Raw genomic sequence first — 53740 nt, 5'->3', positions numbered from 1 at the left:
GCTCATGGCGCAATCGCGCCACCAACATGCGAATCTCCGCCTGTTCCTGGTCGGACATGCAACTACCCCGTCTCACCGAACCCGCCGGTGCCTAGGACCGACTGTTTAACATGCCGGGGCTACTATCACAGAATCAGTGGTAACGGGAAGTTATCCCCATTCAAGAATCGTCTTCGACAAACTGAAAAAGCCGTGGCACACTTTGCAGTGTCAAGAAACCAACGCCCCGGCGTTTCGGCGTCGGGCTTCCCAAAAAAGGAGTCGCCTATGTCGATTGACGCTCATCTCGCATCGCTTGAGAAGAAACATGGTGAACTTGAAGCCGAGCTTCGGGTCGTACTTTCACAGCCTTCTTCCCATACCGAAACGATTGTCGATATCAAGCGTCGTAAGTTGCGTCTCAAGGACGAGATCAACCGTCTCAGGCCTCATACCGAACATTGAACAGATTTGTATGACACGTCCATGACAAGGTGCGGGGGATCGTCTCTCGCACCTTTTGTTTTGAAGTGTGAGTTTTGGCCGATAGGCGAAGCTGGATAAAGCGTCAGGACCAGAACTGGTCGACCCACAGATTGACATGCATGAAGCCATCCATCCTGACGGCATAGATGCGGCTTGTGCCCTTGCTCTCCACCGTGACCAGGCCGCTGTCGAGCAGGGCTTTCAGGTGCTGGGAAACCGCGGGCCGGCTGATCGGCAATCCATCGGCAAGCTCATTGACCGTTTGCGGTTGCCGCCGCAGCTCCTCCAGAAGATGGCGCCGGTTCGGATCGGCGATGGCATGGAAAACATCCTTGGTCATGGAGTGAAGCTAAGACAAACCTTTCCCACCGGCAAGTGTTCGATACATTGGCAGAAAAGTACTTTGGCGCTACAGCGCCGCGTCCTTCGCCAAGACCTTTCCCAACACTGTGATCAGCGGAGGACAAGGTGACCCCGGAGACCTGCCGGCGAGGCAGGCTTTCAAGGATTGCCCAGAGACCGGGCTTCTTCGCGCAGCAGGAATTTCTGGATCTTTCCGGTCGAAGTCTTCGGGACTTCGCGGAAAACAACCGAACGGGGGCATTTGAAGCGCGCCAGCAAACCGCGGCAATGCTCGATGACTTCGGCTTCGCTCAGCGTCTGACCGGGGCGCAGTTCAACAAAGGCGCATGGCGTTTCGCCCCATTTGTCATCGGGCCGGGCGACGACCGCTGCAGCCATGATTGCGGGATGTTTGTACAGCGCATCCTCGACCTCAATCGACGAGATGTTCTCGCCGCCGGATATGATGATGTCCTTGGAGCGGTCCTTGAGCTGCAGGTAGCCGTCGGGGTGCATGACACCAAGATCGCCGGAGTGAAACCATCCGCCACGGAACGCTTCGGCACTGGCTTCCGGGTTCTTGAGGTAGCCCTTCATGACAATATTGCCGCGAAACATGACCTCGCCGATGGTTTCGCCGTCGGCGGGTGTGTTTTCCATGGTTTCGGGATCCAACACCGCCAGATCTTCCAGTGCGGGATAACGCACACCCTGTCTGGCTTTCCTGGCTGTGCGCTCGGAACGGTCGAGTTTTGACCATTCCGACTTCCATTCATTGACGACGGCGGGACCATAGGTCTCGGTCAGTCCGTAAAGATGGACCACCTCGAAACCGGCATCAGCCATGCCGGCAAGCACTGCTTCGGGCGGGGGAGCCGCGGCGGTGTTGAAGCTTACGGTCTGGGAGAAGTCGCGTTTTTCCGTTTCCGGGGCATTGAGCAGGGTCGACATGACGATCGGCGCGCCACACAGGTGGGTAACGCCATGATCGGCGATCGCATCATACATTGCCTTGGCGCGAACCCAGCGGAGGCACACATGGGTGCCTGCGACGACGCCGAGCGTCCAGGGGAAACACCAGCCATTGCAATGGAACATCGGCAATGTCCAAAGATACACAGGATGCCTGCCCATGCCTGATGCGATGACATTGGAGTATCCCATAAGTGCAGCGCCCCGGTGATGGTAGACCACGCCTTTCGGATTGCCGGTGGTGCCGGAGGTGTAGTTCAATGACACTGAATCCCATTCGTCGTCAGGGGCTGATCGAATGAAATCCGGGGCTCCGGCGCTGACAAAGGTGTCATAGTCATGGGTTCCGATGCGCTCGCCCTTGGCGAAGGGCGCATCGTCGGGATATTCGGTGTCGTCATAATCGATCACCAGCGGTTTTGCGGCAGCCAGCGCCAATGCCTCAGCCATGACGGCCGAGAATTCGCGATCGACAATCAGCACCTTGGTTTCTGCGTGATCGAGCTGGAAAGCGATGGCCTGTGCGTCAAGCCGGGTGTTGATGGAGTGGAGAACCGCGCCGGTCATCGGAACACCATGGTGAGCCTCGAGCATTGCGGGCGTGTTCGACAGCATCACCGAAACGGTGTCGCCCTTGCCGATGCCAACGCTGCCCAGTGCGTTGGCGAGCCGCTTCGAGCGCTCGAGAAACATCGCATAGCTCGTCCGCTGGGAGCCATGTATGATCGCGATGTGATCAGGGTGGATGAGCGCCGCCCGCTCGAGATGCACCAATGGCGTCAAAGGCTGGTAGTTGGCGGCGTGGCGGTTGAGGTCGGTTTCATAAGGATTGGCGGTCACGCTTGTGGTCCCGTTCATGCTGCTTGTTGGATCCACACCATCAAATCACCTGCGCGCCGCTCTGTCATCCTGCCAATAGGTGGACAACCCCGTCCCAGATCAGCTTGAGCGCGGTCAGAAACACCATTGCATACATGAAGGGATAGAAGATCTCTGGCTTCATGCGCTTGACGATGTAGGCGCCCGCCAGCGTTGCCACCGGCGCGATCGGCGCCAGTACGAGAGACGTCGACAGGTTGGCAATGTCGAACTGACCCAGGGCGAAGTAGGGCACAAGCTTGATCGCGTTGATGATCGCGAAAAACCGGACGCTGGTTCCTGTGTACACCTTCGGATCCTGCCTGAGCGGCAAGGTGTAGATCTGGTAGGGCGGGCCTCCGGCATGGGAGACGAAACTGGTAAATCCCGCCAACGCTCCCCAGAGTCCGCCCCTGACGGGCCGGTGCTCATCCGCTGGTGCCGGACTGGCGTTGCGCCTTGCAGCAAGTGCCAGGGTCACATAGCGAGCGAAAAACCAAAGCGCCACGCAGCCGACGATCAACCGGATGATCGGATCGGTGATCCAGGCGGCGGTTGCCCATCCAATGGTGATGCCGATGACCGCACCCGGCACCATGATCAAAAGGGTTGCGGGGTCCCAGTGCTTGCGCCAGCTCCACAGGGTCACGGCGTCCATCACGATCAGGATCGGAAGCAGGATCGCAGCCGCCTGCACAGGGGGTATCGCCAGGGCCATCAGTGGCACGCCGAGCAGCGCCATCGCGCCGCCAAAGCCGCCTTTGGAGAGGCCCACCAGAAAGACCGCCGGAATGGCGACGGCATAGAAGATGGGGTCTGTCATCATCGGCGCAGTTGATCCTTGTGTCGCGCCGGTCTATCCCGTTTGCAGATGTTTGGCCATATCGGCCATTATGACCATCAGATTGTTCCCGACAGGATATCTCATGACCAGCCCCGCCAACCGCTGCCGCCTCGTACTGGTAACGCCTGACATTGCCGATGCAGGTGAACTCGCCGAGATTATGGCAAATGCGCTGCGTGGCGGCGACGTGGCCTCGGTCATCATTCCGCAACACGGGATCGATGAGAAAAGCTTCCAGCAGCGCTGTGAAGCGTTGATTCCGGTGATCCAGGCCGCTGGCGCCGCGGCACTTGTCGCAGGCGACACACGGGTTGCGGGCCGGGTTCGCGCAGATGGTCTGCACATTGAGGCCGGGCCGACCGCAATGGCGGAAGCGGTCGAACGGCATGCACCGGGCCTGATTGTCGGTGGCGGAAATGCGAAGGAACGCCATGCGGCGTTGTCCATCGGAGAGGCGCAGCCAGACTACCTGATCTTCGGGTCGATCGCGGGCGACATCAAACCGGAACCGCACCCCAAGAACCTGGCGCTTGCGGAATGGTGGGCTGACATGATCGAAATTCCCTGTGTCCTGATGGGCGGCACCAGCACCGCCTTTGTGGAAGAAATGGCTGCGACGGACGCCGAGTTCATTGCTTTCGGCCAGGCGGTGTTTTCGCAACCCGCTGACGCACCGCGGCTGGTTGCCGAGATCAATGCCGTGCTTGACGAAAAAGCGCCACGGTTTGGGGCATAATGCTTCGCATGTCAGATGCATCCACTTCTCGTTCTCTTTTGAAACCGCCGGAGCGCAGGCTTTCGGGCCTTGAGCTTTTGCCCGTGGTTCTTGTGTCTGCGGGGCTTGCGCTTGCCGCGGCGCCGGCACTCGCCCAGGATGCCGAGCCGACGGCGGAGGCGGCAACCGAAGCCGCCGCTGAACCGGCAGTTCCTGTGCAGAGTGACGCAGCCGATATCAAGGAAGATGCTGTTGATGCGATGGCAAAGGCCTTTGGGGCGTTTCAGCGTGGCTACTATCTGACCGCCATGGAATTGGCACTGCCGCGCGCGCAGCTTGGGGATCCTGCGGCGCAGACCCTGCTGGCCGAACTGTTCGCATCCGGTCTGGGGGTTCCTCGCAGTATGAATGACGCTGCGTTCTGGTACGGGCAGGCAGCAGAAGGCGGTGATGCGGCCGCTCAGTTCAAATATGCCGTCATGCTGCTTGAGGGGCGGCATGTGGAACCGGACCGTAAAAAGTCCGAGGTGCTGATGAAAAAGGCCGCTGATGCCGGCAATGCCTTCGCCCAGTTCAATCACGCGCAGACTCTGGTGTCCGCCAAGCCGGGCCCTACGGGCATTCTCGAGGCGCTGCCCTATTTCGAGCAGGCCGCGGAGCGTGGCGTGCCGGACGCCCAGTACGCGCTTGCCCAGATTTACAACAACACAGCCGGCATTCCCGAACAAAAACGAGCCCGGGCGCGCGAATATATGGAAAAGGCCGCACGGGCCGGCTTCGATACGGCGCAACTTGATTACGCGATCTGGCTGATTGACGGCATCGGCGGCGACAAGGATTACGAGAACGGGTTCCGGTGGATGGAAGTGGCAGCCAGCCGTGGCAATGTGGTTGCGCAAAACCGGATGGCGGTGCTCCATATCAACGGCATCGGAACCCTTGGTGATCCGGTTCAGGCGGGAAAATGGTACATCCTTTCCCGCCGCGCCGGATTCGATGATCGCTCGCTCGATGACTTCTATCAGGGCTTGACCGACGAAGAGCAGAAACAGGCGATCGAGGCGGCCAACGCGTTTGGCAAGCGCTGACAAGGTGCCGGTCGGCGCTGCCGCGACAGGCCGGACTTGAAAACTGACGCCAATTGTGGTCTTGAAGCCGCCAAACCGCGCCGAATGTCGGCCCGGGCAAAGATTTACGCGGAATGCTCCCATGAAAATCAATGGCAATGAAATTCGTCCCGGCAACGTGCTTGAGCACAATGGTGGCCTTTGGGCGGTTGTGAAAACCAATGCGGTCAAGCCTGGAAAGGGCGGCGCTTTCAACCAGGTCGAGATGAAGAACCTGATCGATGGCACCAAGCTCAATGAGCGCTTCCGGGCTTCCGAAACTGTCGAGCGCATCCGGCTCGAACAGAAGGATTTCCAGTTCCTCTATGAGCAGGGTGAAGCTCTGGTCTTCATGGATCTCGAAAGCTACGAACAGCTTGAGCTGCAAAAGGACTTTGTCGGCGACCGCCGTGCGTTCCTTCAGGACGGCATGATGGTGACGGTTGAGCTCTATGACGAGCGGCCGATCGGCATCGCGCTTCCAGATCATGTCACGTTGGCGATCGCGGAAGCCGATCCTGTGGTCAAGGGCCAGACGGCTGCGTCGTCCTACAAGCCCGCGATCCTGGAGAACGGCGTGCGCATCATGGTGCCGCCTTTCATTTCCTCCGGTGAGCGTGTGGTGGTCGACACCAACGAGCTGACCTATCTTCGCCGCGCCGACTAAGTCTCTCTGTGCCAGTGCGCTGCGCTCCTTATTGGGGTGCGTGGCGGGGTGCCAGAGCTGAAACCAGGGAAAGATCCAGATGGCGCGTTCAGCCCTTCTCAATGTGATGGTGCAATCGGCACTCAAGGCCGGTCGCTCGCTGGCGCGCGATTTTGGCGAGGTTCAGAACCTGCAGGTTTCGCTCAAGGGGCCCGGTGATTATGTCAGCCAGGCCGACCACAAGGCCGAGACCATCATCAAGACCGAATTGCTTCGCGCCCGGCCGACCTACGGTTTCATGGGCGAGGAGAGCATCGAGACACCGGGCACCGATGGTGCGCATCGCTGGATCGTTGATCCGCTTGATGGCACGACGAACTTTCTGCACGGCATTCCGCATTTTGCCGTGTCGATTGCGCTGGAGCGCAACAACGAGATTGTCGCCGGGGTGATCTACAATCCAGGCACCGACGAGCTCTATACTGCGGAACGCGGCGGCGGTGCGTTTCTCAACGACCGCCGCTTGCGGGTGGCGGGACGGAAGTCGATCTCCGACGCCGTCATCGGGACGGGGGTTCCCCATCTTGGCCGCGGGCATCATGGCCAGTTTCTGGTCGAGCTTCGCCATGTGATGGGAGAGTGCGCAGGCATTCGCCGCATGGGCGCTGCAGCTCTTGATCTCGCTTATGTGGCCGCAGGCAGGCTCGACGGCTTTTGGGAAAAGCCGCTTGAAGCCTGGGATATGGCCGCCGGAATCATTCTGATCCGCGAAGCGGGTGGCTTTGTGGCCGATACCTCTGGTGGCACGGACATGTTCGGCACCCGATCCATTGCGGCAGGCAATGAATACATGCTCAAAAACGTTCTGGAACTGGTGCAAAGGCCCGTTCCTGCGGCCTGAGCCGCCCCCTTCAAATCTGTTTTGCGCTCCCGCTTTCAATTTCGCCGCAATATCGGCTAGTGTCTGCCCGGAGAATGATTTGGGACACGGGCCGGGACGGACAGCGCATGGCGAAACTGACATTGTCTGGATGGGGTATCTCTGAAGACGGCAGCGGCGCGGACCCGCACAAATTGTCCAGCCCGCTAGTGTTCTTCTGGAGCATGATGATCTTTCTCATCCTCTCCGGATTCGTGGCAGCGATCCTCTACCGTCAGATCCAGGATGCCTTTCTCGCAAATCCAGGCCTGAATGGTCTGATCGTCGGTGTTCTCGCCGTTGGCGTGCTTCTGGTTTTTACCCATGTGCTGAGGCTCAGGCCGGAGGTTCGCTGGGTGAACTCCCTGCGTGCCACGGGCGATGCTGAAAAGGTAGGCCGGGACCCGGTGCTGCTGGCTCCGATGCGGGCGCTGATCGGACGTCGCCAGGAAATGGCGCTGTCGACCTCATCGCTGCGGTCGATTCTCGATTCGATCGCAACCCGTCTCGACGAGTCTCGCGACACCTCCCGCTATCTCATCGGACTTCTGGTTTTCCTTGGGCTTCTGGGAACGTTCTGGGGGCTGCTCGGAACCATCGGTTCGATCAATCAGGTGATCCAGTCGCTCAATCCCGGCAGCGGTGGCACGGAAGATGTGCTCTCGACACTCAAGACCGGATTGTCGGCGCCGCTCGAAGGGATGGGCACGGCATTTTCCTCTTCCCTGTTCGGTCTTGCCGGTTCGCTCATACTGGGCTTTCTCGACTTGCAGGCCGGGCGTGCCCAGAACCGCTTCTACACGGAGCTGGAAAACTGGCTGTCCACCATGACGGACCTTGATTCGGACGTCTCTGTGCCCGTGGAGGGCGCTGGAACCACGGAAGAAATCCGGATGCTGTCCGAACGCATGCAGAAACTGTCTCAGGATTCCGGCATGACGCCACGCACGACTGCAGCCATGGCGAGCCTCGCCGAGGGTATCCAGGGTCTGGTGAAGAACATGCGCAGTGAGCAGCAGATGCTGCGGGACTGGATCGAGGCGCAGCAATCGGAATCGCGGCGAATGCGCGAAACGCTCGACAAGCTCTCCGAAAAGATCGGAGACAAGTAAGCCATGTCTCTGGCGCGAAACCGGCGGCGGGAGCGAGGGGTCGATTATTGGCCCGGTTTTGTCGATGCGTTGTCGACGCTGCTGCTGGCGATCATGTTCTTGCTCACGGTGTTTGTGCTGGCGCAGTTTTTTCTGTCCCGCGAAATCTCCGGACGTGATCAGGTTCTCAACCGCCTCAACAGCCAGATCAATGAGCTGACGCAGCTGCTGGCGCTTGAGCGTTCAGGCAAGCAGGACCTTGAGGATACGCTTGCCAATCTGCAGGCGTCATTGTCGGAATCGGAGACGGACCGGTCGCGGCTCCAGCAATTGCTGGACAGCGGTTCGGGTGCCACAGCTGCGGCGGAAGCGCAGATCGGGGCGCTTAGCGAGACGCTGGATGCGGAGAAGAAGGTCTCGCAGCGAGCGCTCAACCAGGTGGAGCTGCTCAATCAGCAGATCTCGGCGCTCCGCTCACAGCTGGCGGCACTCGAGGATGCGCTCGAGGTCTCGGAAACCAAGGATCAGGAGACCCAGGCCAAGATTGCCGATCTCGGTCGCAGGCTCAATGTGGCGCTGGCGCAGCGGGTGCAGGAGCTCAACCGCTACCGGTCGGATTTCTTCGGACGGTTGCGTGAGATTCTCTCAAGCCGCGAAGATGTGCGCGTTGTCGGCGACCGCTTCGTGTTCCAGTCGGAAGTCCTGTTTCCGTCGGGGGGCAATGAGCTCAATCCGGCCGGCCAGGAGCAGATGGCGAAGCTTGCCGAGGCGATCAATGAGCTTTCGCGCGAGATCCCCGAGGAGATCAATTGGGTGCTTCGTGTGGATGGCCACACCGACAATGTGCCGTTGTCGGGGACCGGCCGCTATGCGGACAATTGGGAGCTGTCGACGGCGCGTGCCACCTCGGTCGTCAAATATCTGATCGAGAATGGTGTGCCGGCCAACCGTCTGGTGGCCGCCGGCTTTGGAGAGTTTCAACCGATCGCCGATGGCGACAGCGACGAAGCCCGGGCCACCAACCGGCGCATCGAGCTCAAGCTTACCGAGCGCTGAGCGCGACAGGGCGCTGGCTCATTTGCGGTCGAACCCCGGCAGGGCATCCCGAACCGGCAAAGCTGCTGCAAGCGGAGCGTAATCCTGCTGGTTTGACGGGATCAGGCCCGACAGACACAGTGATCCTTTGATCGCGGGATCGAGCCGTTTCAGGGCTGTGTCGATGGCGCCTGCGATCCGTGGAGCCTGCCGGGCAAGGCGCAGACTTGCAATCAACGGCAAAGCGGGCGTTTCCGGCGTGGTGGCAAAGACCACGAGTTCGGCAGCTGCTGGTTCATGCCGCTTGGCGAGCTCCCAGGCAATGGCGTCGATTGCCACCCAATCGGCTTCGCCTGCGGCCACTGCCTTTAGGGAAGCGCGGTGCGCCCCTGTCTCGAGTGGCTCCGGCATCGATGTGCAGCCATTGCCGGCAAGCAGCCGGACCGGCGCGGCAAAGCCTGACTGGGAGTGCGCCATGTTGAATGCGAGGCGCCTGTGCTGCAGCCCGGCCAGGCTTTCCGGCAGACTGGACCTGCGGGCAACGAGAACGCTGAAATAGTGCCCGGGTTTGACGCCTTCGAGCCTGTAGGAAGGGGTTGCGATCAGGGCCACTTTTCCGCTCAGGCCGTTGGCATAGGGAAAGCCGCAGGTCTGGGAGAGCACCAGATCCGGATGGGTCCAGAGGGCCTCGGCTTCGCCGTCCCGCGAAAGTCCTGCCGGCGCGTCAATTCCTTCCTGGATCAGCGCAGCGCGGATGGCGGACCACAACGCGTCAGTGGCATCGCGGACTTCGGGCCAATCATACATCGGCAAGGCGGCGACGCCCGGCCGGGCGTCGCTCTTGGAAGTTGCTGAAGCAGGCATCAGCTTTGGTCGCCGTGCTTGTTGCGTCTTACGTCCATCGGGTATGCCACCGGCTCTTTTGCCCTGAAGCCGTGGCGCCGGAAGACCTCCCAGTAGCTTTCGTACCGGTAACCACCGTTCATGCGCAGAAACCTCGACCGGTTCTCGCGAAAGAAGGCTGGAATCCGGTACCAGGCGAGTGAGGGATAGGCATGATGCACCGAGTGAAAGTTGTTGTTGAGGAACAACAGGCTCAGCGGTCCCCTGGTTTCGATGATCACCGAGCGTTGATTGGCCTTTTCTGTGGCCTGGTGCTCGATGAAGGAGCGCACCATCAACAGTCCCATGCCCAGATAGGCGGCGAGGAAATAGGCTGCCGGATGCAGACTGCCGAAACGTGTGATCAACCAGAACAGGGCTGTCACAGCCAGGATATGGCGCAGCCAGACCCGGACTACAGCCGGCTCGCCGGCCATGGCACGCCGGAACTCGCTGATCGCGAAACCGATTGCCGCCAATGCAGGCCCAACTGTGGTTCGTCCGGCAAGCGTGTTGTTGAAGGTCAGCAGTCGCTGGAGCCAGGCCGGGATTGTGCTCCAGACCTCCCGGTCGAGGTAATAGCTCTCCGGATCGTCATAGGGATCGGTGATGTTTTCGTTGATGTGATGGTTGAGATGGCAGGATTTGAAGCGCAGGTAAGGCACCAGCACTCCTATTGGCGGGGCGATCAGCAGATCGTTCAGTTTCTGGTTCCGAAATGGATGACCATGCAAAAACTCGTGTTGGAGCGAGGAATGCAGCGAGATGGTGGGTATCAGGAAAAGGACACGCAATGTGTCAGGCAGCTCAGCCCACCCAAACGCCAGCAAAAACCACACAGCATAGCAAACGCCTGCAACGAGCAGGGTTCGCCACTCCGCGTCATTCCGCATTGTGGATACACCTTCTGAATGTTCCTGTTATAGCCCGCGAATGAGATTATGTCCCGCGCGTGGCTTCCAGACGAACGCTCTGTTTTTAGCCCAGTTTGGGGGTGCTCACAAGATCATCGCAGGTAAAACTTAGCCGGCTTTCTCAGAGAGCGAGGCATTGCCCTGTGGTGTGGCGAGGGACAGGGCTTCGGCGCCGTGTTCGAACTGCAGGCGTGCCAAACGGGCGTAGAGACCGCCGCGCGCCACCAATTCGCCATGGGTGCCCTCCTCGACGATACGGCCCTGATCAAGGACAAGAATACGGTCGGCCCGAAGCACCGTTGCGAGGCGGTGCGCGATGACGATCGTGGTGCGGTTCTGCATCAGCCCTTCAAGCGCCTTCTGCACCAGTGTCTCGCTCTCCGCATCAAGCGCTGATGTGGCTTCGTCCAGCAGCAGGATCGGTGCATCCCGCAGGATGGCGCGCGCAATGGCGACACGCTGGCGTTGGCCGCCGGAGAGCGTGATGCCGCGTTCGCCCACAGCGGTCGCATAGCCCTGGTCGAGCGCCATGATAAAATCATGGGCCTGGGCTGCACGGGCGGCGGCCTCGATGTCGGCCTGGCTGGCACCGGGTTTGCCAAAGGCGATATTGTCCCCGACGCTGCCTGCGAAAATCGTCACATCCTGCGGTACGACAGCGATACGGGCGCGGACTTCTGCCGGATCGGCGTCACGGACATCGACGCTGTCGACAAGCACCCGGCCACTGCTGGCGTCGTAAAACCGCAGGATCAGCGAGAACAGCGTCGATTTGCCCGCGCCGGACGCGCCGACGACTGCGACGGTTTCGCCGGGCCGGACATGAAAGCTTGTCCCCTCCAGCGCCGAAGACTCGGGGCGGGCTGGATAGGCAAATCCGACATTGTCGAAAAGAATGTCGCCCACCGGTGGCTGCGGCAGCGGAGCCGGGTTTTCAGGAGCACGGATCTCGGGCACTTCATCAAGGAGTTCGCTCAAACGCTCGGCAGCGCCTGCGGCCTGGGAGAGTTCGCCCCAGACCTCGGACAATGCGCCGAGGCTGCCGGCGGCAAAGACCGAATAGAGCAGGAACTGGCCAAGCGTGCCGGGAGAAAGTTCGCCAGCCAGCACCGATTGCGCACCATACCAGAGCACGGCCACCACTGAACCGAAGGCCATGGCGATGGCGAAGCCGGTGAGGATCGAGCGGGCCAGAATAGAGCGCCGCGCTGCGCCAAAGGCGGTCTCCACCGCGCCGCTGAAACTGGCCTGGGCTGCGGCCTCCGTGTTGAACGCCTGAACGGTGCGAGTGGCACCGATTGCCTCACCGGCAAAGGTCATAGCCTCCGCGAGCGTATCCTGCGCTTCGCGCGAGCGCTTGCGCACCTTGCGGCCAAACCCCACCAGAGGAAATACGATCAGCGGTATCGCACCCAGAACCAGGCTGGAGAGTTTGGGTGAGGTCACGAACATCATCGCGGCAGCGCCAACGCACAAGATGGTGTTGCGCAGGGCGAGCGAGGCGGTCGCTCCGACGGCGGATTTGATCTGCGTGGTGTCTGCGGTCAGCCGCGAGACGATTTCGCCCGAGCGGTTGGCGTCATAGAAGGAGGCGGACAGCCGTGTGACATGATCGAAGACATCGCGGCGGATGTCGGACACCACGCGTTCACCCAGCGTGATGACGAAATAATAGCGGCATGCCGAAGCGAGGGCGAGAAGGGCGGCGATCCCGGCCAGCATCGAGAAATAGGTGTTGATGAAGCCGGCATCCTGCGCGGAGAAGCCATGGTCAATCATTCTGCGCACGGCCGTTGGCAGGCTCAGTGTGGTGACCGCAGCAATGAGAAGGAACGCTAGGGCGCCGAAGACCAGGCGTGGGTAGCGCTTTATATAAGGAAAAAGCCGCGCCAGAGGGCGGATGGATTTGCGGGCGGTCTGGGGTGTCTTGCTTTGATCAGCCACGGCTGCTCCTGGATACTGCGCATGCGGTCCACTGTCGGGCCGCAAAATCGGATGCAGCCCTTGTTATCGACTGTGCCTTCATGTATAGGCTCGCCATCGAATTGGAAAGCCGTTGACCGAAAGGACTTCGGCTTCATTTATGTGTTTGGCCAATATGCCGCATGATTTGCTGTGCAGGGCCCTCAAACGGCAGGACAAGAAAATGAAGGCTGACATCCATCCTGACTACCACATGATCAAAGTGGTCATGACCGACGGTACCGAGTACATGACCAAGTCGACCTGGGGCTCGGAAGGTGACACCATGAACCTCGAGATCGATCCCCGCTCGCACCCGGCCTGGACCGGCGGCAACCAGCAGCTGATGGACCGTGGTGGTCGCCTGTCGAAGTTCAAGAAGCGCTTCGAAGGCCTCAGCATGTAAGATTTCCGGTTGTGCCGGACTGTTCAAAGCCCGCCGGTTCTCCCGGCGGGCTTTTTTGTTGCGGGTTAATCGTTGCATTGAGGCTTGGGGGGCTGGCGAGAGGCGGGGGCGCTCATCGACACCGGGACGCCATGGACATCTCACAAGAAAAAAGCCCGCGAGATGATCGCGGGCTTCTTTGTCTGGTCTCTCAGGACCGAGATCTCTGCAGAGCCGGTGTGCGGCTCTCTGTTCTCTCAGCGCTTGGCAAAAGCTGTCTGAAGAAGGTTCTGTTGCGCCTGAACAGAGTTCTCATTGTCCGGGCGAAGTGTCGGGGTCTCATTCGAGCGATAGATCTCGCGATCAAGAATGGCGACACGGTTCTGGATGCGCAACGAATGTTCGACGAGGTCACGGAAGGCTTCGGGCAGTTCTGCCCAGCCGGGTGCGTTGCGGTCGCAATTGAAGCTGTCGAGGCGGACCTTGTTCTTTTCCGCAACAACTTGATCGCGGTTCATCTCGCCATTGTTCACCGCGCGCTGCAACAGCAGCCATGACGCCATCTGCATAAGCCGGGTGGTAAGGCGCATTGATTCAGCTGCATAAAGAACAGCGGCGAGGCGTGGCAGAGCCTTGGAAGCGGTGCGGCCCGGGCCATCGAGGTAGTTCGCGGTTTCCTCGACCAGCGCCATTCCCTCGGCGTAGAGTGCCTTGAACTGTCCCGAATTGGCCATCCGGTCCGCGAGATTGACGGTGTTGAGGCTGGTATCAGTCATGTGCCGCGAGATCCTCATTACAAAATACGTTGCCTGTCGGCAGGTCGCTGGACGTTGTGTCCGGCTTGTGTGTGAAACTACTCTGCCCATTTGCAGCACGGGCGGCAAGAGCATTGTTAAGAAAGGGTTAACGTCAGAACCGCCGCCAGCGCGCCGCCCGCGGCACGGGCGGGTCTGGCTTTTTTCTGTTTCAAAGCAGGAAAAATGGCCCTGTGGGACAAGTCGTTTCTTGGAATTTTCCAAAAAAAAAGAGCCGCAGAAGCGGCTCTCAAGAGTTTAACAGGGAGGCGTCAAACAGTGTGACCAATCGTCAAACTGTCAAATCCAGAATGTCTGGATGTGTATAGTAAACACTTGTAAAGCTTAACTGGAGCTTAACAGAAATCGCTTTATATTTAAGTGTTTGGTGTTGCTAATTTATTTCTATCGGAAAAAGTTCTCGGCCGCCTTGCGGCTTGATGTTTTGGCCGCCTTGTCCGCTTCAAGGCGGGCAATTTCATTTTTGAGCAGTGTGATTCGTTCATCCAGATCGCCGGCGGACAGAAAGGTCAGGTCACAGCCTATCTCATGGAGTTTCTTGGGCTTGGGCATGTCATCATCGGCAAACATGGTCGCGGCCTTTCCGGATTTGGTCGGTACTGGCAGTCAGGCTTGGAAACAGCCTGATTGCCGCCTTGTTCCCAGTTTAGCCCAAGCCTATGTTCCGGAAAAGCGGCGTGAAGGAGAATGACATGATGCGTGCAATCGAAATACGAGAACCAGGCGGGCCCGAAATGCTCGTTCCGGCGAGCCGCCCGACGCCGACTGCAAGCGACACTCAGCTTCTGATCAAGGTGGCGGCTGCCGGAGTCAATCGTCCCGATTGCCTGCAACGGCAGGGTGCCTATCCGCCGCCCCCTGGTGCCTCCGACATTCCGGGTCTTGAGATCGCCGGCGAAGTGGTTGCGACCGGCAAGGCCGTGAGCCGCTTCAAAACCGGCGAAAAGGTCTGCGCGCTGGTGCCGGGCGGTGGCTATGCCGAGTTCTGTGTGGTGGATGAGACCAATGCGTTGCCCGCACCCAACGGGCTCACCATGATCGAGGCGGCAGCGATTCCCGAGACCTTCTTCACAGTCTGGCACAATGTCTTCCAGCGTGGCGGTCTGAAAGCCGGCGAAAGCTTTCTGGTTCATGGCGGGACGTCGGGTATCGGCACAACAGCCATCCAGCTTGCCAAGGCTTTCGGGGCGAAGGTTTTCGCAACCGCGGGCTCCGAGGCCAAATGCGCCGCCATGCTGGATCTGGGTGCGGATCTGGCGATCAACTACAAGGAAAGCGACTTTGTCGAAGTCCTCAAGGAGGAGACGGGCGGCAAGGGTGTTGACCTGATCCTCGATATGGTCGGTGGCGACTACATCAACCGCAACTACCAGGCTGCCGCCGTTGAAGGCCGGATCGTGCAGATCGCGTTTCTGAATGGCCGCAAGGCCGAGGTCGATTTCTCCTTGCTGATGATGAAACGCCTCACCCATACGGGGTCAACGCTGCGCGCGCGCGACATTGCCTTCAAGGCAAAGATCGCCAGCGAATTGCGGCAGCATGTCTGGCCGCTTCTCAATGAGCGCAAGGTGTTGCCGGTGATGGACTCGATCTATCCGCTGGAGCAGGCCGCGGCCGCGCATCAGCGCATGGAAGATGGCGATCACATCGGAAAGATCGTGCTCGACGCCGGGTGACGCGTTGGCCGCCGCCGATCAATCCTCGGATGTGGTTGCGCGCGGATCGAGATTGATCGATTCGGGCGTTGCGGAACGGGCGGAAGGGGTCGAGGCAAAGGTTTCCTTTTCTTCGTCCGGGACTGCTGCACGGACAAAGCTTCGGAATACGGCATAGGCGGTCACGGCGAGATGTGAAACCGCGGTGACGGCAAACAGCAGATAGGGGCTGTAGGCCATGGTGAGGCCGCTGATCAGCGGGCCGATGATCGTGCCAATGCCGTAGAGCAGCAGCAAGCCGCTTGAGATAGTCACGAATTGGTCGCTTTCCGCGAAGTCGTTGGCATGTGCCACGATGATTGAATAGAGCGTGTAAGACATTGCGCCATACAGCGCGATCAGGCCGAACAGGATTCCAACGTCTTCGGGCTTGATGATGACGATAGCCAACCCGGATACGCCGGCAATTGCGGCCAGACCCGCAAGCATATAGCGCCGGTCCATCCGGTCCGACATCCGTCCTGCGGGGATTTGCATCAACGCGCCTGAGAAAATTGTCACCGACATCATGGTCGCGATGGTGATGGTCTCCAGACCGACATTGGCGCCAAACACCGGGGCCAGGGTGCCGAATGCACCATTGGCGATACCGATCATCAGCATGGCAACAAAGGAGACCGGCGAATTCCGGTAGATCAGCTTGAGATCAATCCGGACCTCCTTGAGTGGTGCCGGGCTCGTGGCGGTCGATACTGCAGTCGGCAACAGCGCCAGACAGTAGAGAATTCCGGCGATCATGAAGAATGTGGTTTGCTTCACATCGCCCAGTGCAATGCTCATCTGACCGGTGACGATCGCGACGTAGGTTACCGTCATGTAGAGTGAGAAGATCAGGCCGCGGGTTTCGTTGGTGGCGCGCTCATTGAGCCAGCTTTCGATGATCATGAAGGCGGCTGCCAGAGAGAACCCGGTCACCACGCGCAGAATGATCCAGCTTACCGGATCCACCAGCAGGCCGGTGAGAAGGGCGATGATGGCGATCATCGCGGAAAAGGCGGAGAAGGCGCGGACATGGCCGATGCGCCGGACCAGGCGCTGGGAGAAAATGCAACCAAGCACAAAGCCGGTGGCCCAGGCGGTGCCAAGCAGACCCAGCGAGGTGGGCGAGAATCCCTCCTCCGTGCCGCGCATTGGCAGCAACAGGCCATGAAGACCGTTCCCGGCCAGCAGAAAAGCCGTCCCGAGCAAAAGCGACAGGACAGGAAAAAGATTGCGGTGCATGGCTGTTCCGATTGGAAACCGAGGGATAGGAAGGGACTTGGGATGCGTGGTCAGCGTGCATTGAGTCGCGGTCATTGACCCAGATCATGACAAGTGTATGGCTTGTTTGCAAAACAGGCGCGATTGATGACGACAAAAGTTCTCTTGATTCTGGTTCTGGTGGCCATGGGTTTGCACCTGATCAAACCCTTCGGGCTGCCGGGGCTCAGGCGGCGCGGTGATGTCTGGAAGATTGCACTTATTCTGATTTTTGCGATGATGATGGCGCTTGTGCTTCGCCCAGCATGAATTTGGAAACATGGTCCGCCCAATGCTCATAGCCGAGCTTGTTGGCATGAAACCCGTCAATGGCAAAACCGTCCGCATTTTCCACCGGCAGTGGCTCGGTGGCGACGGCGTGGCGCTCTGTGCAAAGCTGGGTGCCCATGGCGTTTATAATCCGGACCCGGAGCCCGAGAATGAACCCCAAAGTCGGGGGCAATGCCGGAACGCTTGTCATGTCGATCACAGGTGACCAGAAAATCTGCGCCTCAGGCCAGCGCGTGTGAACTGCATATAACAGGCCGCCGAAGCCCTTTTTGAACTGCGAACGTGTAAGAAAATTCTTGGCATCGTTGGTGCCGACAGCGATCAGCACATGGGTAAAGTCGCGCTCTTCGATGTTCGGCACCACATAATCGCGCAGCTGGGAAGCGACCGCGGAATTTGCACCCGCATTGCGCCATGCCACGGTCTTGCCGGTGGCGGCGTTGAAGCGGGTTGCGAGCAGGGGGCCAAGTGTGTCGCCGATTTCATCGGCGCCGACACCTGCGGCTGAAGAATCTCCGATGACGAGCAAGCGAAGCTCAGCCTCGCCTTTGCCGATCTGGCCCTTTGCCTTGCCCGATGGCGGTGGAAGGCGCTGTGCCTTCTTGCGCACACGAAGGCCAAGATGGATGGCGATCGGAAGCAGAAGCCAACTGACGATGCCGGCGGAAAAAGTGTTCATGGTTCCCAGAGCCTCCGGCTGTCTTGTTCGTCATCCTTATTGCTGCAGGGCACAATAGGACGAAACCCGCCGTGTTTCCACGGCGGGTCGAAACAATCCAAGGCCAGCTGCGCCCGGTCAGGCGGCGCGGGAGGCCTCGAAGATGCTGTCGATGGTGGCGGCAAGCGTTGCATCGAAGTCCGCATCCGATTGGCCGTGCGACAGACCTTCGGTCAAGGCGCGCGAGAAGGAGGCGATCACGCCGGGATTGGCGCTCAGCAGCTCATTGGCCTCGTCGCGGGAATAGCCGCCCGAAAGTGCGACGACGCGCATGACACGCGGGTCATTGACCAGCGGCTTGTAGAGATTGGCCTTCGTGGGCAGCGACAATTTGAGCATCACCTGCTGTCCGTTCGCGACAGTTTCGAGATGCCGCTGAATTGCAGCCAACAACAGTTCTTCCGCTTCGGCCTTGTCATCAATCTTGATGTTCACTTCCGGCTCGATAATGGGCATCAGGCCGTGGCCGAGGATCTGGCTGCCGACTTCGAACTGCTGGGCAACGATCGCTTCGATCCCGGCCTTGTCAGCGGCATTGATGACCGAGCGCATCTTGGTGCCAAAGATGTTCTTGGAGACCGCTCGCTTCAAAAGCGTATCGAGGCCGTTCATCGGCTTCATCAGTTGCACGCCGCTTTGTTCCTCCATAAGGCCCTGGTCGACCTTCAGGAACGGGACTATGCCGCGCTTGTCCCAGAGGTAATCCGCTGTGGGGGTGCCATCGATATCGCCGTCCATGGTGCGTTCGAACAGGATTGCGCCGATCACTTTCTCGCCTGTGAAGGCCGGAGACTTGATGATACGGGCGCGCATGGCGTGGATCAGCGCGAACATTTCGGTGTCGTTGGAATAGGCGTCTTCCGCCACGCCATAGAGTTTGAGTGCTTTGGGCGTTGAGCCGCCCGACTGGTCAAGTGCGGCGATGAAGCCGTCCTTGTTCGCCATCTGCTGTGCCATGGTCGCATTCATCATGCCAGGTTCCCATTCTGTTACATCTTGAGCGCTGCTTTAACAGATGCTGCAACGGGGTGAGAATAGGCTTGAGCGCTCTTGAATCGATTGAAAAATATTCAATCGTTTGAAAGGCTTGAAGAAATGCCTGGAAGGTTAACCCGTGAAGGGGTCCTGCCGGCTTCAGGCTTTGAGCACATCGACGCCGGGAAGCGGCTTGCCTTCCATCCATTCCAGAAAAGCGCCGCCGGCCGTTGAGACATAGGTGAATTCGTCTGTCACGCCTGCGTGGTTGAGCGCGGAGACCGTGTCGCCACCACCGGCGACCGAGACGAGCAGGCCTTCCCGGGTGCGGGCGGCTGCATGCTTGGCTGCGGAGACCGTGGCTGCATCGAAGGGCGGAATTTCGAAGGCGCCGAGGGGGCCGTTCCAGACCAGAGTGTCGGCCTTGGTGATCCAGGCATTGACCGCGTCGATCGATTTCGGACCCACATCCAGCATCATGGCGTCTGCGGGTATGGCGTCGATCGCAACGGTTTCATTGTCGGCCTCTGCCTTGAATTCCCGCGCGACGACTCCGTCCACCGGCAGCACGATGGCGCAGCCGGATGCCGCTGCGGCGGCTTCGATTTCCTTGGCGGTTGCGGCCAGGTCATGCTCGCACAGCGACTTGCCGACATCGATTCCGCGGGCGGCGATGAAGGTGTTGGCCATGCCGCCGCCGATCACCAGCGCGTCGACCTGGTTGACCAGGTTCTTGAGCAGATCGATCTTGGTTGAAACCTTTGCGCCACCGACAATGGCGACAACCGGGCGTGCAGGGTTGCCGAGGCCTTTTTCAAGCGCCAGAAGTTCGGCCTGCATGGTGCGGCCGGCATAGGCCGGCAGGTGGTGCGCCAGGCCCTCGGTTGATGCATGGGCGCGGTGAGCGGCGGAAAAGGCATCATTGACGAAGATGTCGCCGTTCTTTGCGAGTTCGATCACGAAGCCCGGATCGTTCTTTTCTTCACCGCTGTGAAAACGGGTGTTCTCGAGCAGCAGAACATCTCCGTCGACCATTGCGTTCACGGCCTTTGCAGAAACCTCACCAATGCAATCGGCAGCGAAGTGAACCCGGTGATCGAGCACATCTTCGACAACGCCGGCGATTGGCGCCAATGACATCGACGGCACTGCTTCACCCTTGGGGCGGCCGAAATGGGCGAGAAGAATGACCCGAGCGCCCTTGGTCGAGAGTTCCATGATTGTCGGTGCGACCCGCTCGATCCGGGTCGTATCTGTGACCTTGCCATCCTTGACCGGAACATTGAGGTCGACACGCAAGAGGACGCGCTTGCCAGGCAGGTCGGTCAGGTCGTCGAGGGTCTTGAAGGCGGTCATGATGTCTTCTCCGGTCATAAAATTCGTTCGAACAGATCTGGATAGTCGGTCACAAACCCATCGCTATCGACCGGCAGTTCAGCGACGAATGGCCGGTCTTCTGCTTGGTAGCGGTATTTGCGGCCCCGGTCGATACAGGTGTAGATCTGAGTGTCGGCAAGCGGTCTCAATGATGCGAATGAAACATAGAGAACCCGAAGCCGGATGTTGCCATCAGCCGGTGCCGGATCGATTCGGCGTATCGGCAGTGTGTTTGAGAATGGTGTGCCGGTAAAATCGATGTCGAGGCAGCCATCGAATTGCGGCTGCGGCGTCCCATCCCCGAGTTTCCAGCGTCCCCCGCCATCGGATTGCATCTCAAGGCGATCGCCCGAGGTCGATTGGATCGCAAAGGCCCGGACATGCCAGCCTGCATCGCAATCTATCTGGTAGTGGATGCCGAAGGTTTCACCGGCCTCGCTGCCGACTACTACGCTTTCCGCGCGGATGGAGTTGGCCGTTTGGCGGAGAGTGAGGTGTTCCAGCCCCTCTCCCTCGACGGGACGCCAGCGCACCGTTTTGAGGGAAAGGGGCTCAAACATGGTCTAGATGAGCTTCGCCATTGCGACCGCCGTGTCACCCATGCGGTTGGAGAAGCCCCATTCGTTGTCATACCAGGTCAGGATCGACACCAGGGTTCCGTCCATCACCTTGGTCTGGTCGGTGTGGAAGACCGAGGAATGCGGATCATGGTTGAAGTCCATGGAGACGAGCTTTTCGTCGGTGTAACCGAGAATGCCCTTGAGCGGGCCTTCCGAAGCAGCGGCGCGAATGAAGCCGTTGATTTCGTCTGCCGAGGTTTCCCGCTTGGCGATGAACTTCAGATCGACAACGGACACGTTCGGGGTCGGCACGCGAATCGCTGCGCCATCGAGCTTGCCGTTGAGTTCGGGCAGCACAAGGCCGACCGCCTTGGCAGCACCCGTCGAAGTCGGGATCATCGACATGGCGGCCGCGCGGCCGCGATAGAGATCCTTGTGCATGGTGTCGAGCGTCGGCTGATCACCGGTGTAGGAATGGATGGTCGTCATCATGCCCTTTTCAATGCCGATGGCATCGTTGAGGACCTTCGCGACCGGCGCCAGGCAGTTGGTGGTGCATGATGCATTGGAAACGACCAGATCGTCCTTGGTCAAGACGTCGTGGTTGACGCCATAGACGATGGTCTTGTCGGCGCCCGAGGCCGGGGCGGACACCAGAACGCGCTTGGCGCCGGCCTCAAGGTGGAAGGCTGCCTTGTCGCGTGCGGTGAAAATTCCGGTGCATTCCATCACGATGTCGACGCCGAGATCACCCCAGGGCAGGTTCTTCGGGTCGCGTTCGGCAAACACTTTGAAGCTTTCGGATCCGACAGAGATGGTGTCGCCATTCACGGTTACCTGTTGTGGGAACCGGCCATGGACCGAATCGTAACGCATAAGATGGGCGTTGGTTTCCACCGGGCCGAGATCGTTGATCGCCACGATGTCGATGTCGGTGCGGCCGGATTCATAAATCGCACGGACAACATTGCGTCCGATGCGGCCAAATCCGTTGATTGCAATCCTGGTCTTCATGTTCTTTCTCCGTCCTGGGGCTAAAGGCACCTGTCTTGGGGCAAATCAGGCCTTGTCATGTAGGCGGGCTTCGACAGCAGCAACGGCCGCTTCGGCAGTGATGCCGAAATGCTCGTAAAGCTCCTTGTAAGGCGCAGAAGCGCCAAAGCCGGTCATGCCGATGAACAGGCCGTCGGAGCCGATGAAGCGGTCCCAGCCCTGCCGTATGCCGGCTTCGATCGCGATCTTGACTTTCGAATCTCCGATCACAGCGCTTTTATACTCGGCACTTTGCTCTTCGAACAGTTCAAAACAAGGCACGGAGACCACGCGGGTGGTGTGGCCATTGGCTTCCAGCGTCTTGTGGGCTTCCAGCGCAATCTCGATTTCGGATCCGGAGGCGAAGATGGTCACATCCGCGTCGCTGGCCGAGATCAGGTCATAAGCGCCATAGGCACAGAGATTTTCCTCGGTGTAATCGGTGCGTGCGACCGGCAGGTTCTGACGGGTCAGAGCGATGCCGCTTGGCCGCTTTTGCTGTTCAAGCGCGATCTGCCAGCATTCGGCGGTCTCAACCACGTCAGCAGGGCGGAACGTCAAAAAGTTCGGAATGGCGCGCAAGGCGGCCATGTGCTCGACCGGCTGGTGGGTCGGGCCGTCTTCGCCCAGACCGATGGAATCATGTGTCAGCACATGGATGACGCGGATGCCCATCAATGCCGCAAGGCGGAGCGACGGCCGGCAGTAATCGGAAAAAATCAGGAAGCCGCCGGAATAAGGGATCAGTCCGCCATGCAGCGCGATCCCGTTCATCATTGCGGCCATGCCGTGTTCGCGGATGCCGTAATGGATGTAGCGGCCCGAGAAATCGTCCGGCGTGATCGCCAGGGTCTGGCTGGTGCGGGTGTTGTTGGAGCCGGTCAGGTCGGCAGAACCGCCGAGCGTCTCGGGCACCGCGCCATTGATCACTTCCAGCGCCATTTCAGACGCCTTGCGGGTGGCCACGGTCGGAAGATCCTGCGCCAGCTTTTCCTTGTAGGCGGTGATTGCCGGGGCGAATCCGCCTGGCAGCTCGCCGTTCATGCGCCGTTCGAACGTCATGCGGATATCGTTTTCCGCTTCCGCCAGACGGGCCTCCCACGCCTTGCGGTCCTTGACCGAACGCAATCCGGCCAGACGCCAGGCGTCAAGAATGTCCGATGGCACCACAAAGGGTTCCTCGTCCCATCCAAGGGCGGCGCGGGCGCCTTCTATTTCCTTGGCGCCGAGCGGTGCGCCGTGTGCATCCTTGGAGCCGGCCTTGTTGGGCGCACCAAAGCCGATCACGGTCTTGGCTGCGATCAGTGTCGGACGGTCGGAGGCCTTGGCCGATTCGATGGCCTGAGCGATAGCATCGGGATCATGACCGTCGATTTCCAGCGTGTTCCAGCCGGAAGCTGCGAAACGTGCAGGCTGGTTGGTCGAATCGGTGAGCGAGATGGCGCCGTCAATCGAAATCGAATTGTTGTCCCAGAAGACAATCAGCTTGTTGAGCTTGAGGTGGCCGGCAAGCGAGATCGCTTCCTGGCTGATCCCCTCCATCAGGCAACCGTCGCCGGCAAGCACATAAGTGTGGTGATCAACCAGATCAGCGCCATACTCATCGGCAAGCTTGCGCTCGGCAATTGCCATGCCGACGGCGTTTGCGAGGCCCTGGCCGAGCGGGCCGGTGGTGGTCTCGATGCCGGCAGCGTGGCCATATTCAGGATGGCCTGCGGTCGGAGAGCCGAGCTGACGGAAATTCTTGATGTCCTCGAGCGAGATGTCGTCATATCCGAGCAGATAGAGCAGGGAGTAGATCAGCATCGAGCCGTGACCGGCCGAGAGTACAAAACGGTCGCGGTCAGGCCAGTCGGGCTGCTTTGGATCGAATGTCAGATAGCGCGAAAACAGCACTGTGGCGATGTCTGCGGCTCCCATGGGCAATCCCGGATGTCCGGATTTGGCTTTTTCCACGGCATCCATGGATAGAAACCGGATTGCATTTGCCATCCGGTCGTGTTTTTCGCGTGAATTCATGACGGTCCCGCCTTGTCGCGTTCAGGTCTGATCCGGCCAGTCAGTGGTCCGGATCGAAGGCCGCGCACACATAGCAGTTGCTTCGCCGGAGTCAACAAAGGCTCGCCGTGAAAGGATTGGGGACCACAGTGCCGGTTTTGTTGACGCCATGTTCGGCTAATGGGTAAGCTGTTCGCTACAAGTATCCGGAATTCAAGCGATTCGGCTTGTGGTCCAGATCTGGGGAAACCGCCCATGCCCGCTGAAATCACAGTCAAAGCTGCGCTTGAGGCCTTGAATAAGGCCTTGAATCAGCTCGACAATGAGGTGGATAGACAGGTTGAGGCGGGCCGCAGTGCAACTGAGGCGGAGGCCGAGCTCAGCCGCATGATCGAGGACCGGGGCCGGATCGCGCAGGAGCTCGATGCCGCACAGGATCGCTCGAACCGCCTGGAAGAAGCCAACCGTGAGGTTTCGCGCAGGCTGGTCACGGCGATGGAAACCATCCGCGCGGTGCTGGACCGCTAGTCGGTGCGGGGCACCATCGATGTCAGAAAACAGGACGGTTTGAATGGCACAAGTCACCGTAAGCATCGATAGCAAGACTTACCGAATGGCCTGTGAAGAAGGTCAGGAAGAGCATCTGACCGATCTGGCCGCACGTTTCGACCGTTATGTCGGGCATCTCAAGGGGCAGTTCGGCGAGATTGGTGATCTCAGGATCACAGTGATGGCGGGCATCATGGTGATGGACGAACTGCATGAGTTGCAGCGCCGCATGCGCGGCTTGGAAGCCGAGGTCGAGACCCTGAAGAAGACCCGCGACAATGCGCTCACCAAGGTTGAGAAAACGGATCATGACCTCGCGGCGGCGCTTACGGAAGTCACCGGTAGAATCGAGGAGATTGCCGGCAAACTCTCCGGCCGCTGATTATCATTGACGACCGTCTGGCGTTCGGGGCGTGTCGGCTCTATATACAGGATGCGATCTGCGCTTCTCGACAGGATACACAATCCCCGGGGCCTTAATAGATCCTAAGGGAGCTGTCCCTGACCGGGCCCGTGGGCCCGGACATATGGCGCCCACCTACGTTGTAGGTTCCCGGGATCGAAAAAATCCATCGGCTGCCGTGGGTCGCACTTATCTCCTCAAATTCCCTTGCTTCGATGCGCTGGTTCGACCGGCGTCCGGGCCACCATGACAAATCCGAGGATTTGTCATGGTCATCGGGAGGGAACACGAATGTGGTCTAATGCATGTCGCACTCAATTGGATTCAATTGAGTGATAACGTACATGCATCAAATCAAAATGTTAGAGCGACCTTTGTGCGTCCAATTGGACGCACGGCGCTCTAGCGGATGCTTCAGGCTTCAGCGGGCGCCTCGACCTCATTTTGCGTGGTCTTGCGGCGGCGGGTGACCAGCACGAAGAACAGCGGCACGAAGAGAATGCCGAGCACGGTGCCCGAGATCGTACCGCCGAGCACGCTGGTGCCGATGGCATTGCGGCCACCGGACCCGGCGCCGGTGCTGATCACCAGGGGCAACACGCCCAGTGAGAAGGCCATCGAGGTCATGATGATTGGACGGAAGCGCTGGCGCGCCGCCTCGCGGACGGCGTCGAACAGGGCTTCACCCGCCTCGTAGCGTTCGCGGGCGAATTCCACAATCAGGATGGCGTTCTTGCCCGTCAGGCCGACAACAGTCAGCAGGCCCACCTGGAAGAACACGCCGTTCTGGTACCCCCCAAACAGGGTCCATAACAGTGCGCCAAGGATGCCGACGGGCATGGCGAGCATCACGGCGAACGGAATTGACCAGCTTTCATAAAGGGCTGCAAGACACAGGAACACGGCTGCCAGGGACAAAGCATAGAGCAATGGCGCCTGATTGCCCGATTCGCGCTCTTCCAATGAAAGTCCGGTCCAGGAAACTTCGAAGCCGGGCAATTGTGATGCCAGCCGCTCGATTTCCGCCATGGCTTCGCCGGTGGTAGAGCCCGGGGCAGGAGATCCCTGGATCTGCATGGCGTTGACGCTGTTGTAGCGGATCAAGCCCTGCGGACCGTAAGTCCAGCTGCCTTTGGCAAAGTTTGCGAAGGGCACCAGCCCGCCGCTGCTGTTGCGGACTTTCCATTTGGAGATGTCGGATGGGAGGGCACGGGATTCCGCTTCGCCCTGAATATAGACCCGCTTGATGCGGTCGCGGTCAATGAAGTCGTTGACATAATTCCCTGCCCAGGCGAGTTGGAGCAATTGAGCTACATCGGATGCAGAGACTCCCATTGCGCCCGCCGCACGCCAGTCAATGTCGAGATTGTACTGAGCGGCATCTTCTAGGCCCGAGGGGCGGACGGAACCGATGATCGGGCTTTGGGATGCCATGCCGAGCAACTGGTTCCGAGCGGCCAGCAATTCCTCGTGAGACTGCCCGTTGCGGGCCTCCAGATAGAAATCAAAGCCGCTCATCATGCCGAGTTCGGGAACCGAGGGCGGCACAATCGGGAAGACCATGGCATCCTTGATGCCCATGAACGCGGGAAAGGCGCGCCCGGCGATTGCCTGGGCGCTTTGCGCCGGGGAAGGGCGTTCCGACCAATCCTTAAGGCGGACGAATGCAAGACCCATGTTCTGGCCCTGGCCCGAGAAGGAAAATCCGACGACGCCGAACACCGATTCGACATTGTCTTTCTCTTTGACCAGGAAATGGTTCTCAACTTGCTCAACAACCTTCTGGGTGCGCTCTGCTGTGGCGCCGGTCGGCGTCTGGATCAGTGCAAACAGAATGCCCTGGTCTTCGTCGGGCAGAAAGGCGGTCGGGGTTTGGACAAAGCTCCATCCCATCAGGCCAACAAGTCCGAGGTAGATCACACCAACCCGGAAAGGACGGCGGACGATCCATCCAATGCTGGCGCCATAGCCGCCGGCAATGCGATCGAAAACTCGGTTGAACCAGCCGGCCGGCCCCTTTTTGGCGTGATGGTCTGATTTCGGTTTCAAGAGCGTGGCGCAGAGTGCCGGCGTCAGCGTCAGCGCAACAAGGACCGAAAGCCCCATTGCGGAAACGATGGTAATCGAGAACTGCTGGTAGATCACACCGGTGGAACCGCCGAAAAAGGCCATCGGAACGAACACTGCTGAGAGCACCAAAGCGATGCCGATCAGGGCGCCGGTGATCTGGCCCATGGATTTGCGGGTCGCCTCAAGCGGGGGGAGCCCTTCTTCTTCCATGATGCGCTCGACATTCTCAACAACGACGATCGCGTCATCGACCAGAAGACCGATGGCCAACACCATGGCAAGCATGGTGAGTGTGTTGATGGAGAAACCGAAGGCCGCAAGAATACCGAATGTTCCCAGCAACACCACCGGCACGGCAAGTGTCGGGATCAGTGTGGCACGGAAATTTTGCAGGAAGACCAGCATTACGAGGAAGACGAGAACGATGGCTTCCATAAGTGTCTTTACGACTTCCTCGATCGAGATTTCGACAAATGGTGTGGTGTCGTAGGGGATCACATAGGTCACGCCTTCGGGGAAGAAGGCTGAGGCTTCCTCGATTTTGGTCTTGACCAGTTCGGCCGTATCGAGAGCATTGGCACCCGATGCCAGCCGGATGGCCATGCCTGTGGCAGGGTTGGTGTTGTAGCGAGCCCTTGTGGAGTAGTTTTCTGATCCAATTTCGACGCGGGCCACATCCTTGAGCAGCACAAGCCCTCCATCGGTGGCTGCGCGAACCACGATCGCTTCGAAATCCTCCGGTGTAGTCAAAAGGGACTGCGCGGTGATGGTGGCGTTCAGCTGCTGGCCCTCAACTGTCGGCAAACTGCCAAATGCGCCAGCGGAAATCTGGGCGTTTTCTGTTGAAACGGCGCTCAGCACATCACTTGGTGCCAGGCCGTAGGCAGAAAGCTTGACCGGGTCGAGCCAGATACGCATGGCGTATTTGGCGCCGAACACCTGGACCTCGCCAACCCCCTCCAGCCGGCTGAAATCATCGACGAGATTGGTGTTGAGGTAATCGGCCAGGTCGGTCTGGTCGAGGGCGCCATCTTCCGAAATCAGACCGATCACCATCATGAAGCTGGCAGCGGATTTTTGCACCGTCACGCCTTGGCGCTGTACCGTTTCTGGCAACAGCGCGGTTGCTTGTGACAGCTTGTTCTGGACCTGGACCTGGGCGATGTCGGGATCAATTCCGGTCTCGAAGGTCAGTGTGATGGTGGCTGTCCCGGACGAGGTGGAACTTGATGAGAAATATCGCAACCCATCAAGACCTGTCAGCCGTTGTTCAATGACCTGCGTCACCGTGTTGGCGATCGTCTGAGCCGAAGCGCCCGGATAGGTCGCCGAGATCGAGATCGTCGGTGGCGCGATCTGCGGATACTGGGCGATGGGCAAGGTCATGATGGAAAGGACACCGGCGCCCATGATGATGATCGCGATCACCCATGCGAAGATCGGCCTGTCGATAAAATAGCGTGCCATGTCAATCTCCGCGAGGTCAGTTCTGAACCGGCTGTTCGGCGCGTTCTTGCGGGACCACAGGTGCGCCGACGCCTATCTTCTGCAGGCCCTCTACGATCACCTGATCGCCGGCCTTGATTCCGTCCGTCACGATCCAGTCCGAGCCGCGGTCGCTGATGATTGTCAGGGCGCGCTGCTCGACCAGATTGTTGGCGCCAACAACCATTGCGATGGGATTGCCGCGGCGGTCGCGCGAGACCCCTTCCTGTGGAACCAGAACAGCATTTTCGATGACCCCCTGGGGCATCTCGACCTGGACATACATTCCCGGCAGCAGCATTTCATCGGGGTTGGGGAACTGAAGGCGCAGTGTCACGACACCTGTGTTTTCGTCCACATGGGGTTCTGCTGCGGTCAGCTCGCCGGTGTGGTCGTAAACCGTGCGGTCGGCAAGCTTGAGTTCAACTTTGGTGTCGACATTTGCTCCGGCGGCCTTGGGACCCTTGCGCTTCCAGCGTATCAGATCGGCTGCCGACTGAGCGACGTCGACATAGACAGGATCGAGCTTGCGGATCACCGCCAGTGGATTGGTCTGCCCGGAGATGACCAGCGCGCCCTGGGTGGTCAACGACAAGCCGATCGCGCCGGATATCTGGGCGCGGATGGTGGTGCGTTCCAGATCTATGTTGGCAGCGAGCAGTTGCGCTTTGGCAACTTGCAGTGCGGCGTTGGCGGTATCCCGTGCGGTAATTGCATTATCTAGAGACTGCTCGCTTGCAAAATTGCTCTCGCGCAGCCGTTCCATACGCTTGAGATCGCGATTGGCCGAATCCAGACTGACCTGCGCTTGATTTATGGCTGCTTCGGCAGTCACGACCTGTGCGTTGTAGGTCGCCGGATCAATCCGGTAGAGGACATCGCCCTCCTTCACCGCCGAGCCTTCCTCGAAACGGCGTTCAACGATAATGCCGTTCACCTGAGGGCGAACCTCCGCCACACCGGACGCGACGACACGACCCGGCAATGTGGAGGTCACGGTGACGGTTTGCGCTTTCACGGTCACAACAGTGACCGGGGTGGGGGGGCGCTCCTGCTGCTGCGCCGAGGCGACGGACGCAATGGCCACGACCAGGGACGTAATCAGGGCGTAGGACGCTAACCGCATGGGTATCTCCGCTGAATCAGAAGTTGCCGCTTGGCGTTTATCTGCGCAGCGGCTAAAATGGAAACCAAGTGGTTTTATAATTGTTTTACGGCGTTGTGCAAGTACAATGCTGCAACTGCGAGATAGGGAGGTCTGGCTGTTTGCAAAATTGTCCTAAATCTGGCCGCGGGCCTGGCAGGCCTCGACAGCTCGGTCTGGCAGAGCGCGAAGCGATCATCATTGACGCCGCTGAAAGGATCATCGTGGCCAAGGGGCTTGCGGGCGCCTCCATGGAGGCGATCGCGCAAGAGGCGGGCATGTCGAAGCGAACGCTTTATGAGGTTTTCACATGCCGCGCCGAGCTCTTTGCCTCAATTGTCCGGCGTATGCGCCAGACGATCACTCGGCCATTGACTGAAGACCAGATCGACCGCCCGCTGGCTGAACGACTGCGGCTTTTGCTGTCGCCGTCGGGCAAGGGGTTCACCGATCTGCTGCCCCTGGTGATCCTGCGTGCTGTCATTACAGAGGCTGAAAGGCAGCCCGAACTCGCAAATGAATTTTTGCAGGAAGGGCCCTATGCGCTCTACGGAATAATACGCGTGGAACTGGACCGTTCGGTTGATCGTGGCGAGATCCGTATTGCAGACACAGAAGCTGCTGCCCGCTTGATGTCGGATATGGCGCACCAGGGCTTGCTTGAGCATCTTGTGGTTTCTCAGCCGCCCAGCCAACGACTTGAAGCCTACAACCGAAGGCTTGAACTCGCCATTCGCGTGTTTCTCGGCGGTATCGGCGATCCGGAGTAGTCAAATGCTTCCCAAAAGCGGCCGACCAAACAAGGCAGATTCGCTACTCGATCAGACCGAGCTTCAGCGCCCGGGCGATCGCTTCGACATTTGTGCTGGCGGTCAGTTTGAGACGCGCCGAAGCCAGCACCACCTCGATTTCTGACGCGGATTTGTCGCTTTGCTGGGCGATGGAATCAACACATTGTCCCTGCGCCACCGACTGCAGGCAAGCGTGTTCCAAATGTGTCAGGCTGTTGCGACTGTCTGCCATTAATATTCTTTTTTTCTAATATTATCAATACTTTCAAGCGTCAGCGACCTATCTGGCAACAGCGCTGCCAGGGCAAATCGATTTCTCAGGGTTCCTTTACGAAGCGTATCTGCCATCCCGTTTTGGGACGGAACCGGGTGCATTTTGCTGTGCCGATCTGAGATTTGCAGGACATAGTTGTTTGGCGCTTCCTCTTGCAATCTTCGGCTTGTGAAGGCGTTCAAACCTTTCGGCCGAATTGACCGCGCCGAGGTTGACGGTGCGAGGGTAGCGGTTGCAATTGAAGCTGAGCGAGTTTGGTGGAGTTCGGAATCGGGTGATGGAAAGCAAACAACAAATCAGATCAAGGATGCTGGCCGTGCGTGATGCGATTGCCACCGGAGCCCGCATCGAGATGAGCCTGGCTATGGCCGAGGCTGCAGAGGCGATTGAATTCGATCCGGGCAGCGTGATTGCGGGATATCTGCCGATTCGTTCCGAACCCGACCTTCGGCCGTTGCTGGCGCGTTTTCGGGCGCGTGGCGCCCGGCTTTGCCTGCCGGTTGTGCTGGCCCGTCAAACAATTGCCTTCCGGGCCTTTGAGCGCGAATCGGGATTGGTGGACACAGGATTTGGCACCACGGGCCCTGGGCCGGATGCGGAACTCCTCGATCCGGATCTGATGCTGATGCCGCTTTCGGCCTTTGATGGTGAGGGCAACAGGCTCGGCTATGGCGCGGGCCATTATGACCGGGCGATTGCCCGATTGCGCGCCGGTGGAAAGAGATTGCGGCTGATCGGCACGGCCTTCGCCTGCCAGGAGACCGAATCTCTCCCGGCCGAACCACATGATGTTGCGCTTGAGATGATCCTCACCGAGCAAGGCTTGCGCTCCTTCGGCTAAAGTCTATAGAGGTTCGATGCGCCTGTTGTTTCTTGGAGATATGGTCGGACGAACCGGCCGCACCGCGGTCTGGGACCGCCTTCCTGGCTTGATCCGTGATTTCAAGCTCGATTTCGTCATCGTCAATGGCGAGAATGCGGCGGGCGGTTTCGGCATTACCGAAGAAATCTTTCTTCAAACGCTGAATGCCGGCGCAGATGTTGTGACCACAGGCAATCATGTCTGGGACCAGCGAGAGGCGCTGGTTTTTGCCGACCGGCATGAGCAGTTTCTTCGTCCGGCGAATTATCCCGCCGGGACGCCGGGGCGGGGATCCAATCTCTACATCGCTCGAAATGGGGCCCGGGTGATGGTGGCGAATGTGATGGGGCGGGTGTTCATGCATCCCGATCTCGACGATCCGTTCTCAGCCGGAGAAGCCATTCTGGAGGCCTGCCCGCTGGGTGACGTCGCTGATGCCGTGGTGTTTGATTTTCACGCCGAGGCGACCAGCGAGAAGCTCTGCTTTGCGCATTTTGTCGATGGCCGGGCGAGCTTTGTGGTCGGTACCCATACCCATGTGCCCACGGCCGATGCACAGATTCTCAATGGCGGGACAGCCTACATGTCGGATTCGGGAATGTGCGGAGATTATGATTCGTCCATCGGCATGGACAAGGAAGAGCCGTTGAGCCGGTTTCTGTCGCGTATTCCAAAAGGGCGTTTTGAAGTGGCCTCGGGCCCGGCAACCATCTGCGGTGTCGGCGTCGAGATTTCTGACCGGACCGGGCTGGCGGAAAAGATTGCGCCGCTCAGGATCGGTCCGCGTTTGAGCGAGACTTTTCCCGATTTCTGGAGCTGAAATCTGGAAGCCGGTTGCGTCAGCGGTATTTGGCAGCGCTGATGAATTCGCCGAATGTCTCGCACCAGACCAGCACGGTCGTATAGGCCTCTATGTCGACGGTCGAGGGCACATCGACCAGAAAGCCGTCAAAGGTCTTGATGTCACCCAGTCGCTGGGCCGTGTCGCGGACGGCCAGGAACTCAGCCTCATCCTCAACGAATTCGGGCACCAGATAAAGCTTGTAGTCGGGTCCGGGCGCGAGGCTTCCCTGATGGGTGATCTGCGTCGCCGACACGCTGACAGTGCCTTCACCCCAATGCAGGAAGTCGCTGCCCCTGAGGTCGCGCTGGAAGTCAGCCTTGTAGAGTGCTGTTTGAGCGCTCTCGGTAAGCATCGCCTGGTCAGGTGAAGGCGGTGCCGTGATGATCGGCAGAAGGTAAATGCCTAAGGCAAAGCCAACAACCAGCATGATGCCATGGGTTGCCGAAAGGATGATCCAACGCAGCATCTTTGCCTCCCTGAAATGATCGCGCTAAAGCGATACCGGGCCGTTTCAGGATGGTCAATCGCTCAGGAGCTAGGCTGTTGGGTGTATCAGGTCACGAATCCGGCCTCCTTGTGCGGCGAGCCGAAGCTGCGTGAGCGGTTTTCCCGCCCAGGGAAGGCCCTAGAGGTCCTGCTGTTTTCCCTTGATCGCCGGACGTTCTGCCTCCGGATCGGGCGGCAGCAATCCGCGCTCCTGAATCCAGGGATGGATCTCAACCGCGCGTGACAAGGATGCGACCGCCGCCTTGGACCGGCCCATGCGCATCAGCACATGATACATGCCAGCAAGCGCGCCAAAGTGATCCGGTTCGAGCTCTATCGTCCTTTCGAGATCGGACAGTGCGCCGGCGTCCTTCTCGCGGAGGAAACGGACGAAAGCACGCTGGTTCCAGGCTTCGGCGTAGGCGGGAGCGACTTCGATCACCTCATCGAGCGTTGTTTCAGCTGCCTCAAAATCATAGCTGCTGCGCCGGCTCATGCCGTGTTCCACCGCGGCGCGGAGTTCAGGCGTTGGTGCCTGAGAGAGCCACCACTGCCAGATCTCGTGTTCAGCCTGCCGCCCCTCCCGTTCGGTCTTGGCTTGCTTCAAGGCAGCAAACAGTTTGGTGCGTCCGTCTTCGGTGCTGGCAATCGCGATCCGTGGAGTTGCAGCAATGCAGATCAGTCCAGTCAGATGCTTGAGAAGGTCTCGTTTGCGCAATGGTCAGACCCCCTTCAAGACCATAATGGTCGGCCGCCGCGGCAACGTCCGGGCGGAAATGGTGAAGCTGTCGGAGTTGACATAGTCGGTGACGAAATTGTCGCCCATCATCTCGATGAAACTCGACAGCGGTGCGCCGCGCCGGTGCATGGGCAGAAGGATCGAGGATTGCAGCCGTCTTGCAATGCCGGTCATGGCCTCGTGGCTCAGCGTCAATCCACCATCGACCGGGACCATGACAATGTCGAGCCGGCCAATCTGGGCGAAATGCTTGTCTTCAAGCGGGTGATGCAGGTGTCCCAGATGGCCGATGCACAGATCTGCCACCTCGAAGATGAAGATTGAATTGCCGTCCGGCTCCATGGAGCTGAAATTACGGATATCAGTGGTGACGTTGCGGACATAGACGTCCTCGACCACCACATCATGATCGGCCGGGGTCTGGTCGAAGTTCCAGCCGCGCAGCACATGGTCAATGCGCTCGTCGGGTGAGAGCGTGTAGTGCGAGGAGTGCGCCTTGTTCATGGTCACCACCCGCGGGATCGCAACCCGGCCGGACCAGCCATTGAAATCGGTGGCGATGGTCACGCCTGCCGGTGTCGTGATGACGTAGGTCGAGTGGCCTGCAAACATGATCTCGACCTCGGCCGATCCTGCTTGCGCCAGCTTGAAGCCGGTGTCCATGTCGTCCGGTATGAAATTGGCGTAGGTGGCGCCGGGAAGTGACTGGGCCACCGCAAGGCATTGGCTGAACGGGCGTTGGGCTTCCTGGGCCTTCGCCGGTTCAGGCATCGCAGCGGGAGCGCAGGCAAGGGCCAGCATGAGCAGAAAGGCTTGTATCCGGGGCATGGGCGGCTCCGCGAGTTGGCTTTCACAATACTACCAGTGTAGTGCACGCGGCAGCAAGGTAAAGGCCGGGAAAGGGCGTAATCCGGTATGGATTTGTTCTCGGTTTCCTTTGGGACCATCGACTGCGCTTTGCTTGCCATGAGCGGTTGGCGCCTCTTGCCATTATCTCGATCTTGGCAAACCTTGCATCTGGCGGAGCCGCCGCAGGTTTATGTGCTGCCGAACATGTCTCTCCAGCGGGATCTCAGCGCATCGTAATTGTCGTCGGGCTGCGCCTCGTAGATCAGGTCCTCTTCGCCCGGCCTGAAGAAGGGCTGCATGGATCGGGTCCAGATGTGGCCGGCGGGGACAAGCCATGACGTATCATCAAGGGTGCCTGCCTTGATGTTGATTTCCGGCGACTGTCTGGTCCCATGCCAGATCCGGACGCCACAATCGGGACAATACCAGCCTTCACGCAATGCACCGGCATCACTTGTGCGGCTGAACACGGCCAGGCCCTCGTCGACATCCAGTGCTGCGCGTTCAAAGCGCAGGCTCTCACCAAAGGCCGACGAAGTATGGCGCTGGCATTCCTTGCAATGGCACAGATAGAAGACCAGCGGTTTGGCCTTGAGCCGGTAACGGATCTTGCCACACTGACATCCACCGGTCAGCGGCAAAGCGGGAATTGCATATCTGGTCACCACGTCACCCTATTGGACTTCAGCTAATGGTCATGTCCTTCTGGACGAAACCGGGTAAGATATTTATAAGGCGGCCAATCCAAAACCAGAGCAAAGATCAGGTGCTTCATGGCCGGCCATTCACAATTCAAGAACATCATGCACCGCAAGGGACGGCAAGACGCTGTCCGTTCAAAGATGTTTTCAAAACTGGCGCGCGAAATCACCGTTGCTGCCAAGATGGGAGCGCCTGACCCCGCGATGAACCCGCGGCTGCGGTTGGCGATCCAGAATGCCAAGTCGCAATCCATGCCCAAGGACAACATTCAGCGTGCGGTCAACAAGGCCTCGGGCGGTGACAGCGAAAACTATGAGGAAGTGCGCTATGAGGGCTACGGCCCCGGCGGCGTCGCAGTCATCGTCGAGGCTCTGACCGACAACCGCAACCGGACCGCTTCAACCGTGCGTGCAGCCTTCACCAAGTCCGGCGGTGCATTGGGCGAGACCGGATCGGTCGGTTTCATGTTCGACCGGGTTGGCGAAATCATCTACGCGCCAGAAGCCGGCGACGCTGATGCCATCATGGAAGCCGCCATCATGGCCGGCGCCGAGGATGTGACCAGCAGCGAAGACGAGCATGTGATCATCTGTGCCTTCGAAGACATCGGTGAGGTGTCCAACGCGCTCGAAGAAGCGCTTGGCGAGGCGCAGTCGATCAAGGCGATCTGGAAACCGCAGACTTCTGCCCCGGTCGATGAGGACAAGGCTCAGTCTGTGCTCAAGCTCATCGCCACGCTGGATGATGATGATGACGTGCAGAACGTCTATGCCAACTTTGAAGTCTCAGACGAGGTGATGGCCAAGCTTTCGGCCTGAACCCAACACTGTCCGCAGATATCGCACCGCCGGCTTTTGCCGGCGGTTTTTGTTTGGCGTCAGAGACTGCTGCGCAGCTTGCCGAAACCTTCCACCGATTTGAGCCGCGCATCAATTGAATGGATGGGCATCGAGATCATGATTTCATCGGCTTTGGTCGTGTCGATGAAGTCCTGCATTTTTCGTTTCGCGGTTTCCGGACCGCCGACCACGGCGTAGCGCAATGTGTGCTCGACGGCGATCTGTTCCATCTCGGACCAGAAGCCGTCCATGGTGTCGACGGGCCTTGGCATCTTGCCGCGGGCATTGCGGCGCATGTTGACGAAGGTCTGCTGCACGGAGGTGAACAGGTAGTCCGCTTCCGCGTCGGTTTCCGCCATGACTCCCATTGTGGCCGCCATGACGTAGGGCGTGTCCTGTTGGGCCGAGGGCGTGAATTTGGCTCGATAGATGTCGAGCGCTTCCAGAAGCATGTCAGGCGCGAAATGCGAGGCAAAGGCGTAGGGAAGCCCAAGGGCTGCGGCCAGGTGCGCACTGTAGATGCTGGATCCGAGGATCCAGAGCGGCACGTGAGAACCTGCGCCGGGAACCGCGAGCAGCATTCCGTCTTGAGGTTCGCCGAGATAATGCTGTAATTCGACAATGTCATTGGGGAAGCTGTTGGCCCCTGCCTCGAGATTGCGTCGCAGGGCGCGGGCGGTGCTCATGTCGGTGCCAGGCGCACGGCCAAGGCCGAGATCGACACGGCCGGGGAACAGCGCATCGAGTGTTCCGAACTGTTCTGCAATCACCAGCGGCGAATGATTGGGCAGCATGATGCCTCCCGAGCCGATGCGGATTGTGCTGGTCGCGTTGCCTGCCTCGGCAATGACGAGGGCGGTTGCGGCGCTGGCGATGCCCTTCATGCCATGATGCTCGGCCAGCCAGAAACGGGTGAAGCCGGCATCTTCCGCCTGCTTGGCCATTTTTCGCGTGCTCGCAAGCGCATCGCTCGCTGTGCCGCCTTCGACGATGGGACAGAGATCAAGGATTGAAAAGGCGGTCATTGGGGTTCTTTCGATGCGGGTCCTGCGGTCTTTGCCGCGCTGCCCCTCATGTAGGTGGTCGATGGTGGAACGCAAAACCAATTGCGCACAGCTGTGAATGTTTTTGTTTTGTTCACTTTTCGATGGAATGGTCCGGTGCTTGGAGATAGGATTTTGTCATGGCGGAGACGATTCGAATCATTGGCGTGGATCCGGGGCTCAGGAACACCGGTTGGGGTGTCATCGACAGCACCGGCAACTCGTTGCGTTTTGTCGCGTCCGGAACCGTTAAATCAGACAATAAGCTCGATCTCGCCTCCCGGCTGAACCAGCTTTACGAGGGGCTTGAGGGCGTGATCCACTCCCACCGTCCGTTCGAGGCGGCGGTCGAGAACACCTTCGTGAACAAGGACGCAACGGCAACGCTGAAACTCGGCCAGGCGCGTGGCATTGCCATGCTGGCACCGGCGCGCGCGGGCTTGCGGGTTGCGGAATATGCGCCCAATGCGGTGAAAAAGGCCGTGATCGGCGTCGGCCATGGCGACAAGAAACAGATCCTGATGATGGTCAAGATGCTGATCCCGAAGGCAACATTCGACAGCGATCATGCTGCGGATGCGCTGGCGATCGCCATCTGCCACGCCCATCACAGGACATCGCCGGCCTGGCGCATGGCCGCGGAATGAATGCGTCTTTTTGTTCTTGACATGTTCCACAAGTAGGAATAAGTTGGATTTATTCTAACTTGGAGCGACAAGGTGCGCGTTTCGGAAAAAGGTCAGGTAACGATCCCGAAGAACCTCCGCGATCTGGCAGGGATTGGGGCCAACAGCGAGGTTGTCTTCTCCGTGGAAGGCGGGCGAATTTTCCTCGAGGCCAAGGATGGCAGCGAACGCAAGGCCGACAGGCAGCGCCTGGCCCGCTTTCTTGCCGCGCTTGACCGTCTCGAGGGCACCGGCGATCCGACGCTCAGCGCGGACGACGTGATGCGTGAAACGCGGGATCGCTAGGCATGGGGACGCTGGTCGATACAAATGTCCTGATCGACATCGCTTTCCGCGATCCGGATTGGCGGGACTGGTCGCGCGACCGGATGGTGGAGGCGCTCAAGCAGGGCGCTCTGGTGATCAATCCAGTGATCTTCAGCGAGTTTTCCTACCGCTACGAATCCATGGAGGAGGTTGATGCGCTGCTCGACCCTGCCGAGTTCCAGCGTGAGCACCTTCCATGGACTTCGGCTTTCGCCGCGGGGAGAGCCTTTCGATTCTTCCGCAAAAATGGCGGAAGCCGCGAGCGGACATTGCCTGATTTTCTGATCGGCGCGCATGCGGTGGTCCGCGGTTACCGGCTGCTGACGCGCGATCCCAACGGCTTCCGCAGCTATTTCCCGACGCTCGACATCATAGCCCCGGATACACACCCATGATCGGCAAGCTCAAAGGTACCATTGAAGAGATCGATGAGGATCATGTGCTGATCGATGTGCATGGGGTCTGCTACGTGGCGTTCTGCTCGTCGCGGACGCTGTCACGGCTCGGCTCGGCTGGTGAGGCGGCGGTGCTGTTCATCGAGACCTATGTTCGCGAAGACCAGCTCAAGCTTTTTGGCTTCGAAACGGCACTCGAGCGCGAATGGTTCCGGCTGCTGCAAAGTGTGCAGGGCGTTGGTGCCAAGGTGGCGCTTGCGGTGCTGTCGACGCTGACCACGTCCGAACTCGCCAATGCGATTGCGTTGCAGGATAAGGCGATGGTGGCGCGCGCACCGGGCATCGGGCCCAAGGTGGCGCAGCGCATTGTTGCCGAACTGAAGAACAAGGCTCCGGCGCTTTCGGGCGACGCCGGCAGCACCATGGGGCTCAAGCAGGAGTTGGGCGAGGGTGTTGCGTCCGCGCCCATCGCGGATGCCGTGTCGGCGCTTTGCAATCTGGGCTACTCGCGTGACCAGGCCGCCAATGCCGTGGCTGCGGCAATGAAAACCGCCGGTGAAGATGCGGATTCCGCCAAATTGATCCGGCTGGGGCTAAAGGAACTTGCACGGTAATTCCTTGCTCTTGAGGAAGATCCTTACTATTTTGAAATGTAAGGATTGAAGGAAATGGTAAGGATATGGGTGTCGAATCAAAAATCACTGCCAAGGGCCAGACAACGATTCCGATGGAAGTTCGTGAATATCTGAAAGTCGGGGTGGGTGACCGCATCGGCTATGAATTCGTCGACGGCAAGGTGGTGCTGGTGCCGAAAAACCGCAGCGCCCTCGATTTCGCGGGCGCCCTTTTCGAACCCAACCGCGAACCGGTATCCATCGAAGCCATGAACGAGGCAGTCGGCGAGGCTGTCTCTGACCGGTACGAGCGGTCGTATGATCGGGATTGACACCAACATCATCGTCCGGCTCTTGACGCGTGATGACCCCGAGCAGTTCGATGCTGCGGTCAGGCTGGTGAAGGCAAGCGGTCCCGACAGGCCGTTGTTTGTCAATCCGATCGTGATTGCCGAAACCATCTGGGTGCTGGAGAGGATCTACAAGACCGACCGCGCGATGGCTCGAAGGCAAGTGGCGGGGTTGCTCGACACCGTGGAGATCAAAGTGCCGGAGACCATGCAGACGGGCAGTTGGAGCGAGTGGTTGCAATCCCCGCATCCGGATTTCTCCGACGTTGTCATTGCCGGGCTCAACAGCGAAAATGGATGTGAAACGACGATGACGTTTGACCGTAAAGCCGCCCAGTCGGTGCCTGGCATAGAGCTGCTTGCATGAATGACCCTGACCGCCTGATCTCCCCCGACAAGCGCGGCGAGGACGTGGATTCGACCTTGCGCCCGCAGTCGCTGGATGAATTCACCGGCCAGGCCGAGGCCCGCGCCAACCTCAAGGTGTTCATCGAAGCCGCAAAGGGCCGGGCCGAGGCGCTTGACCACGTGCTGTTTGTCGGCCCTCCGGGCTTGGGCAAGACGACACTGGCGCAGATCATGGCCAAGGAGCTTGGCGTCAATTTCCGCTCGACCTCCGGACCGGTGATCGCCAAGGCGGGCGATCTCGCAGCGCTTCTCACCAATCTCGAAGATCGTGACGTGCTGTTCATCGACGAGATCCACCGGCTCAATCCTGCGGTCGAGGAAATCCTCTATCCGGCGATGGAAGACTTCCAGCTCGACCTGATCATCGGCGAGGGGCCTGCGGCCCGGTCGGTGAAGATCGACCTGTCGCGGTTCACGCTGGTTGCGGCGACCACCAGGCTCGGCCTGCTGACCACGCCGCTTCGCGACCGCTTCGGCATTCCGGTGCGGCTGCAGTTTTACACGGTCGAAGAGCTCGAACTGATCGTCCGCCGCGGCGCGCGGATCATGGGGCTCGGCATGACCGATGACGGTGCGCTTGAAATCGCCCGCCGAGCCCGCGGGACGCCACGCATTGCCGGACGGCTACTCCGTCGGGTTCGGGATTTCGCGGAAGTCGCCAAGGCCGAAGCGGTCACCCAGAAAATCGCCGACGAGGCGCTGACCCGGCTGTCGGTCGACAGCATCGGGCTTGACCAGCTCGACCGGCGCTATCTTGATATGATCGCCCGCAATTTCGGCGGCGGCCCCGTGGGCATCGAAACGATCGCGGCCGGGCTGTCGGAGCCGCGCGACGCCATCGAGGATATTATCGAGCCCTATCTCATCCAGCAGGGCTTCCTGCAGCGCACGCCGCGCGGCCGGGTGATGACGGCGCGCGCCTGGGGGCATATCGGACTGAACCCGCCCAAGGACCTCGCTGCCAGCCAGGCCAGTCTGTTCGAAGACGAATGAGCGGCGCGTCGCGGCGCACGATCCGGTTCAATGACAAGGGCCGGCGCTTTAATGCCCGCGTCGCCGGACTGGCGCTGCGCGACGGCCATCTGCTGATTCACCGCGCCGTGCACGAGCCGTTCTGGACCATTCCCGGCGGTACGGCTGAGCTGGGTGAAGACAGCCGCGCGACGCTTGTCCGCGAGATGCATGAAGAGCTCGGTGTTGCGGCAGCGGTGGGGCGGCTGGTGTTCCTGGTGGAGAATTTCTTCAACTTCGAAGGCAGTTCCTGGCACGAATTCGGGTGGTACTATCTGATGGACTTGCCCGACGCGTTTCCCTTCTCGACGGATGGAAGGATCGTCCACGAAGTGGTTGATGGCAAGAACCGGCTGGAGTTCAAATGGGTGCCGGCGACCCGCGAAAGCCTCGCGGCCCTTCCATTGCCGCCGGTGTTCCTGGCGGACCGGATCGAGACCCTGCCGGATGCCACGGAACATATCGCCTGGGACGACGGTAAATTGTGATCCCGGGTACCGGATCACAGAAAATCCATATGGTTTGAGTGATCAGGTTTGGCTGGCAAGCTGCTTGAGTGTCTGCTCGAACAGCGGCCATCCCCCGGGCCGCCAGCCAAGCTTCCTTATTTTACCGGTCTCCATTTCTGCAACTTCCGCCTTCCCGGCAGTGGCGGGAAGAGCCGGCGTGTCTGATCTCGATGCTTTGAGGGGCCCGAGGATCTCGTGGGTGTCGGTGACGATGTCCGAGACATTGAAGCTCTGCCCGCCGACCTTCTCCGCGTCTGTTTCCAGCATCAGCCTGACGGCGTGCCCGGCATCGCGGCCATGGACTTCCGTTCCGGCGCGGACCGGTACCGGGCCTCCCGCCAGGTAGTCGGCGAACAGGCTATCCCACTTGTTGGGTCTGTGTGCGCCATAGACGCCGGTGAGGCGAAGGCTTGCGGTGATGAAATCCGGCCCATTCAGGCCCGCGAGTGCCTGCTCTCCCAGAAGCTTGATTTCGCCGTAGAGCGAAGCAGGCTTCAACGGCAGGTCTTCGGTCAAGGGAGTGCTCGGTGTGATACCATCATAGACTGCGCGGCTCGACAGGAACACCGCCCGCCGTACACCGGCGCACTTCGCGGCTTCGAACAGCTTGACGCTGCCATCGAGATTGAGCCGGCGAAACTGCTCCGGATCATCGCCCTCGCCGCCGCGGTAGCGTCCGGGCAGGTGATCGAAGGCGGCATGCACAATTGCATCGATCCCCGTAAACAGGTCTTCGCCGATCCCGTCCGGATCAAGGGTTGCGTGGCGGAACGAAACGGGCTTGGGGAACAGATCATCGGCCGGCGGTGTCCTGCCGGCAACGGTGACATCGTAACCGGCATCCAGCAGCGTTTCGACGATGTAGCGTCCGACCAGACCCGTGCCGCCGGTGACCAGGGCTTTCATTTGTCGTTCAGTCCGGCGGGATTGGCCAGCGCGGCGACATCCGGGATCGCCTCTCCAGTGAAATAGGCATGCCAGAGATCGATCAGCGGGCGCAGCCTGTCCGACTTGGGGTGGTCGGCCTCCCAGGGCTTTTCGTACTGGTAATGCAGCACGCCGATCTGCTTCCAATCCCACAGCTCGGGCAGGTTGAACCAGACATATTGCAGCAAGTTCATGGTCACCGGCAGGCCGTGCCAGTCCGTGAAGAAGGTCTCGAGAAATGTCTGGTCGGTGCGCCGCCAGAAGACGTCGGGCTGATCCAGCATCTCGAGCATGGCGGCGAAGGTCGCAAGCGCCGGCTTGGCAACAAAGACGCCGGAATTCATCCGGTGGAAATCCCGCAAGGTCTCGTAGACATTTGGGGCGGCGGAGAATTCAGGATAGTCGAACAGCTTGTCGATGTTCTTGAGCACCAGCGCATCGGCGTCGATGAAGACGCAAGCCTGGTAATCCGTGAGCTGCCAGAGCCTGAGTTTGCAGAAATTGTCGAGCGGGGAGTGAAACGCCGGTTTGCGTCCCTTGGTGAAAGGGGCATCGGCGTGCAGCCGGCCGCGGGCATGGCGCTCGTTGAACGCATCCGAAGTGTCGAGCAGCTCGGTGCGGACCAGGCGGCAGCCGAGATCCAACAGCGGCTTGAGCGCGGCATCATCCACTCCACCTGTGTGGAGAACAACGATGTCTGCGGTGGACCCGCTGAGCTGGATTGATCTGGCCAGCGCCAGGGCGCCCATGGCGTAGTCCGCATTGGTGACAAGCGTGACATAGGCACGATGGCTTGCAGCCGGCTTGTCCGCGCTCAGGCCTGCGGGCAGGGGGGCTTGGGTGCTCATGAAACGGATTTGAGCGCCTTGCCTTCCGGATCGCGGTTGATCGAGTTGGCGATGTCCCTGGTCCAGGCCGACACTGCGGGAACCCGCGAACGGTCGACGCGGTAGGCGAATTTTTTCGCGACGTCGACGACCTCCTCGAGAAGCCCTTCCTTCAGCGTGGTCGGCTCAAGCCCGAGTTCGAGGAATTTCTCGTTTCGGACAACCAGATCGTTTTCGGCTGCTTCCTTGCGCGGGTTCGGCAGCCAGGCGATCTCGGCGCCAGTCATGCCGGCAATCATTTTTGCGAGACCGCTGATCCGGTGGGTCTCGGTCATCTGGTTGAAGATCTCGACCTTGGAGCCGCGCGCCGGCGGATTGCCGAGCGCAATCTCGATGCAGCGGACTGAATCCTGGATATGGATGAAGGCGCGGGTCTGGCCGCCGGTGCCGTGAACGGTCAGCGGATAGCCGATCGCGGCCTGGATCAGAAAGCGATTGAGCACGGTGCCGTAGTCGCCGTCATAATCGAACCGGTTGACCAGTTGCTCGTGACGCCTCGTCTGGTCGGTGTGGGTGCCCCAGACAATGCCCTGGTGCAGGTCGGTGATGCGCAGATTGTCGTTCTTTGCGTAGAACTGGAAGATCAGCTGATCGAGGCACTTGGTCATGTGGTAGATCGAGCCGGGATTGGCCGGATAGAGGATATCCTGCTTCACCGTCTCGCCGGTCATCGTCTCGATGCCGACCGGAAGATAGCCCTCGGGGATCGCAGCCCCCACTGTCGAATAGCCATAGACGCCCATGGTGCCCAGATGCACCAGATGCGCATCAAGATCGAGTTCGACCATGGCGTTGAGCAGATTGTGGGTGGCGTTGACGTTGTTGTTGACGGTGTAGTTCTTGTGGCGGTCGCTTTTCATTGAATAGGGTGCTGCGCGCTGCTCGGCGAAATGCACGATCGCGTCCGGCCGTTCTTCTGCCAGCCAGTTCTTGAGCAACTGATAGTCCTGAGCCAGATCGATCAGGTGGAAATGGATCTTGCGGCCGGTCTCTGCATGCCAGATGCGGGTGCGTTCCTGGATCGAATCCATCGGCGTGAGCGACTGCACGCCGAGTTCGGTGTCGATCCAGCGACGCGACAGGTTGTCGATGATGTGGATCTCATGCCCGGCATTGGAGAGATGCAGCGAAGTCGGCCAGCCGACGAACCCGTCGCCGCCCATGATTGCAATCTTCATCGGTGATTCTCCTGTGCCTGCATGGTTTTCATCTTGATAGATCGGTTTTATGACAGAAACACGATTGTCTCAAACCCGTCTGCGGGTTGTGGACAAACCCAGCAAATGATCGGGCAGGCCGGAACCATGGACACAACGCTATCGGGACAGATTCAGGACGGCAGCCATAGGCTGGCGCAACGGGTCTATTACGAGGACACGGATTTTTCCGGTTTTGTCTATCACGCCCGTTATCTGCATTTTTTCGAGCGTGGGCGGACGGACTTCATCCGGCTTCTCGGCGTTTCGCAGGGGCAATTGCATGCGCAGAGCGATCCCGTGGACGCGGTCGCTTTCGTGGTCCGGCGTATGGAGATCGACTTCAAGTCTCCGGCGCGGATGGACGACGTGCTGACCATCATCACCAGGCCTCAAGAGGTGCGCGGCGCGCGTATGATGCTTGATCAGGAAATCCGGCGTGATGGCGATCTGCTCTCAAGCGCGGTGGTCACGGTCGCGGTGGTCAACGGGCTTGGCCGGGCGCGGCGGCTGCCTGAGACACTCTCCGCAAAGCTCGGTCTTGCGGATTAGACCGGCGCGCTCAGCCCGAAACAAAAAAACAAGAGGACCGGCAAATGGTCGTTGGCTCGGAAGACGAACTTGAGGGTCTCAGGCATATTGGCGGGATATGCGCCCGAACCATTCAGGTGATGGCGGAAAAGATGGAACCCGGCATGACCACTGGCGAGCTCGATGCCATCGGGCGAAACCATCTCGAAAGCTGCGGTGCCGTTTCGGCACCTGAACTCTGCTACGAATTTCCCGGCGCCACCTGCATTTCCGTCAATGAGGAGGTTGCTCACGGCATTCCGGGTGACCGCGTGATTGTGGCTGGTGATCTGATCAATATCGACGTCTCGGCATTCAAGGACGGATATTTTTCAGACACCGGAGCCTCTTTCGGCCTTGGTGCCATGCCGCCAAGGACCGAACGGCTCCTGCGCGACGGAAAGCGGGCGATGTGGCTCGGCATCAACCAGGTCAAGACCGGCAACCGGCTCGGGGCCATCGGGGATGCGATCGGCAAGTTCGCGCGCAAGCATCGCTACACCCTGATCCAGAACCTGGCGAGCCACGGCATTGGGCGCTCTCTCCATGAAGAGCCGGGCGAGATCGCCACCTGGCCGGACAAGCATGAGAAACGCATCATGCAGGAAGGGCAGGTCTTCACCGTCGAGCCGTTCCTGTCACTGGGAGCGATCTTTGCCGAGGATGGAGACAAGGACAACTGGACGCTGTTCGGGGAACCCAGCGCGCTGACGGTGCAGTTCGAGCACACATTGGTGGTCACGCGCAACGGGCCTGTGGTGCTGACCTTGCCGGATTGAGGCAGCTTGTATTTGCTTGCCGATCAGCAAATCCTAACCAAGCCTTAACCATAACCAAGTATGAATCAAATGGATAAGATTGCGCATATCCGGTGCGCCATCCTTTGACCAAAATTGGCCGCGAGAAGGTTTGAGAAGTGAAAAGGCGGCAATCGCGCACTTCTGGATTCCCGGCAAAAGTGACGTCTTGGCCGCCCGGTAGATCGACCGGGCGCATGGATTTGAGGGTATGTGAATGGAACAGGTAGGACTGGCGGCGACCAGCGAGGTAACCCTCTGGTCGCTCTTCATGCAGGCAGGCTTCGTGGTCAAACTGGTCATGCTCGGCCTTGTCGGCGCATCGATCTGGACCTGGGCTATAGTGGCCGACAAATGGGTGTCCTACCGCAAGTTCCGAGGCCAGCTGGACCAGTTCGAACAGATTTTCTGGTCAGGTCAGTCGCTTGAGGAACTCTATCGCACGCTGTCTGACCGCAAGACCTCCGGTATGAGCGCGATCTTCGTGGCGGCGATGCGGGAATGGAAAAAATCCTTCGAGCGCGGCGCGAAATCGCCGATCGGATTGCAGATGCGCATCGACAAGGCGATGGACGTGACACTGGCACGTGAAGCCGAGCATCTTGAATCCAAGCTCGGCTCGCTGGCCTCGATCGGATCGGCGGCGCCATTTATCGGCCTGTTCGGAACCGTGGTCGGCATCATGACCTCGTTTCAGGCGATCGCCGGATCGAAATCGACCAATCTTGCCGTCGTTGCGCCCGGCATTGCCGAGGCGCTGCTGGCCACCGCGATCGGTCTGCTTGCGGCTATTCCGGCGGTGATTGCCTACAACAAGTTCTCCTCCGATGCAGGCAAACTGTCGGGACGGATGGAGGGCTTTGCCGATGAATTTTCCGGAATCCTGTCGCGTCAGATCGATGAACGGATGAGTGCCCGCCAGGCGGCGGAATAGGAGGCCGGCATGGGAATGTCTGTAGCAGGCGGCCGCGGTGGTGGCTCTCGGCGGGGCCGTCGCGGCAGCCGCAAGCAATTGGTCAGCGAGATCAATGTCACGCCTTTTGTCGATGTTATGCTGGTGCTTCTGATCATTTTCATGGTCGCGGCGCCACTCCTCACTGTGGGCGTTCCCATCGATTTGCCTGAAACCCAGGCCAAGGCGCTGAATTCCGAGACGCAGCCGATCACGGTGTCGGTCAATTCGTCCGGACAGATCTATTTGCAGGAGACCGAGATCCCGATTGAAGAGGTTGTGGCCAAGCTCGAGGCGATCGCAACCACCGGCTATGACGAGCGGATTTATGTGCGTGGCGACACCAATGCCGACTACGGAACGGTGATGAAGGTGATGGCGCGCATTTCGGCAGCCGGTTTCAAGAATCTCGGTCTGGTCACGCTCCAGGAACAGGATAGCTGACGGCACGCCGATGAAGGGAAGCCTGGCGACATCAACGGTTTTACATGCGGTGGTCCTCGGCTTTGCGCTGTCGTCGTTTTCCGCGCCGAAGACGCTTGAGGTGGAGAACGTCGAATCGTTGCCGGTGAGCATCGTGCCGATCGAGGAGCTGACCCAGATCCAGCAGGGCGCGCAAGACGCACCGCTTGCCGAGACGGCTGCACCGGTTCCCACCACTCGGCCCGACCCGGTTCCCGATGCCCAGAACACCGGTGACAACACCGTTGACCTGCAGCCGTCGGAGGCGGCCACGCCCAGCCCGCGTGAAGTCGTGTCCGAAGCGCCGCCCAAGCCTGCGGAGAAACCGGCGCCGACTCCCGAGCCCGTCCCTGAACCTGTCACGGAGGCCGCCGAGGCTGAGCCCGCGCCAACTCCGGAACCGGCGCCTGCCGAACCCGAGCCTGCGCCCACGGAAGTTGCCGCTCTGCCGGCAGAGACGGCTCCTGACCCGGTGGCCGAGGCGATTTCCGAAGCGGCACCTGCCGAACCGCAATTTGCGGCCCTGCCAAGTGCGGGTCCGGTGCCGCAGGCACGTCCTACCCCGCCAAGGCCCCAGGCGCCGGCGCAAACCGCCTCCACCCGGGAAAGCGATTTCAACGCCGACGAGGTTGCGGCTCTGCTCAACAAGCAGGATGCAGCCGGCGGCGGTGCCCAGCGCTCGACCGAGACGGCAGCACTTGGCGGTGCCCGGACCACGCGTGGCAACACGCTGAGCCAGAGCGAAATGGATGCGCTTCGCGGCCAGATCCAGCGGTACTGGAACATCATTCCCGGCATGGCCGATGGCGGAGATGTGCGGGTGACCGTGAAAATGCGCCTGGATGTGTCGGGCAATATTGTCGGGCAACCGGATGTTTCGGCGACTGGCGGGTCCGCCGGGACCCGCGGGACACTTGCGAGCAGCGCCAAACGTGCGGTTCTGCGGGCGCAGCCCTACCAGTTGCCAGCGGAAAAATATGATTCCTGGTCGGAAGTTGTGGTGAACTTCGACCCAAGTCAGATGTTCTAGGCCATATGTGCCGGGAAGGCGGAACGAGGTTCTCTTGTCCGGAATTGCATGGTTAAAAAAAAGGCGGATTGCCAAGCCGGGTTTGCACAAAACCAAAGTGACGCGGTCCGCACAATGAAGACAAAGCTTGAAATGGCGCTGAAAGGCTGCACCATGAACCTGATGAACCGTTTAGTCCTCTTTCCCTTCGCGATCGTTGCTGCACTGGCCTTTCTGGCCTCAAGTCCGGCACGCGCGGTGGTCGAGATCGACATCAATCGCGCCAATGTCGAGCCGTTGCCGATCGCAATCACTGACTTCCTGTCTGATGATGCAATCGGCGCTCAGATTTCAGCCGTGGTCGCCGCAGACCTGAAGCGGTCGGGACTGTTTGCGCCGATCGCCAAGGGGGCGTTCATCGAACGGATTTCCAATCCCGATGCCAGTCCGCGCTTTGAGGACTGGCGTGTGATCAATGCCCAGGCACTGGTGGTCGGTCGGGTTGTCCGGGAATCGGATGGCCGGCTGCGCGCGGAGTTTCGGCTTTGGGACACGTTTGCGTCGCAGCAGCTGACCGGCGAGCAGTTCTTCACAAGTCCGGAAAACTGGCGCCGCGTTGCCCATATCATCGCTGATGCGATCTATGAGAGGCTGACCGGCGAAAAGGGATATTTTGACAGTCGGGTGGTGTTTGTGTCCGAGAGCGGGCCGAAGACCGACCGTCAGAAGCAACTGGCGATCATGGATCAGGATGGCGCCAATGTCCGCATGCTGACCGATGCCAGCAGCATCGTGCTGACGCCCCGGTTTTCACCGAGCCGGCAGGAAATCACCTACATGTCGTTCGAAGGCGGGCAGCCGCGGGTCTATCTGCTTCAGCTCGAGACCGGTCAGCGTGAGCTTGTGGGCAATTTCCCGGGCATGACCTTCTCGCCCCGGTTCTCGCCGGACGGGCAGAAGGTGATCATGAGCCTGCAGCAGGACGGCAATGCCAATATCTACACCATGGATCTACGCTCGCGCGCGACCACGCGGCTGACCAGCACGGCGGCGATTGACACGTCACCTTCCTATTCGCCGGACGGCACCCAGATCGTTTTCGAGAGCGACCGTGGCGGCCGGCAGCAGCTTTACATCATGAATGCCGACGGCTCGAACCAGCGCCGTGTCTCCTTTGGTGACGGATCTTACTCGACCCCGGTCTGGTCGCCACGCGGCGATCTGATCGCATTCACCAAGCAATCAGGCGGCAAGTTCTCGATCGGGGTGATGCGCACGGATGGATCCGGCGAGCGAATTCTGACCACTGGCTTTCACAATGAGGGACCGACCTGGGCCCCCAATGGCCGTGTGCTGATGTTCTTCCGTCAGCCGGCGGGAGCAGGCGGGCCCCAGATCTATTCAATCGACCTGACCGGCTACAATGAGCAATTGGTGTCAACGCCCACCTTTGCTTCCGATCCTGCCTGGTCACCCTTGCTGGAGTAACGCTCGCCGGGATGCGGAAAACCGGCAAAAAGGCAGAATTTCGCCGCGTTTGCGCCGCATTTTACGTCCAGATGCGTCTTAAAGCGGCTCAAGCAAGAGTTTCTTAACCGTCTTTTTTCAGCGCCGGTTAACCGCAGTCGGTTAGAAACGGTCAACCAAAACTTTTAAGGAGACCGGCCATGGGCCGCATGCAAGCTCTTGTTCGCAACCCGGCAATGCTGGCGCTGTTTACCGCGCTGGCGCTGGCCGGTTGCGCTTCCAAAAAGACCCTGCCCAACAATGCCGCTGATCTCGGACTGGCCGGAAACGCCACACCGGGTTCACAGCAGGACTTTACCGTCAATGTTGGCGACCGGATTTTCTTCGACACCGACTCCTCGGTGATCCGCCCCGATGCGGCATCGACGCTTGATCGCCAGGCGCAGTGGCTCAACCAGTATCCGACCTACCGTATCACCATGGAAGGTCACGCCGATGAGCGGGGCACGCGCGAATACAACCTCGCACTCGGCGCCCGTCGCGCTGCGGCTGCCAAGCAGTATCTGACATCGCGCGGCGTTGCGGCCAACCGCATCCAGACGATTTCCTTCGGCAAGGAGCGTCCGGTTGCCGTGTGTGACGACATCTCCTGCTGGTCGCAGAATCGCCGTTCGGTTACCGTGCTGGGCGGTGCCGGCAGCTGATATCTGCACAGGTGTTGAACGGAAAAGGGGCGGTCTTCGGGCCGCCTTTTTTATGTCCGGTGGACGATGATCATAGTTTGGCCCGTTTGTGCGTTGATTTGGTGTCTTTCCATGCGGTATCTGAATGTCAGGGGCAACCGCCCGCCGCTGGCGAGGCGCAATGAGGTCAGGCTGATGAAATCCATTCGCAATCTGCTTGCTGTGACGGTGATGGCGGTGTTCGCCGCGCCGGCTTTGGCAACACCTGTTCTTTCGGGCTTTTCGCAAGCCGCACCGTTACCGCCGGCGGCGGTTGGCGCTGCGCAGGATCGTGACAATGTGATTCTGGCACAGGCCGGGGATCCGCTGTTCCGAATTGGCCAGCTGGAGGAGCAGGTCCGTAACCTCAATGGCCGGATTGAGGAACTTGGCTTCCAGCTTCTGCAGATGCAGGAGCAGATGCGGCAAATGCAGGAAGACAATGAGTTCCGGTTCCAGGAACTCGAAAAGACCAACGGGCAGCGCAGTGATGTCGGTTCCGGCGTCACCCAGCCCGGCATCGAGCCGTCGACAACCGCCTCCACCATTCCCGACGGGCAGGGAGCCGGTGCGCCTGCCCTTGACCTTGGCACGCTCCAGGTCGATCCGAACAGTGATTTGATCGGCGGGATTATCGAGCCGCTTCAGCCTGGTGGGCAGACCGCTTCGCTGAATTCGCCCGATGATCTCTATCAGGCCGGTTACAACCATATGCTGACCGGTGATTACGCCCTGGCCGAACAGGTGTTTGGCGATTACATCGCAGCCTATCCGGAAGGCGGGAGGGCCGCGGATGCGATGTTCTGGCTGGGCGAGGCGCAATATTCGCAAGGCCGTTACCAGGATTCAGCGAAAACCTTTCTCGACGTCCACAAAAAGTATCCGCAGGCCGACAAAGGCGCGGATTCCCTGCTGAAACTGGGCATGTCGCTGGCCAAGCTCGACAATCGCGAAACGGCTTGCGCAACCCTGCGCGAAGTCCTGATCCGCTATCCCGGCGCATCGGCCGCAGTGCGCACCAAGGTCAGCGAAGAGCAGCAACTGGCCAGTTGCTAAGAATGGCGGGACGGGCCATGCCGCCCTCTGCCGAAGCCAATTCCGACATTGGCGCAATATTGTCGGATTTTTCCAAAACCATCACCGATCGACGTCCACTTGGTGTCGCTGTATCCGGCGGATCGGATTCACTTGGCCTGTTGTTGGGTATGGCGCGAAGTGTTCCGCCCAAGCAGCTGGTGGCGTTGACCGTCGATCACGGGCTGCGCAGCGGCTCTGCGGATGAAGCACGAACCGTCAAGAGAATTTGCCGCAGACTGGGCGTGCGTCATGAGACCTTGCTCTGGAAGGGTGAGAAGCCCGTATCCGGCCTGCAGGCGAAGGCCCGTGAAGCGCGATACCATCTGCTCAGCGACGCTGCCTCACGGCTTGGGCTTGCCGCCATCCTGACCGGTCACACATCGGACGACCAGGCTGAAACGCTGACGATGCGCCGCACGCGGGGGCTGCGCGATGATGCCCCCGGCCTGATCGGCATCCCGCAGGCGAGCCTGTTTGATGGCAGATCATGGGTGCTGCGGCCATTGCTTGGTGTCGATCGCGCCAGCATTCGCAGATATCTTGCCATGGCCGGTGTTGGCTGGATTGAGGATCCGTCGAACCTTGATGTCCGGTTTGAGCGGGTCCGGGTTCGAAAAGGCCTCGAAGCCCAGGCGATGGTTTCGAAATCTTCTGACGAGGCGTCTCGTGCCATTGCGTCGCGTGTGCGTATCGCATTGGAGGCTGCGGCCTTTGTCGATCAGGCTTGCGGGGTGCAAAGGGACGGGACCTGGCGTGTCGCTCTTGATGGGCGGGGCGCAGGCGAGGTCGAAATTGCGGCTCTTGAGGCGCTGATTCGGGTTTGCGGTGGTGCGGCCCGGCCGCTCGACAGGCGCGGCAAATTGGCACTGCACGGCTTTGTATCCGGGCGTCAGGCCGGATCCGCACTGGCCGTGGGACGCACATTGATCAAACGCGATGTTGCCGGATTTGTGTTGATGCGGGAACGCCGGGGGCTTGAGGAGCTTGTCATCGCGCCCGGCCAGAGCGGCGATTGGGATCGCCGTTTCCGGATCACCAATCTTGACCGGCATTCGGATTTGAGAGTGGTTGCAGATCACACAGCGACGGCTATGCCCTTGTTCAGCCGTGATTTTAAAGCAGGGTCTCGGTCATGGAGCCCGGCCGGCGGCATTTGCGGCGGTTTTCTGGTCAAAAGACTGGTCGGCGGCTTTTCGCGCGTGCTGCCGGTTTACGAGTTGCCGCTCGCGCAGGCATTGGCCCGATTGACCGGCGGTGCGGCTTTTCCAGCCTGTCCCTGGGCCACGCCGTTAGCCATAGCAACCGAGATGGCCTGACAAAGGCGGCGACCAGCCTTGGCAAGGGCGAGGTTGGCTCCTATGTTAGGGGTTGAGATTTGAAAATTCGGCCGTGAGCCGGTGGCCGAATGGCCATTTTCCCCGAGGAAGAGCATGAACCCCAACTTCCGCAACTTCGCCCTTTGGGCCATCATTGCGCTTCTTTTGATCGCTTTGTTCAATATGTTCCAGACGCCAAGCGAGCGAACCAGTGGGCGTGAAATCGCCTATTCGCAGTTCCTCAATGACGTGGACGCTGGCCGTGTCCGTGACGTTACGATTATGGGCGAGCGGATTTCCGGCAATTACAGCGATTCATCGACGGGCTTTCAGACCTATTCGCCTGGCGATTCGAGCCTGATCGAGCGTTTGAACAACAAAAATGTGACGATCAACGCCCGACCCGAGGTCGACAGCTCCAATACGCTTGTCGGCTATCTGATTTCCTGGTTGCCGATCCTGCTTATCCTGGGTGTGTGGATTTTCTTCATGCGCCAGATGCAGGGTGGTTCGCGTGGCGCCATGGGCTTCGGCAAATCCAAGGCCAAGCTGCTCACCGAGGCGCATGGCCGCGTGACTTTCGCAGACGTTGCAGGTGTTGATGAGGCCAAGCAGGACCTTGAAGAGATCGTGGAATTCCTTCGCGACCCGCAGAAGTTCCAGCGGCTTGGCGGCAAGATCCCGCGTGGCGTGTTGCTTGTCGGACCTCCCGGCACCGGTAAGACCCTGACCGCACGTGCGGTTGCGGGTGAAGCCAATGTGCCGTTCTTCACGATTTCCGGCTCCGACTTTGTCGAGATGTTCGTCGGTGTCGGTGCCAGCCGCGTGCGCGACATGTTCGAGCAGGCGAAGAAAAATGCGCCGTGCATCATCTTTATCGACGAAATCGACGCCGTTGGCCGCCATCGTGGCGCCGGTCTTGGCGGCGGCAATGACGAGCGTGAACAGACGCTCAACCAGCTCCTGGTGGAGATGGATGGTTTTGAGGCCAATGAGGGCATTATCCTGATTGCTGCCACCAACCGTCCGGACGTGCTGGACCCGGCACTGATGCGGCCGGGCCGTTTCGACCGCCAGGTCGTGGTTCCGCTGCCTGACGTCAATGGCCGCGAGAAGATCCTCAAGGTGCATGTTCGCAACGTG

60 protein-coding genes and 1 other RNA gene (2 of these 61 running past the window's edge) are annotated in these 53740 nt (G+C 59.8%); 34 read left to right on the top strand and 27 right to left on the bottom strand.

Going from position 1 to position 53740, the window contains the following annotated elements; genetic code table 11:
* Window positions 1-58, bottom strand: the 5' portion of a protein-coding gene (locus HPDFL43_RS18145; protein ID WP_007198862.1) for a YdcH family protein. The gene continues 146 nt to the left of window position 1, outside the view; the window shows 58 of its 204 coding nt (coding positions 1-58); its start codon is at window positions 56-58; the stop codon falls past the left edge of the window.
* 209 nt (window positions 59-267) lie between these two features.
* Here HPDFL43_RS18145 and HPDFL43_RS21760 point away from each other — a divergent pair, with 209 nt between their 5' ends.
* Entirely contained in the window at window positions 268-444 is a 177-nt protein-coding gene (locus tag HPDFL43_RS21760) for a YdcH family protein (RefSeq protein ID WP_007198861.1), read from the top strand.
* 103 nt (window positions 445-547) lie between these two features.
* Here the strand turns inward: HPDFL43_RS21760 and HPDFL43_RS18135 are convergent, their stop codons facing one another.
* The 3 genes from HPDFL43_RS18135 to HPDFL43_RS18125 form a co-directional block, all read right to left on the bottom strand.
* Entirely contained in the window at window positions 548-805 is a 258-nt protein-coding gene (locus HPDFL43_RS18135) for an ArsR/SmtB family transcription factor (RefSeq protein WP_007198860.1), read from the bottom strand.
* Between the two features lie 161 nt (window positions 806-966).
* Window positions 967-2637, bottom strand: coding sequence for an acyl-CoA synthetase (locus tag HPDFL43_RS18130; protein WP_007198859.1), 1671 nt, complete (start codon window positions 2635-2637; stop codon window positions 967-969).
* Window positions 2638-2683: 46 nt separating this feature from the next.
* Entirely contained in the window at window positions 2684-3463 is a 780-nt protein-coding gene (locus HPDFL43_RS18125; RefSeq protein WP_007198858.1) for a sulfite exporter TauE/SafE family protein, read from the bottom strand.
* Between the two features lie 100 nt (window positions 3464-3563).
* Here HPDFL43_RS18125 and HPDFL43_RS18120 point away from each other — a divergent pair, with 100 nt between their 5' ends.
* The 6 genes from HPDFL43_RS18120 (at window position 3564) to HPDFL43_RS18095 (ending at window position 9014) form a co-directional block, all read left to right on the top strand.
* Window positions 3564-4217 (top strand): thiamine phosphate synthase, encoded by a 654-nt coding sequence (locus HPDFL43_RS18120; protein ID WP_040450496.1) that lies wholly within the window; start codon window positions 3564-3566, stop codon window positions 4215-4217.
* An 8-nt stretch (window positions 4218-4225) separates the two neighbouring features.
* The gene (locus HPDFL43_RS18115) at window positions 4226-5284 is read left to right on the top strand and encodes a tetratricopeptide repeat protein (protein ID WP_084594804.1); all 1059 of its coding nucleotides are present in this window, start codon (window positions 4226-4228) and stop codon (window positions 5282-5284) included.
* Between the two features lie 121 nt (window positions 5285-5405).
* Window positions 5406-5969 carry an elongation factor P gene (gene efp / locus HPDFL43_RS18110; RefSeq protein WP_007198855.1) on the top strand — a complete coding sequence of 188 codons (564 nt, stop codon included), beginning with the start codon at window positions 5406-5408 and terminating at the stop codon, window positions 5967-5969.
* Window positions 5970-6048: 79 nt separating this feature from the next.
* Window positions 6049-6849, top strand: coding sequence for an inositol monophosphatase family protein (locus HPDFL43_RS18105; protein WP_007198854.1), 801 nt, complete (start codon window positions 6049-6051; stop codon window positions 6847-6849).
* Window positions 6850-6956: 107 nt separating this feature from the next.
* Entirely contained in the window at window positions 6957-7979 is a 1023-nt protein-coding gene (locus tag HPDFL43_RS18100; protein ID WP_040450492.1) for a MotA/TolQ/ExbB proton channel family protein, read from the top strand.
* A gap of 3 nt (window positions 7980-7982) precedes the next feature.
* Window positions 7983-9014, top strand: coding sequence for a peptidoglycan -binding protein (locus tag HPDFL43_RS18095; protein ID WP_007198852.1), 1032 nt, complete (start codon window positions 7983-7985; stop codon window positions 9012-9014).
* Window positions 9015-9032: 18 nt separating this feature from the next.
* Here HPDFL43_RS18095 and HPDFL43_RS18090 read toward each other — a convergent pair whose 3' ends face one another.
* The 3 genes from HPDFL43_RS18090 to HPDFL43_RS18080 all read right to left on the bottom strand — a co-directional run bounded on the left by HPDFL43_RS18090 (window position 9033) and on the right by HPDFL43_RS18080 (window position 12733).
* The gene (locus HPDFL43_RS18090; protein WP_007198851.1) at window positions 9033-9857 is read right to left on the bottom strand and encodes a phosphate/phosphite/phosphonate ABC transporter substrate-binding protein; all 825 of its coding nucleotides are present in this window, start codon (window positions 9855-9857) and stop codon (window positions 9033-9035) included.
* Window positions 9857-10768, bottom strand: coding sequence for a fatty acid desaturase (locus HPDFL43_RS18085; protein ID WP_007198850.1), 912 nt, complete (start codon window positions 10766-10768; stop codon window positions 9857-9859). Before HPDFL43_RS18085 ends, HPDFL43_RS18090 begins: the two co-directional genes overlap by 1 nt.
* Window positions 10769-10897: 129 nt before the next feature.
* A complete protein-coding gene (locus HPDFL43_RS18080; RefSeq protein WP_007198849.1) occupies window positions 10898-12733 on the bottom strand; it encodes an ABC transporter transmembrane domain-containing protein in 1836 nt (611 codons plus the stop codon).
* 202 nt (window positions 12734-12935) lie between these two features.
* Between HPDFL43_RS18080 and rpmE the strand changes: the two genes are divergently transcribed.
* Window positions 12936-13157 (top strand): 50S ribosomal protein L31, encoded by a 222-nt coding sequence (rpmE, locus tag HPDFL43_RS18075; RefSeq protein ID WP_007198848.1) that lies wholly within the window; start codon window positions 12936-12938, stop codon window positions 13155-13157.
* 236 nt (window positions 13158-13393) lie between these two features.
* On the opposite strand, the gene rcdA is transcribed toward rpmE, so the two are convergent.
* Window positions 13394-13912: a protease adaptor protein RcdA gene (rcdA, locus tag HPDFL43_RS18070; RefSeq protein WP_040450487.1), complete on the bottom strand. Its 519-nt coding sequence runs from the start codon at window positions 13910-13912 to the stop codon at window positions 13394-13396.
* 423 nt (window positions 13913-14335) lie between these two features.
* Entirely contained in the window at window positions 14336-14521 is a 186-nt protein-coding gene (locus tag HPDFL43_RS18065; protein WP_007198846.1) for a DUF1192 domain-containing protein, read from the bottom strand.
* A gap of 122 nt (window positions 14522-14643) precedes the next feature.
* Here HPDFL43_RS18065 and HPDFL43_RS18060 point away from each other — a divergent pair, with 122 nt between their 5' ends.
* Entirely contained in the window at window positions 14644-15627 is a 984-nt protein-coding gene (locus HPDFL43_RS18060) for an NAD(P)H-quinone oxidoreductase (RefSeq protein WP_040450486.1), read from the top strand.
* Between the two features lie 18 nt (window positions 15628-15645).
* Here HPDFL43_RS18060 and HPDFL43_RS18055 read toward each other — a convergent pair whose 3' ends face one another.
* From HPDFL43_RS18055 to tkt, 7 genes are all read right to left on the bottom strand, one after another.
* Window positions 15646-16887, bottom strand: coding sequence for an MFS transporter (locus HPDFL43_RS18055; protein WP_007198844.1), 1242 nt, complete (start codon window positions 16885-16887; stop codon window positions 15646-15648).
* 238 nt (window positions 16888-17125) lie between these two features.
* Complete coding sequence (locus HPDFL43_RS18050) at window positions 17126-17875, bottom strand: SGNH/GDSL hydrolase family protein (protein WP_007198842.1); 750 nt, start codon at window positions 17873-17875, stop codon at window positions 17126-17128.
* Window positions 17876-17992: 117 nt separating this feature from the next.
* Window positions 17993-18886, bottom strand: a complete 894-nt coding sequence (locus HPDFL43_RS18045; RefSeq protein ID WP_007198841.1) for a fructose bisphosphate aldolase — start codon at window positions 18884-18886, stop codon at window positions 17993-17995.
* A gap of 162 nt (window positions 18887-19048) precedes the next feature.
* Window positions 19049-20245, bottom strand: a complete 1197-nt coding sequence (locus tag HPDFL43_RS18040; protein WP_040450484.1) for a phosphoglycerate kinase — start codon at window positions 20243-20245, stop codon at window positions 19049-19051.
* Between the two features lie 14 nt (window positions 20246-20259).
* Window positions 20260-20826 (bottom strand): putative glycolipid-binding domain-containing protein, encoded by a 567-nt coding sequence (locus tag HPDFL43_RS18035; protein WP_007198839.1) that lies wholly within the window; start codon window positions 20824-20826, stop codon window positions 20260-20262.
* Window positions 20827-20829: 3 nt separating this feature from the next.
* Window positions 20830-21840 (bottom strand): type I glyceraldehyde-3-phosphate dehydrogenase, encoded by a 1011-nt coding sequence (gene gap / locus HPDFL43_RS18030; protein ID WP_007198838.1) that lies wholly within the window; start codon window positions 21838-21840, stop codon window positions 20830-20832.
* Window positions 21841-21885: 45 nt separating this feature from the next.
* Window positions 21886-23877, bottom strand: coding sequence for a transketolase (gene tkt, locus HPDFL43_RS18025; protein ID WP_007198837.1), 1992 nt, complete (start codon window positions 23875-23877; stop codon window positions 21886-21888).
* Window positions 23878-24111: 234 nt separating this feature from the next.
* Between tkt and HPDFL43_RS18020 the strand changes: the two genes are divergently transcribed.
* From HPDFL43_RS18020 to ssrS, 3 genes are all read left to right on the top strand, one after another.
* Complete coding sequence (locus tag HPDFL43_RS18020; RefSeq protein WP_007198836.1) at window positions 24112-24384, top strand: DUF4164 domain-containing protein; 273 nt, start codon at window positions 24112-24114, stop codon at window positions 24382-24384.
* A 43-nt stretch (window positions 24385-24427) separates the two neighbouring features.
* Window positions 24428-24787 (top strand): cell division protein ZapA, encoded by a 360-nt coding sequence (locus HPDFL43_RS18015; RefSeq protein WP_007198835.1) that lies wholly within the window; start codon window positions 24428-24430, stop codon window positions 24785-24787.
* 52 nt (window positions 24788-24839) lie between these two features.
* Window positions 24840-24997: non-coding RNA, 6S RNA (ssrS, locus tag HPDFL43_RS21750), on the top strand.
* Window positions 24998-25222: 225 nt separating this feature from the next.
* Here the strand turns inward: ssrS and HPDFL43_RS18010 are convergent.
* A complete protein-coding gene (locus HPDFL43_RS18010; RefSeq protein WP_007198834.1) occupies window positions 25223-28345 on the bottom strand; it encodes an efflux RND transporter permease subunit in 3123 nt (1040 codons plus the stop codon).
* A 16-nt stretch (window positions 28346-28361) separates the two neighbouring features.
* Entirely contained in the window at window positions 28362-29489 is a 1128-nt protein-coding gene (locus tag HPDFL43_RS18005; protein WP_007198833.1) for an efflux RND transporter periplasmic adaptor subunit, read from the bottom strand.
* A gap of 140 nt (window positions 29490-29629) precedes the next feature.
* Between HPDFL43_RS18005 and HPDFL43_RS18000 the strand changes: the two genes are divergently transcribed.
* Window positions 29630-30277: a TetR/AcrR family transcriptional regulator gene (locus HPDFL43_RS18000; protein WP_007198832.1), complete on the top strand. Its 648-nt coding sequence runs from the start codon at window positions 29630-29632 to the stop codon at window positions 30275-30277.
* A gap of 43 nt (window positions 30278-30320) precedes the next feature.
* Here HPDFL43_RS18000 and HPDFL43_RS17995 read toward each other — a convergent pair whose 3' ends face one another.
* On the bottom strand, window positions 30321-30530 hold the full coding sequence (locus HPDFL43_RS17995) for a LuxR C-terminal-related transcriptional regulator (RefSeq protein WP_007198831.1): 210 nt from the start codon (window positions 30528-30530) through the stop codon (window positions 30321-30323).
* Window positions 30531-30849: 319 nt separating this feature from the next.
* Here HPDFL43_RS17995 and HPDFL43_RS17990 point away from each other — a divergent pair, with 319 nt between their 5' ends.
* Both HPDFL43_RS17990 and HPDFL43_RS17985 read left to right on the top strand, forming a co-directional pair.
* Entirely contained in the window at window positions 30850-31413 is a 564-nt protein-coding gene (locus tag HPDFL43_RS17990) for a 5-formyltetrahydrofolate cyclo-ligase (RefSeq protein ID WP_040449318.1), read from the top strand.
* A 16-nt stretch (window positions 31414-31429) separates the two neighbouring features.
* Window positions 31430-32254, top strand: coding sequence for a TIGR00282 family metallophosphoesterase (locus tag HPDFL43_RS17985; protein WP_007198828.1), 825 nt, complete (start codon window positions 31430-31432; stop codon window positions 32252-32254).
* A gap of 19 nt (window positions 32255-32273) precedes the next feature.
* On the opposite strand, the gene HPDFL43_RS17980 is transcribed toward HPDFL43_RS17985, so the two are convergent.
* From HPDFL43_RS17980 to HPDFL43_RS17965, 4 genes are all read right to left on the bottom strand, one after another.
* Window positions 32274-32744, bottom strand: coding sequence for a DM13 domain-containing protein (locus tag HPDFL43_RS17980; RefSeq protein WP_007198827.1), 471 nt, complete (start codon window positions 32742-32744; stop codon window positions 32274-32276).
* A gap of 159 nt (window positions 32745-32903) precedes the next feature.
* A complete protein-coding gene (locus HPDFL43_RS17975; RefSeq protein ID WP_007198826.1) occupies window positions 32904-33482 on the bottom strand; it encodes a tetratricopeptide repeat protein in 579 nt (192 codons plus the stop codon).
* 3 nt (window positions 33483-33485) lie between these two features.
* Entirely contained in the window at window positions 33486-34331 is an 846-nt protein-coding gene (locus HPDFL43_RS17970; protein ID WP_007198825.1) for an MBL fold metallo-hydrolase, read from the bottom strand.
* 209 nt (window positions 34332-34540) lie between these two features.
* Window positions 34541-35017 (bottom strand): GFA family protein, encoded by a 477-nt coding sequence (locus tag HPDFL43_RS17965; RefSeq protein WP_245271065.1) that lies wholly within the window; start codon window positions 35015-35017, stop codon window positions 34541-34543.
* A 108-nt stretch (window positions 35018-35125) separates the two neighbouring features.
* Here HPDFL43_RS17965 and HPDFL43_RS17960 point away from each other — a divergent pair, with 108 nt between their 5' ends.
* Window positions 35126-35872: a YebC/PmpR family DNA-binding transcriptional regulator gene (locus HPDFL43_RS17960; RefSeq protein WP_007198823.1), complete on the top strand. Its 747-nt coding sequence runs from the start codon at window positions 35126-35128 to the stop codon at window positions 35870-35872.
* A 59-nt stretch (window positions 35873-35931) separates the two neighbouring features.
* Here the strand turns inward: HPDFL43_RS17960 and HPDFL43_RS17955 are convergent, their stop codons facing one another.
* Window positions 35932-36918, bottom strand: a complete 987-nt coding sequence (locus HPDFL43_RS17955) for an LLM class flavin-dependent oxidoreductase (RefSeq protein WP_040450478.1) — start codon at window positions 36916-36918, stop codon at window positions 35932-35934.
* A gap of 158 nt (window positions 36919-37076) precedes the next feature.
* Between HPDFL43_RS17955 and ruvC the strand changes: the two genes are divergently transcribed.
* The 8 genes from ruvC (at window position 37077) to HPDFL43_RS17915 (ending at window position 41194) form a co-directional block, all read left to right on the top strand.
* Window positions 37077-37583: a crossover junction endodeoxyribonuclease RuvC gene (ruvC, locus tag HPDFL43_RS17950; protein WP_007198821.1), complete on the top strand. Its 507-nt coding sequence runs from the start codon at window positions 37077-37079 to the stop codon at window positions 37581-37583.
* Window positions 37584-37655: 72 nt separating this feature from the next.
* Window positions 37656-37907: an AbrB/MazE/SpoVT family DNA-binding domain-containing protein gene (locus HPDFL43_RS17945; RefSeq protein ID WP_007198820.1), complete on the top strand. Its 252-nt coding sequence runs from the start codon at window positions 37656-37658 to the stop codon at window positions 37905-37907.
* A 2-nt stretch (window positions 37908-37909) separates the two neighbouring features.
* The gene (locus tag HPDFL43_RS17940) at window positions 37910-38323 is read left to right on the top strand and encodes a type II toxin-antitoxin system VapC family toxin (RefSeq protein ID WP_007198819.1); all 414 of its coding nucleotides are present in this window, start codon (window positions 37910-37912) and stop codon (window positions 38321-38323) included.
* Entirely contained in the window at window positions 38320-38937 is a 618-nt protein-coding gene (gene ruvA / locus HPDFL43_RS17935) for a Holliday junction branch migration protein RuvA (RefSeq protein WP_007198818.1), read from the top strand. Before HPDFL43_RS17940 ends, ruvA begins: the two co-directional genes overlap by 4 nt.
* Before the next feature lie 65 nt (window positions 38938-39002).
* Window positions 39003-39269: an AbrB/MazE/SpoVT family DNA-binding domain-containing protein gene (locus HPDFL43_RS17930; protein WP_007198817.1), complete on the top strand. Its 267-nt coding sequence runs from the start codon at window positions 39003-39005 to the stop codon at window positions 39267-39269.
* Window positions 39256-39654 (top strand): type II toxin-antitoxin system VapC family toxin, encoded by a 399-nt coding sequence (locus HPDFL43_RS17925; protein ID WP_007198816.1) that lies wholly within the window; start codon window positions 39256-39258, stop codon window positions 39652-39654. Before HPDFL43_RS17930 ends, HPDFL43_RS17925 begins: the two co-directional genes overlap by 14 nt.
* Entirely contained in the window at window positions 39651-40688 is a 1038-nt protein-coding gene (ruvB, locus tag HPDFL43_RS17920; protein WP_007198815.1) for a Holliday junction branch migration DNA helicase RuvB, read from the top strand. Before HPDFL43_RS17925 ends, ruvB begins: the two co-directional genes overlap by 4 nt.
* Window positions 40685-41194 (top strand): NUDIX hydrolase, encoded by a 510-nt coding sequence (locus HPDFL43_RS17915; protein WP_007198814.1) that lies wholly within the window; start codon window positions 40685-40687, stop codon window positions 41192-41194. Before ruvB ends, HPDFL43_RS17915 begins: the two co-directional genes overlap by 4 nt.
* 42 nt (window positions 41195-41236) lie before the next feature.
* Here HPDFL43_RS17915 and HPDFL43_RS17910 read toward each other — a convergent pair whose 3' ends face one another.
* The 3 genes from HPDFL43_RS17910 to HPDFL43_RS17900 are packed head-to-tail and all read right to left on the bottom strand — an operon-like array spanning window position 41237 to window position 44207.
* Entirely contained in the window at window positions 41237-42121 is an 885-nt protein-coding gene (locus HPDFL43_RS17910; RefSeq protein ID WP_007198813.1) for an NAD-dependent epimerase/dehydratase family protein, read from the bottom strand.
* Window positions 42118-42990: a glycosyltransferase gene (locus tag HPDFL43_RS17905; RefSeq protein WP_007198812.1), complete on the bottom strand. Its 873-nt coding sequence runs from the start codon at window positions 42988-42990 to the stop codon at window positions 42118-42120. Before HPDFL43_RS17905 ends, HPDFL43_RS17910 begins: the two co-directional genes overlap by 4 nt.
* A complete protein-coding gene (locus tag HPDFL43_RS17900) occupies window positions 42987-44207 on the bottom strand; it encodes an NAD-dependent epimerase/dehydratase family protein (protein WP_007198811.1) in 1221 nt (406 codons plus the stop codon). The genes HPDFL43_RS17905 and HPDFL43_RS17900 overlap by 4 nt, the downstream gene beginning before the upstream one ends.
* Before the next feature lie 105 nt (window positions 44208-44312).
* On the opposite strand from HPDFL43_RS17900, the gene ybgC reads away from it, so the two are divergent.
* The 10 genes from ybgC to ftsH form a co-directional block, all read left to right on the top strand.
* The gene (ybgC, locus tag HPDFL43_RS17895; protein ID WP_245271064.1) at window positions 44313-44777 is read left to right on the top strand and encodes a tol-pal system-associated acyl-CoA thioesterase; all 465 of its coding nucleotides are present in this window, start codon (window positions 44313-44315) and stop codon (window positions 44775-44777) included.
* 44 nt (window positions 44778-44821) lie between these two features.
* Entirely contained in the window at window positions 44822-45574 is a 753-nt protein-coding gene (map, locus tag HPDFL43_RS17890) for a type I methionyl aminopeptidase (RefSeq protein ID WP_007198809.1), read from the top strand.
* 235 nt (window positions 45575-45809) lie between these two features.
* Complete coding sequence (gene tolQ / locus HPDFL43_RS17885; RefSeq protein WP_007198808.1) at window positions 45810-46526, top strand: protein TolQ; 717 nt, start codon at window positions 45810-45812, stop codon at window positions 46524-46526.
* 9 nt (window positions 46527-46535) lie between these two features.
* Window positions 46536-46988, top strand: a complete 453-nt coding sequence (tolR, locus tag HPDFL43_RS17880) for a protein TolR (RefSeq protein ID WP_007198807.1) — start codon at window positions 46536-46538, stop codon at window positions 46986-46988.
* Between the two features lie 10 nt (window positions 46989-46998).
* A complete protein-coding gene (locus tag HPDFL43_RS17875; protein WP_040449317.1) occupies window positions 46999-48036 on the top strand; it encodes a hypothetical protein in 1038 nt (345 codons plus the stop codon).
* 162 nt (window positions 48037-48198) lie between these two features.
* Window positions 48199-49503 (top strand): Tol-Pal system beta propeller repeat protein TolB, encoded by a 1305-nt coding sequence (gene tolB / locus HPDFL43_RS17870; protein ID WP_425348860.1) that lies wholly within the window; start codon window positions 48199-48201, stop codon window positions 49501-49503.
* 179 nt (window positions 49504-49682) lie between these two features.
* Entirely contained in the window at window positions 49683-50186 is a 504-nt protein-coding gene (gene pal / locus HPDFL43_RS17865; protein ID WP_007198804.1) for a peptidoglycan-associated lipoprotein Pal, read from the top strand.
* 111 nt (window positions 50187-50297) lie between these two features.
* Window positions 50298-51260 carry a tol-pal system protein YbgF gene (gene ybgF, locus HPDFL43_RS17860; protein ID WP_007198803.1) on the top strand — a complete coding sequence of 321 codons (963 nt, stop codon included), beginning with the start codon at window positions 50298-50300 and terminating at the stop codon, window positions 51258-51260.
* Between the two features lie 17 nt (window positions 51261-51277).
* Window positions 51278-52597 carry a tRNA lysidine(34) synthetase TilS gene (tilS, locus tag HPDFL43_RS17855; protein WP_169743265.1) on the top strand — a complete coding sequence of 440 codons (1320 nt, stop codon included), beginning with the start codon at window positions 51278-51280 and terminating at the stop codon, window positions 52595-52597.
* Window positions 52598-52711: 114 nt separating this feature from the next.
* On the top strand, window positions 52712-53740 hold the 5' portion of the coding sequence (ftsH, locus tag HPDFL43_RS17850) for an ATP-dependent zinc metalloprotease FtsH (RefSeq protein ID WP_007198801.1). The gene runs 909 nt beyond the window's last position; 1029 of the gene's 1938 nt are visible here — the first part of the coding sequence; its start codon is at window positions 52712-52714; its stop codon lies off the right edge, out of view.

It is taken from the genome of Hoeflea phototrophica DFL-43, from assembly GCF_000154705.2.
Classification (GTDB): Bacteria; Pseudomonadota; Alphaproteobacteria; order Rhizobiales; family Rhizobiaceae; genus Hoeflea; species Hoeflea phototrophica.
The sequence above is the reverse complement of the archived record's forward strand: the minus strand, read 5'-3'. Positions and strand labels throughout refer to the sequence as shown.

Bases quoted from the DNA above. Each gene is read 5' to 3' on its own strand.
- HPDFL43_RS17990 (WP_040449318.1), top strand. From the start codon at position 30,850: ATGGAAAGCAAACAACAAATCAGATCAAGGATGCTGGCCGTGCGTGAT.
- HPDFL43_RS17930 (WP_007198817.1), top strand. From the start codon at position 39,003: ATGGGTGTCGAATCAAAAATCACTGCCAAGGGCCAGACAACGATTCCG.
- HPDFL43_RS17910 (WP_007198813.1), bottom strand. From the start codon at position 42,121: ATGAAAGCCCTGGTCACCGGCGGCACGGGTCTGGTCGGACGCTACATC.
- tolB (WP_425348860.1), top strand. From the start codon at position 48,199: ATGAACCGTTTAGTCCTCTTTCCCTTCGCGATCGTTGCTGCACTGGCC.
- HPDFL43_RS17960 (WP_007198823.1), top strand. From the start codon at position 35,126: ATGGCCGGCCATTCACAATTCAAGAACATCATGCACCGCAAGGGACGG.
- HPDFL43_RS18090 (WP_007198851.1), bottom strand. From the start codon at position 9,857: ATGCCTGCTTCAGCAACTTCCAAGAGCGACGCCCGGCCGGGCGTCGCC.
- HPDFL43_RS18040 (WP_040450484.1), bottom strand. From the start codon at position 20,245: ATGACCGCCTTCAAGACCCTCGACGACCTGACCGACCTGCCTGGCAAG.
- rcdA (WP_040450487.1), bottom strand. From the start codon at position 13,912: ATGACTGATACCAGCCTCAACACCGTCAATCTCGCGGACCGGATGGCC.
- pal (WP_007198804.1), top strand. From the start codon at position 49,683: ATGGGCCGCATGCAAGCTCTTGTTCGCAACCCGGCAATGCTGGCGCTG.
- ruvA (WP_007198818.1), top strand. From the start codon at position 38,320: ATGATCGGCAAGCTCAAAGGTACCATTGAAGAGATCGATGAGGATCAT.
- tkt (WP_007198837.1), bottom strand. From the start codon at position 23,877: ATGAATTCACGCGAAAAACACGACCGGATGGCAAATGCAATCCGGTTT.
- HPDFL43_RS18010 (WP_007198834.1), bottom strand. From the start codon at position 28,345: ATGGCACGCTATTTTATCGACAGGCCGATCTTCGCATGGGTGATCGCG.
- HPDFL43_RS18045 (WP_007198841.1), bottom strand. From the start codon at position 18,886: ATGATGAATGCGACCATGGCACAGCAGATGGCGAACAAGGACGGCTTC.
- HPDFL43_RS18035 (WP_007198839.1), bottom strand. From the start codon at position 20,826: ATGTTTGAGCCCCTTTCCCTCAAAACGGTGCGCTGGCGTCCCGTCGAG.
- HPDFL43_RS17970 (WP_007198825.1), bottom strand. From the start codon at position 34,331: ATGCCCCGGATACAAGCCTTTCTGCTCATGCTGGCCCTTGCCTGCGCT.
- gap (WP_007198838.1), bottom strand. From the start codon at position 21,840: ATGAAGACCAGGATTGCAATCAACGGATTTGGCCGCATCGGACGCAAT.
- tolQ (WP_007198808.1), top strand. From the start codon at position 45,810: ATGGAACAGGTAGGACTGGCGGCGACCAGCGAGGTAACCCTCTGGTCG.
- tilS (WP_169743265.1), top strand. From the start codon at position 51,278: ATGCCGCCCTCTGCCGAAGCCAATTCCGACATTGGCGCAATATTGTCG.
- HPDFL43_RS17955 (WP_040450478.1), bottom strand. From the start codon at position 36,918: ATGACCGCCTTTTCAATCCTTGATCTCTGTCCCATCGTCGAAGGCGGC.
- HPDFL43_RS18095 (WP_007198852.1), top strand. From the start codon at position 7,983: ATGTCTCTGGCGCGAAACCGGCGGCGGGAGCGAGGGGTCGATTATTGG.
- HPDFL43_RS17875 (WP_040449317.1), top strand. From the start codon at position 46,999: ATGAAGGGAAGCCTGGCGACATCAACGGTTTTACATGCGGTGGTCCTC.
- HPDFL43_RS17980 (WP_007198827.1), bottom strand. From the start codon at position 32,744: ATGCTGCGTTGGATCATCCTTTCGGCAACCCATGGCATCATGCTGGTT.
- map (WP_007198809.1), top strand. From the start codon at position 44,822: ATGGTCGTTGGCTCGGAAGACGAACTTGAGGGTCTCAGGCATATTGGC.
- HPDFL43_RS17915 (WP_007198814.1), top strand. From the start codon at position 40,685: ATGAGCGGCGCGTCGCGGCGCACGATCCGGTTCAATGACAAGGGCCGG.
- HPDFL43_RS18015 (WP_007198835.1), top strand. From the start codon at position 24,428: ATGGCACAAGTCACCGTAAGCATCGATAGCAAGACTTACCGAATGGCC.
- HPDFL43_RS17925 (WP_007198816.1), top strand. From the start codon at position 39,256: ATGATCGGGATTGACACCAACATCATCGTCCGGCTCTTGACGCGTGAT.
- HPDFL43_RS18130 (WP_007198859.1), bottom strand. From the start codon at position 2,637: ATGAACGGGACCACAAGCGTGACCGCCAATCCTTATGAAACCGACCTC.
- HPDFL43_RS18105 (WP_007198854.1), top strand. From the start codon at position 6,049: ATGGCGCGTTCAGCCCTTCTCAATGTGATGGTGCAATCGGCACTCAAG.
- HPDFL43_RS18020 (WP_007198836.1), top strand. From the start codon at position 24,112: ATGCCCGCTGAAATCACAGTCAAAGCTGCGCTTGAGGCCTTGAATAAG.
- HPDFL43_RS18115 (WP_084594804.1), top strand. From the start codon at position 4,226: ATGTCAGATGCATCCACTTCTCGTTCTCTTTTGAAACCGCCGGAGCGC.
- ybgF (WP_007198803.1), top strand. From the start codon at position 50,298: ATGCGGTATCTGAATGTCAGGGGCAACCGCCCGCCGCTGGCGAGGCGC.
- rpmE (WP_007198848.1), top strand. From the start codon at position 12,936: ATGAAGGCTGACATCCATCCTGACTACCACATGATCAAAGTGGTCATG.
- HPDFL43_RS18060 (WP_040450486.1), top strand. From the start codon at position 14,644: ATGATGCGTGCAATCGAAATACGAGAACCAGGCGGGCCCGAAATGCTC.
- HPDFL43_RS17905 (WP_007198812.1), bottom strand. From the start codon at position 42,990: ATGAGCACCCAAGCCCCCCTGCCCGCAGGCCTGAGCGCGGACAAGCCG.
- HPDFL43_RS18050 (WP_007198842.1), bottom strand. From the start codon at position 17,875: ATGAACACTTTTTCCGCCGGCATCGTCAGTTGGCTTCTGCTTCCGATC.
- HPDFL43_RS18055 (WP_007198844.1), bottom strand. From the start codon at position 16,887: ATGCACCGCAATCTTTTTCCTGTCCTGTCGCTTTTGCTCGGGACGGCT.
- HPDFL43_RS18005 (WP_007198833.1), bottom strand. From the start codon at position 29,489: ATGCGGTTAGCGTCCTACGCCCTGATTACGTCCCTGGTCGTGGCCATT.
- HPDFL43_RS18100 (WP_040450492.1), top strand. From the start codon at position 6,957: ATGGCGAAACTGACATTGTCTGGATGGGGTATCTCTGAAGACGGCAGC.
- HPDFL43_RS18120 (WP_040450496.1), top strand. From the start codon at position 3,564: ATGACCAGCCCCGCCAACCGCTGCCGCCTCGTACTGGTAACGCCTGAC.
- HPDFL43_RS21760 (WP_007198861.1), top strand. From the start codon at position 268: ATGTCGATTGACGCTCATCTCGCATCGCTTGAGAAGAAACATGGTGAA.
- HPDFL43_RS18135 (WP_007198860.1), bottom strand. From the start codon at position 805: ATGACCAAGGATGTTTTCCATGCCATCGCCGATCCGAACCGGCGCCAT.
- tolR (WP_007198807.1), top strand. From the start codon at position 46,536: ATGGGAATGTCTGTAGCAGGCGGCCGCGGTGGTGGCTCTCGGCGGGGC.
- efp (WP_007198855.1), top strand. From the start codon at position 5,406: ATGAAAATCAATGGCAATGAAATTCGTCCCGGCAACGTGCTTGAGCAC.
- HPDFL43_RS17995 (WP_007198831.1), bottom strand. From the start codon at position 30,530: ATGGCAGACAGTCGCAACAGCCTGACACATTTGGAACACGCTTGCCTG.
- HPDFL43_RS18125 (WP_007198858.1), bottom strand. From the start codon at position 3,463: ATGATGACAGACCCCATCTTCTATGCCGTCGCCATTCCGGCGGTCTTT.
- HPDFL43_RS17900 (WP_007198811.1), bottom strand. From the start codon at position 44,207: ATGAAGATTGCAATCATGGGCGGCGACGGGTTCGTCGGCTGGCCGACT.
- ybgC (WP_245271064.1), top strand. From the start codon at position 44,313: ATGATCGGGCAGGCCGGAACCATGGACACAACGCTATCGGGACAGATT.
- HPDFL43_RS17985 (WP_007198828.1), top strand. From the start codon at position 31,430: ATGCGCCTGTTGTTTCTTGGAGATATGGTCGGACGAACCGGCCGCACC.
- HPDFL43_RS17940 (WP_007198819.1), top strand. From the start codon at position 37,910: ATGGGGACGCTGGTCGATACAAATGTCCTGATCGACATCGCTTTCCGC.
- HPDFL43_RS18065 (WP_007198846.1), bottom strand. From the start codon at position 14,521: ATGTTTGCCGATGATGACATGCCCAAGCCCAAGAAACTCCATGAGATA.
- ruvB (WP_007198815.1), top strand. From the start codon at position 39,651: ATGAATGACCCTGACCGCCTGATCTCCCCCGACAAGCGCGGCGAGGAC.
- HPDFL43_RS18085 (WP_007198850.1), bottom strand. From the start codon at position 10,768: ATGCGGAATGACGCGGAGTGGCGAACCCTGCTCGTTGCAGGCGTTTGC.
- ruvC (WP_007198821.1), top strand. From the start codon at position 37,077: ATGGCGGAGACGATTCGAATCATTGGCGTGGATCCGGGGCTCAGGAAC.